We start from the raw sequence: 57,671 nt of genomic DNA on the forward strand, positions 1-57,671 counted from the left end.
TGGGCGCTTCGTACAGATCGCGCAGCTTCGCCTGCCGGTCCATCATTTCGCCCATCAGGGTCCAGTGCGCCTTGCGCGTCTCATCCGCAATGCGGTTGACCTTCGCCCGCTGGTCGTCGCTGAGCTGGAGCGCGCCGGCCCATCCGGGCGCGCCCATCATCATACCGGTGCCGTAACCGCGCCCGCGCATCATGCCGCGCCCGCCACCCATCATGCTCGGGCCCATCCCGTACCAACCGGCTCCGCCCATCATGCCCGGCCCCGGGCCGTAGCCCCCCGGACACGGCGCCACGCCGGCCGCCTGCGAAGCCGGCGCGGCGGCAGCGGCCCCACTCTGCACCGCACCGGCCAGTGCAAACACGACGGCAACGGCTGCCGTCGACGGCATTTTCGCGATACGCATTTCCACCTCCCGTTGTTCCCCACGAATACCGCATGCTCGAGCGCCATGCGACCTTCTATCCAATGTAGGCCGCCCTTGCGGACCACCGTTGACGCTCGTCAAAGCGGACGCAATCGTCCGGCAATGCGACAATCCGCGACAATCGGCGACAATTCACAGCCCAGCGGCGGGCAGCGTTGCCGCCGCGAGCACCGGCGCGGGCCGTGCGCCCGGGCTGCCGATCTGGTATATCTGGTAGGAATACGGGATCGACGCCGCCGGCTGCTCGGCGGAGCAAGCGCCGCCGCCGCTGCCGTTCGCCGCCTGATCGGATCAGAGGAACTTCTTTGTCATGACAGCCGTACCGGTCTTCTTCAACCTTTATCGCCACAATTTCGCGCGCGTGGCCGTTGCCGTGCCGAAAGTCCGCGTGGCCGACCCTGCGTTCAACGCCCGGGAGACGATCGCGCTCATGCGCGAAGCCGACACGAGGCATGCGCTGGTCACGCTTTTTCCTGAACTCGGCCTGTCGGCCTACGCCTGCGACGACCTCTTCCAGCAGCGCGCGTTGCTCGATGGCTGCCTGGCGGCGTTGGCCGAAATCGTCGATGCGTCGCGTTCGCTGTCCACCATCGCGCTCGTCGGCCTGCCGCTGTCGCTCGATGGGCTGCTCTTCAATTGCGCGGCCGTCGTGCACCGCGGCCGGATACTCGGTCTCGTACCGAAGAGCTATCTGCCGAACTACCGCGAGTTCTACGAGGCCCGTCAGTTCTCGCCGGCCTGCTACCTGAAGCGCGACAGCGTCGACCTGCTGGGTCAAACGGCCGTGCCGTGCTCGACCGAGCTTCTCTTTCGCGTCGAAGGCCAGCCGCTTTTCACGTTTCACGTCGAGATCTGCGAAGACCTCTGGGTGCCGATTCCACCGTCGTCCTTCGGCGCGCTCGCCGGTGCCACGGTGCTCCTCAATCTCTCCGCTTCGAACGTGACCGTCGGCAAGGCCGATTACCGCCGGCTGCTCGCGAGCGCCCAGTCGTCGCGCTGCCTCGCCGCCTACGCCTACAGCGCGGCCGGGTACGGCGAATCGACGACCGATCTCGCGTGGGACGGTCACGGGATGATTTACGAGAATGGCAATGCGCTCGCCGAGACGCAGCGGTTCGCCGACGCGTCGCAGCTTATCTGCGCCGATCTTGATCTGGACCGGCTCGCCGACGAGCGCATGCGTCAGACGACGTTCGGCGATACGGCGTTTCAGCACGCCGAGGCGTGCGCGCGGTATCGGACGATCGACGTGCCGGCCACGGTGCCGTGCGATATCGCGTTGCCGCTCGAGCGCAGCTACGAGCGCTTCCCGTATGTACCGGCCGATCCGAAACGGCGCGGCGAGCGGTGCCGGGAAATCTACGACATCCAGGTACAAGGGCTCGTCACCCGGATGCGCTCGGCGCGGGCCAACAGGCTCGTGATCGGTGTTTCGGGGGGACTCGATTCCACGCTGGCGCTGCTCGTCTGCGTACGTGCCGTCGACATGCTGAAGCTGCCGCGCGACGCGGTCGTCGCCTGCATCATGCCCGGCTTCGGCACCGGCGAGCGCACGCTCGATCAGGCGCGCCGCCTCGTTTCGTCGCTCGGTTGCCGAACGCACGAAATCGACATTCGCCCAAGCTGCATGCAGATGATGCGCGACATCGGGCACCCGTTCGCGCAGGGCGAGCCCGTGCACGACGTCACATTCGAGAACGTACAGGCCGGCGAACGCACGAGCCATCTGTTCCGCATGGCCAACATGGTCGGCGGGCTCGTGGTCGGCACCGGCGACTTGAGCGAGTTGGCGCTCGGATGGTGCACTTATGGCGTGGGCGACCACATGTCCCACTACAGCGTCAACGCCAGCGTTCCAAAGACGCTCATCCAATATCTGATTCGCTGGACCGCCGACGAAGGCTCGCTCGGCCAGCACGCGGCCGCGGTACTGCGCGACGTGCTGGAGACCGACATCAGCCCCGAACTGATTCCGCCAGGCGAAGACGGCGCGATGCAACTGACCGAAGCCGCGGTCGGCCCCTACGAACTGCAGGACTTCAACCTCTACTACCTGCTGCGCTTCGGTTACCGGCCATCGAAGGTCGCCTTTCTCGCCTGGAGTGCGTGGCACGACCGTGCCCGCGGCCCATGGCCCGACTTGCCGGACGAGAAGCGGCACGCTTACGGGATCGCCGAGATCAAGCGCTGGCTCGCCGTGTTCCTGCGGCGCTTCTTCGAGCAGCAGCAATTCAAGCGGAGCTGCCTGCCCAACGCGCCGAAGGTCGGCTCGGGCGGCTCGCTTTCGCCGCGCGGCGACTATCGTGCGCCGAGCGACGCGAGCGCCGCCGTCTGGCTCGCCGATCTCGAGTCGGTGCCCGAACACGATACGGAGGCACCGTGAATCTGCCGTGCGTCATGCGCAGTGCCGCCGGAGATCCGGCACGCTCACGCTTCGAACGGACGCTGCCATGACAGCACCGGCCGCCGATCCGCTGCTCTTCGCACTTGCCGCCACGCGCTCATTCGGGGAATCGGTGAGCCACCGCCTGGGCACCCCGCTCGCGCCGCTCGAGGCGCGAGCATTCGAAGACGGCGAGCATAAAACACGGCCGCTCACCAATGTGCGCGGCCGCGACGTCTTCGTCATTCAGTCGCTCTACACGGACGAGCGCGAGAGCGTGAACGACAAGCTCTGCGAACTGCTCTTTTTCATCGGCGCATTGAAGGACGCTTCCGCGGCATCCGTCACGGCGGTGGTGCCTTATCTGGCCTACGCACGCAAGGACCGTAAATCGCAGTCACGCGATCCGGTGACCACGCGCTACGTTGCCGGACTGTTCGAAGCGGTGGGCACCGATCGCATCGTGACGATCGACGTTCACAACCTCGCCGCCTATCAGAACGCATTTCGCTGCCGGACCGATCACCTCGAAGCCAATCCGCTCTTCGTCGAGCACTTTCTGCCGATCGTCGACGATGACGAAGTCGTCGTCGTCTCGCCCGACGCGGGCGGTATCAAGCGTGCGGAGGCATTCCGGCAGCGTCTGACGCGCGCGCTCGGGCGTCCCGTCGCAGCCGCTTTTGCGGAGAAACATCGCAGCGCCGGCGTGGTAACCGGCGAGCTCATCGTCGGCGACGTCGCAAACCGGCGCGCCATCGTCATCGACGACATGATCAGTACCGGTACGACGATCGCCCGTACGGTCAAGGCCTGCCGCTCGCTGGGCGCGCGCGAGGTCTACGCGGTTGCCACACACGGCCTCTTCGTGGGCGATGCAGCCTCCATTCTCGCCGACGACGCGCTGACGCAAATCGTCGTGACCGACAGCGTGCCCCCGTCGCGGCTGCCGGCGGGCAAGGTGCGCGACAAGCTCGCGGTGCTCGACAGTTCAGGGCTTTTCGCCGCGGCCATTCGCTGCATTCACTCGGGCGAGTCTATCGCCGCGCTGCTCGACACCTGATGGCCGGCACGCCAGCCATCGCGGCATCGCTCGATATGATGGCCTGCCAGCCTCAGGTAATGGCGGGCCATGATCGTCCATTTCGGTGACTGGCGATAAGCGCGTTCGCGCAGGTGCCACGCCGCCATCTTCGCGCGCACGAGTGCGCGGTAGCTTTGATAAAAGTGGACGAGCGGTTCGCAGCCGCGCTCGTGCCTGTCGTGCACGTACGCGGACAGCAGCGCATCGGCAAAGTCGGCGCGGCCGAGACGTTCGCACTCCAGCGCGAGAAACGCAATCTCGTCGATCGTATCGAGCGTGCGGAGCATCGCCGAAAACTCGAGACAGTCGATGACGGGGATGCCCGGCTCGAGGCACACGTGCTCGGGCCGCAGATCGCCGTGCCCTTCGACAATGCGGCCCTCGTGCACGCGCCGGTCGAAATGGCCCGCGCCCCACTCGAGCATGTCGTGCTGCGCGTGGCAGATCGCACGCACGTCCCCGTCGGGCAGGCCGAAGGCCGGATCGCAAAGCGCCCGCTCGTTTTCGAGGATCCCCGCGGCCAAGCGGCGCCGGTAGGCATGTGCCGTCACCGGTGCGGGCGGCAACGCGTGGTGAAAGGCGGCAATACGCGCGGCACTGCGCTCGGCATCGGCCGCAGTCGCCGTGCCGTCGAGCAAGGCGCGATCGAGCATGCGGTCGGCCGGCAAGCGGCGCATCCGCACGAGCCAGTCGACGACTTCCCCGTCGCCATCGATGATCAGACGCCCCGTCGCGTCGGTCGCCAGCGGCAGCACGCCCAGGTATACCGATTCCGCGAGACGCCGATTGAGCCGCAGTTCCTCCTCGCAGAATCGCCGCCGCGCCGCGAGCGTGCTGAAGTCGAGATACTCGTACCGCACGGGCTTCTTCAGTTTGTAAGCATGCTGCTCGGTCAGAAAGACCCACGACATATGCGTTTCGATGACGGACACGGCCGCCGTCGCCTCGGGGTACGCCGCGGGGTCGCGCAGCGCGGCAACCTTGGTTTGCACCGGCAGCAACGGCTCACCCATGATCTGTTCCGTGTGCGCGGGACGCCGATCGTTCCGCCTCCCGCGTATCGAGCTGCGCGGCGAGTTGCCGGATCGCGTCGGAAACGGCGACCGGGTACGGCTCGTCGATGTCGAGCGTACGCTGCGCGGGCGGCAGCGCACGCAACGCTGTTCGGGCCCGCTTGCGGCTCGCTTCCAACGCGGGAAGCGCCGCACAACGCACGCCGCCGCGCATGGCCGGCTCGATGAGCGGCTCCCCACCGCGGCGTTCGCCCTCGAGCGTCAGCCAATCCCCACCCATGACGCCATTGGCCGCGATGTGCCGATACACCGATTTGCGGCCCGGCCACGTCGCCTTGCCCTCCGAGCGCTTGCGGCGCGGCGCATGAGCGTATTCGACGAGTTTGTACGCGCAATCGAGATACGGCGCGTCGGCCGAGGTGTTCATACGCGTGCCGACGCCAAAGCCATCGATCGGCGCATCCGCCGCGGTCAGCTCGCGCAGCCGGTACTCGTCGAGATTGCCGCTCGCGAAGATCGTGACATGCGAGAGTCCGCCGCCGTCTAGGATGGCACGCACACGCCGCGCGTGCTCGGCCAGGTCCCCGCTGTCGATGCGCACCGCCTGAATGGCGATGCCCTCGCTCGCGAGCCGGCCCGCGAGCGCGATGAGCTTGCGCGCAGCGGATTCCGTATCGTAAGTGTCGATCAGCAGCGTCGCATTGTGCGGCTGCGATCGGGCGAAGCGTTCGAATGCCGTGGCCTCGTCGCCGCACGCCTGCACGAACGAATGCGCCATCGTGCCGTAGGTCGGTATGCCGAACGCGATGCCGGCCGCGAGGGTGGCGGTGCCGGAAAATCCAGCCAGATAGCTCGCGCGTGCGGACAGCATCGCCGCCTCGGCACCATGTGCGCGCCTCAGGCCGAAATCGACGAGCAATCTGTCGGGCGCGGCAAGAACGATGCGTGCCGCTTTGCTCGCCACCACCGTTTGATAGTGCAGCAGATTGATCACGCGGCTTTCGACGAACTGCGCTTCGCGGATCGGAGCGGTCACGCGAAGGATAGGTTCATCCGGAAAAAACACCGTCCCTTCGGGCATGGCGTCGACGTCGCCCGTAAACCGCAGGCCTTCGAGAGATTTCACGAACGCGGGCGTGAACCGCCCCGTGGCCGCGATGAGCGTCAAATCGTCCTCGGACAGACGCAGCCCCTCGAGGTATTCGAGCACCTGCTCGAGCCCGGCAGCAAGCAGGAAGTTGCGTTCGCGCGGCAACGCCCGCACGAAGAACTCGAACGTGGCCGTGTCGTTCATGCCGGCGTCGAAGTACGCCTGCAGCATCGTCAGTTCGTAGAGATCGGTAAGCAGCGGGCTGCCGCCTGAAATGTTCATGGCGCCGCCTCTGTCGCGCGCGTTTTCGCTGCGCGGCGCAGCAGCGGCAACCGCTCGCCGCGTTCGACGATCCCGGCGATGCTCATGCCGAAATCGCCCACCGAGCGGGCCGCGTTGCGATAGGCACGCACACGGAAAGGATTGGCCCCTTGTATCTCGAGCAGATCGGCGATCTGCTCGAAAATGCGCGCCATATCGGCGTTATGAAGCGGCATCCCTCGCCTCCTCCGCGAAAGCGGTCCGTCTCACCGGCCCCGCGCCGCGATGCCCCGCCATGCATCGCGGCCGGCACTGCGAGCGCAGCGATCGCGTTTCGTCATAAAACGCCGTCACCGCCGCCAATAAATGCGGACCAGATATTCGTCGGGGCTGTACTTCATAACGAGCGAACCCTGGAACGCCGATTCGAGTGCCGCGCCGATACCGCGTGCGAGGTGCACATCGGTGGTCGAGACGATCGTCGTGCCGCCGTTCTCGTCGACCGACATGATGCGCTGCATGGGATGCTCGCGCTTCGCATGGGCTTCGTGGTGACGGATCCGCTCGAGAATTTCCACGAGATGCGCCGCGGCGAACGGCCCGTCGATGTAGACGTAGCCTGCAGGCAGCGCATCGGCAATGCGCCGACACGCCATGCAAAGCGTCTCCTTCGCCTGTGCGGGACGCGCCAGCCATTGCCAACGGCCCTCGTGGTACACCGCGCCGCAATCACGGCATATGGTTGGCTCGCTCAGCTTTTCGCGCAGCGCGTAAGGATCGTGTCCTAGCCCGGGAAACACTTCCTCGTGTGCCCCCGGATGATGGGGCGTGACGTGATCTGCCATAACGACCTCCTCAGCATGTGCGGCTGTTTCAACGTGCAAGCCGGCATCGCGATCGCGAGTCGCGCGCGTTCGTCACGGCAATGCGGGTTTCCTGCTCCAGACTGCCCTCACGTCAGCGTAAGACGCTTACGCACACCCTCGTTGATCTGGGTCAAGCGGGGTTGCGCTGCAAACCGCCGCGTGCATCCGCCTGCCCCGGCATTGTCGCCGGAGCGCGCCCGGCCGAATGTGGGCGTTGCCGCAAAACGCCAGACCGCAGCCGGCGGCACACGCGGCTTGCCTCGTATCTCAGGCGGCACCCACATATTCGCCACGGGCCGGATACGCATGTTCGATCGTGAAGTCGAGCGCCTTCAGGAGGTCCGGGAAGGCGGGCCGTGCGAACGGCATCGATTGCACCGACGCATAGTAGACACTCGTGTCTGGCCGGATCAGAAACAGCCCCGGCTCGGAAAAAATCGCCGGCTCCTCGATGCCGATCGACGTCTCGCCTTTCGATGCGGATAGATAAAGGCCCCAGGCTCGCGCAGTCGCGAGCGGCAACCCATATCCGATACGCAGTGCGCCGGCACCGACTTTATCGGCCATCTGCCTCGCTCTCGTTTCGGAGTCCGAACTGACCGCGATGGTTTTCACGCCGCGCTCGGCGAACGCGGGGGTGAGCCGCTCGAGTTCTTTCAGATGCACCGCGCAGATCGGGCAGTGCAAGCCGCGATAAAAGCTGACCAATGTCAGATAGCCCGGCGCTTCCCGTGCCAGTTCGAATGGCCCGTGCGCGACGGTGAGAATGTTCAGTGCGGGTGCTTGGGTACGCGGGATCAACATGGACAACCTCCTTTGGATGGCGAACGAAACGGCGCCCTTGACGACGTGCCCGCACTTTCCCATACTCCAAGAAACGATATGTCTCAATATCATGATCGAAAGTCCTGAATCGACCTCGGAGTCGCCCAAGCAAGATCGCCTTTCGGCGTTTTTCCGCGCTTTCTCGTTTTCGGTCACGCCTGCCTCGTCGTTCGACGCCGTGAACGAGCACGCCGATGTGACGCTCGGCGTGCTGGCCTCTCGCGATCGTGCAGACCGGCTCGTGCTCGAGGCCGGCCCGTCGCCCGGCCCGCTACCTCCCGGCAGGGTCGTTGCGGCTGTCCACGTTTCGTTTGGCGGCGCGCTCAATCCGCTGCTCGGTGCGCTGCCGCGCCGGCTCTCGGTGCCGCTCGACGAGGACGACGCCCTTCGCGCACTCGCGGACGTCCTCGTCGCAGAAGCACGCGAGAGCCGCTGCGGCCGTCAGACGGCGCTCGCGCGACTGTCCGAGGTAATCGTCCTGATGATCTTGCGTCGCGCGATCGACGCGGGCGCCACAGGGCCAGGCCTGCTCGCCGGCCTCTCGCATCCGGCGCTGCACCGCGCGCTCGCGGCCATGCACGACGCGCCGGGACGCGCTTGGCGCATGGAAGATCTGGCCGCCCTCGCGGGCTTGTCGCGAAGCCGCTTCATGGCACTCTTTCGCGAGACGGTGGGCACGACACCGAGTGCCTATTTGACGGCATGGCGGCTCGTGCTCGCCCACCGTGCATTGACCGACGGCGAGCGCGTCAAGGCGGTAGCCAAACGCGTCGGATTCGGTAGCGCATCCGCGTTCTCCCGCGCTTACTCCCGCCGATTCGGACACGCGCCTGCCCTCGCCCGCCCGCAGGCCGCGCAAAACTTACCATTTGTTGCAAACTGAGAAAAAGCCTGCGCCGATGCAAACGTATCCTTCGCGCACCATTGACAAAACAACAGGTGTTGCGATGAACGGCTTGCGGAAAACCCTGATATGCGGACTCTTCGCCTCGATGGCGCTCGCCGCCTGTGGCGGTGGGGGCGACGGCGGCACGCCGACCGGCACGCTCAGCGTTCACATGACCGACGCACCCGCGTGCGGTTTCGATCACGTCTACGTGACCGTCAGCAAAGTGCGCGTGAACACGAGTTCGGCGGCGGGCGACGGCGACGGCGGATGGAGCGACATCACGCTTGCCACGCCGCAGAAGATCGACTTGCTCACGCTGACCAACGGCGTACTGACCACGCTCGGGCAAACCACGCTTCCCGCAGGCCAGTATCAGCAAGTGCGACTCGTGCTCGCCTCGAACCAGGGCAATACGCTGGCCAATTCCGTCGTGGTATCGGGAACGACCACCGAGCAGGCACTGGCCACGCCGAGCGCGGTGCAAAGCGGTCTGAAGATCATTCGTCCGTTCACGGTGCCGGCCAACCAGACCGTAGACCTCGTACTCGACTTCAACGCATGCAAGTCGGTCGTGCTGCAAGGCAACGGCTCGTACGCGCTCAAGCCGGTCGTGACCGCCACGCCTACCGCGGTCAGCGGATCGATCGACGGCTACGTCGCGACCGGCCAGGCAGGCGCAACCGTTTATGCGGAGCAAAACGGCCAGGTCATACGTGGCACGGTGGCCGACAGCACAGGACACTTCATGCTGTCGCCGCTCGTGCAGAGCACGACGAACGGCAATTACGACATCGTCATTGCTCAGACGAATGAGACCACGGGCGTCGTGACTTCGGTACCCGTCCTCGTGGGCGCCACGACGCACGTCTCGACCTCCTCCACGCCGATCACACTGGCGGCCTCGACAATGAATACCGTCAGCGGCACGGCAACCGCCTCTGCATACGCGAGCCTGCGCGCGCTGCAGACGACCACGTCAGGCACTTACGAAATCGCTTCGACGAACGCGAACCTGACAACGGGCGCTTATTCGATGAGCCTGCCGGTCGCCGCCCCGATGGTAGGCGCCTACACGGGAACCCTGCCGGTCTCGCTCACCGCGGCGACGGCATCGGCGGGCCTCTACACGATCGAGGCAGACGCCGCTTCGGGCGCAACCCAATCGACCGGCGTCAATATCACGAGCGGCGCCCAAACCGCCAACTTCAGCTTCTGAGCACAGCTCGTCACACGGGAGGGGCTAACGCCCCTCCACAACCGGGGAAAACCTCAATGAAAAAAATGATCGTAGTCCTGACTATCGCGGGCGGCATCCTGAGCGGCTGCGCCGTATACGTGCCCGACCAGCCGGGTGTGGTCGTGCGCCCGCAGGGCGGTCCCGGCAACGGCTTTTGCCCGCCCGGCCAGGCGAAGAAGGGCAACTGCTGACGCCGCGCCGGCCAAGCTATGAAACGAGCATCGGCGCCCCTGCGGGGGCGCCTTTTTTTTGTTTGAAACACGCGACGCATGGCACGTGCCGCTTTGTAATCAACTGTAACTCCCGTTTCATCGGAAGGAACTTCAGCGGCCCCGCGCGCCCACGCTCACGTGGGTTTTGGCGCGTTGCAATAAAAGCGCATGATGTCCTCGGCTCGGGCGAGGACGGTACCTGCGTTGAGCACGGCGGCCGCGCCCGCTGCCAATCCATATGCCAGCGCATCCTGAGCGCTCGAACCGCGCGCGAGGGCCCAGATCAGTGCAGCGAGAAAGCTGTCTCCGGCCCCGACGGCACTCACGACGCGAACGGGCAGTGCCGGCATGACGACGACTTCGTCGAGCGTGGCGATCAGCGCGCCGCGTTCGCCGAGCGTCAGCGCCACGACGCGGGCCTGCCCGCTGCGCACGATCCCGCACGCCGCGTCGCGCCAATCCGTCTGCGAAATCAACGGCTTTCCGGTCAGCTCGCGCAACTCATCGAGACTTGGCTTGACGAGATAAACGCCTTCAGCGAGCGCGGCCGCGAGCGCCTCGCCTGACGCATCGACGGCCAAGCGGTAGCCCTTCGCGCGCGCTGATCTGGCGAGCCTGGCATAAAAATCCGGCGGCACACCCGGCGGCAGGCTGCCGCTCGCCACCAGATAATGCGGCGCGGGTGCGAGTGCATCGATATGCTCGAGCACGCCCAGCCATTCTGGCTGCGAAACGCGCGGTCCCGGCAATACGAAGCGAAATTCCCGTCCCGTCGATCGTTCGAGTACGGCAATGTTCTCGCGTGTGTCGCCCGCGATCGCGAGCTCGCATGCCGGCACCTCCTCGGCCTCGAGCAGTGCGCGCAGCAACCGCCCCGTCTCCCCGCCCGCCGCATAAAGTGCCAGGCAGTCTGCGCCAAGCCGATGGGCGACACGTGCCACATTGATTCCCCCGCCCCCCGCGTCCTTGCGCGGATCGCTGCGGCGAAGCTTGCGCGTGTCGACCATGCGCTCGACGCTGAACGAGAGATCTACTGCCGGATTGAGCGTGAGCGTCACAATTTCGGTCATGGCGGGCCCTCGATGCACTGCGTTGCCGGGAGTACATCATCGAGCCGCGGCGCGATCCTTGACGCACGTCAAGCTGCGCCGCGTGGTGCGCCCCGTGCCGAATGCAGCGGCACGCGCGCCTAGCGCGCATCGTCGGTACACCGGTCGGCATGCCAGAAGATGGCGAGCCCCGTGCGCGGCCAATCGGAGAGCGTGCCGATGCCATGAGAATTCGTGCCCTGCGCTGCCGGTGTGAGGCAAAGATAGCGGCCGGCCTGGGTCAGCGTGATGTAACAGTCCTTGCCATATCGAAGATACCGGTTGACGGGGCCGGAGGGCAGCATCTGCCCCTGGTCATCGGCGCGAAGGGCGCCGGTGCACGCCACGAACCAGGTGGAAAGATCGCGTGCGCATGGTGCTCTCAGCGCCGTCACACTGCCCGAATCGGCTTCGCCCATCGCCAGCAACCGGTAATTGCCGCAATAGTCGAAAAGCTGCAGACGAACCGCATCGCCGAACGAAACCGGCTCGCCAACGCGATTCTTGGCGCGCGTGGCCGGCACGAAGGTCCAGACCGCATCCGCCTGTGCACCGGCGCCCGACAAGCCGGCATTCACACTCAGCGCGGACGGCACGCGCTTGCCGGCCTTGCGCCGAACGATCGATACGAACCGCGGCTCGACGCTCGCGCAGCTTCGCAGCACGAATCGATCGCCGTAGCGAATCGTGCCGCCAGGCTGCGGTTCGCGCGTCAGCGGCTGACGAACGCTCTCATCCGTCACATACATCACGTCGGTATCCATGGCTTTCCCCGTACCCGCCGCGCAGCAGCAGGCGCAAATGGCTCAATGGCGATCCAATGCTGATGACTTCCCGATGCGGCCGACCGAGACGGCGCAGGTGCCCCGGCCATTGGACGAGCGCAACCCTACCGGCTCGCCTTACTCGCAAAGATGGGGGACGTCCGCTCAGCCCGACAACCAAAGACAGCGACACCTCGCCGGCCAGCGGGCGTGCCGACCTTTCAAGGGTCGCGATGACTTGAATCGCGCCGCCCAGCCAGCATGAGATCTCTCCTCGCGAAATCGACGGTGGCCGACGCACTCTGTATGAAACGGACTCGCCGTGTCTGCAGCGAAATAGCATGCCCGTTAGATATGCAAGCGATTACCGCCGCGGCAACAAAGCGCAAGAAAAGCCCAACAAAAGCGCAACAATGCGGCGCAACAAAGCGGCAACCCTCTGCAAAGGCCCCAATTCAGTCTTATAAAAGATGCCCGTCAATAGAGACAAACGAACCGGCCCCTCGCACGTGCGTTATTAAATACTCCGCCAGCCGGATCGCCCCACTAATCTAGTAAAGACCCTATTCGCTGTCAAGCGGCACGAAGATCTCTCCGAATTTTCGAAAAGCAATACGTTTTCGGCGAAGCAAAATTTGCCGTCAATTATGCCTCGACAAACGGTGCAACGGCACACGGAAAGAGGAACGTAACGATTTTTAACAATGACGCGGCGGCGATTCCGTTATTCCCCGAATTTTCCATCTATTCGGGGCCACAGAGAAACAAGTCGATTCCAATGCTGTTTTAGCCCGGGCCCATTTAACAAAATTTAAGAATTGACGCCGAGCCGGTCGACTTCGAATTGGCGGGCAACGGCAACATGCCGCCCGCCACCCGCCTTGCTCGTTGCATTGCGCTTGATCCAAATCACGCCCGGCTGCGTTTGCCGACGCGATGATGAAAGCTGGACATATGCTCGACGGAGTGAAGGTTGCTCGCAAGAATCTCGTCGAATCGAGGCCGCGCCGGGTCGGATGGCTCGTATCGCCCGTTCGCAAAGGCAATGCTCGCCGTCGTGGCCGCCGGCCTGCTGCTCGGACTCGGAGTCGGTCCGGCAGCGCACGCGGCGCGGAGCGAACAGCGCGTCGCGGTACTCGCCTATCATCGCTTCGCCGATACGCCGAACGACTCGATGACCGTGCGCGTCACCACGTTCGAGGCGCAACTCGCCTTCCTGCGCGCGCATGGGTACCATTTTGTCGCGTTGCGGGACGTCGTGGACTGGCTGGAGAATCGCCGCGCAACGTTGCCCGACAAACCCGTTGCATTGACCGTGGACGACGGCCACCGCAGTGTGCAGGACGTGCTGCGGCCGATCGCGTTGCGCGAGCACCTGCCCGTTACGCTCTTCATCTACCCGTCGGCGATCTCGAACGCCTCATATGCGCTCACCTGGGAGGAGCTCGCTCGCCTGCGCGACACGGGCATGTTCGACGTGCAGTCGCACACGTACTGGCATCCGAACTTCAACGTCGAGCGCAGGCAGAGGACGCCCGACGATTTCAGGCGTTTCGCCGAAAAACAACTGCAAGGCTCGCGCGCGAGCATCGAGCAAAAGCTCGGCGGAAGCGTGGATCTGCTCGCCTGGCCATTCGGCATCGTCGACGAAGAGCTGGAGGGTCTTGCGGCGCAAGCCGGTTATCGCGCCGCATTCGCACTCGGCGCACGGTTAGCAGACAAGCAGTCGCACCGCTACGCGGTGACGCGCTTTCTCATCACGGATGGCGTCACGCCTGCCGTCCTCGGCCGCCTGCTCGGCGAACCCGCCGCCGAACGGCGGCCCGAACCGGAGAAGCAGCCATGAACGCGCGCCGATGGACCCGACTCGCCGCGTTCGCCGCGCCGTTCGCCGCCCTGTTCGCCCTCTCGGTCGGCTGCGCGCCGGCAAACGCCTTCACCGGCACGGTCGTCGACGCCGGAACCGGTCAGCCGATCGCGGGCGCCGTCGTGACGGCAGCCAGCGGCATCTGGCGCAGCGATGCCGCCGGACGCTTCACGAGCGAGCACACCGCCGCGACGATATCGGCACGCGCGCCCGGCTACTTGCGGCAGACGGTTACCGTATCGGGCGATGGGCCGCTGACGATCGCACTCGCGCCTTTCAAGCCGCGAGCCGTCTACCTGTCCGCGTTCGGCGCAACGAGCACGACGCTGCGCGATGCGGCGGTCGCCCTCACCGAAACAACGGCCGTCAACGCGCTCGTGATCGACATGAAGGGCGATCGAGGCATCACCCCCTATCACAGCGCCGCACGCGAAGCCGTTGGCGCGAACGCGCATGTCTCGGCCCCGTCGCCCGAAACCGATCGCTTCGGGGCCATCGTGGCATCGCTGCATCGCCGGAATCTGTACCTGATCGCCCGCATCGTCGTCTTCAAGGACGACCCGCTCGCCGCCGCGCATCCCGAGTGGACCGTGCGCGACGCCGCGGGCGAGCCATGGCACGACCGCGAGGGTCTGCGCTGGGTCGATCCTTTTATCAACGCGGTATGGCGCCATAACATCGATCTCGCCGAAGAGGCGGCCCGCGCCGGTTTCGACGAAATACAGTTCGACTATGTCCGCTTTCCCGACTCGGCGGGCGTGCACTTCTCGATGCCCAACACGCGCGCCAACCGCGTGGCCGCGATCGTCGGCTTTCTCGATGCGGCACGCGAGCGGCTCCAGCCGTACAACGTTTTCCTTGCCGCCGACATTTTCGGCTACGTATGCTGGAATCGTGACGATACGGCTATCGGGCAACAGCTCGAGACGCTCGCGGCGCCGCTCGACTATATATCGCCGATGCTCTACCCATCCGGCTTCACCTGGGGCTTGCCGGGGCTGCACGACCCTGTGAGCGCCCCGGGGCAGATCGTTCGGCGCTCGCTGGCCGAAGCCAAACGCCGAACTGGTCTGCCCGGGGTACGCTTTCGGCCGTGGCTGCAAGCGTTTCGCGACTATGCATTCGATCGGCGCGCATTCGGCGCCGACGAAATCCGTGCGCAAATCGACGCGGCACAAGCCGAAGGCTCGGACGGATGGATGCTATGGAATCCTCGAAATCACTACGAGAGCGAGCAGCTTCCGCGCTGAGCGAAGCCGTCGGGCGCTCTTTCGTTCATCTGAGGGCCCGCCTGCTCGCCCTGCCCGTCGCCCTCACGGTCGCGCTCGTTCCGCTGAGCGCTGTCGCCGCCGATATTCCCGATGCTGCACGCGAGGAGTTGAACACCATCGTCGAGCACGAGATCGCCGCGCAGCGGATACCTGGCGCGGTCGTTGCGATCGGCGATGCAAGCGGTGTGTTCTATCGTGCGGCATTCGGCGAGCGGGCCACGACGCCCCGCCACGAGCCGATGACGATCGACACCGTGTTCGATCTCGCCTCGCTGACGAAAGCGATCTGCACGACCACGGCGGTCATGCAGCTCGTCGAAACGCACCGGCTTCGGCTCGATGACCCCGTGGCAAGATACTGGCCCGCATTCGCGGCAAACGGCAAGGGCACGGTCACGGTCGGCCAGTTGCTCGCGCACACCTCGGGGCTCGCCCCCGACGTTCCCCTCGCCGCACGCAACCGCTCGCGTCCCGGCGTGCTGCGCGAAGTCCTGGCCGAGCGGCTGCACGCCGCGCCTGGCGCGCGCGTGATCTACAGCGACATCAATTTCGTCGTCCTCGGCGAACTCGTGCAACGCATCACGCACCGGACACTCGACGATTACGCTCGCGCACACATCTTTGCCCCGCTCGCGATGCGCGATACGCAGTTCGTGCCCGACCTCGGGCACATGGCGCGCAGCGCGCCGACCACGCCCGATGGCGCCGGCATGCGCGAGGGCCGTGTGCACGACCCGACCGCGGCCGCGATGGGCGGCGTAGCCGGCAACGCCGGCCTCTTTTCGACGGCAGACGATCTCGCGCGCTATGCGCGCATGCTGCTCGGCGGCGGCCGGCTCGAGGGCGCGCGGGTGCTGCGGTCTTCCACCGTCGCTTCGCTGACGGTACCGCGCTCGCCGCCCGGCGAGTTGCCTTGGCGCGGCTTCGGATGGGCGCTCGACGCTCCGCTCGTACCGAATCGCGACCGGCTTGCGCCGCTCGGCGCGTTGACGCATACCGGCTACACCGGCACCGCGCTGTGGATCGACTTCGTCACGCAGCGCTTCGTCATCATCCTCAGCAACCGCGTGCATCCGTACGAAAGCGGCGATGCACGTCCCTTGCGGGCGCAGATCGTCGGCTGGCTCGCCAGCAGGGGCAAGGAAACCGGCTCGGACGACATCGCCCGGGCATTGCCGCTCGCCGCACCGGCCATCGACGCGTTTCGGCGGCCGCCTTCCTCGCATGGCCCGGTTCTGAGCGGCATCGACGTGCTGCAGGCGCAGGCCTTTGCGCCGCTCGCCGGAATGCGAGTCGGGCTGCTGACCAACCGCAGCGGATTCGACCACGCCGGCAGGCGGACCATCGACCTCCTGGCTCAAGCGCCGGGGCTGACGCTCGTCACTCTGTTCTCGCCTGAGCACGGCCTCGCCACCGACCGCGACGCACGCGTGCCCGACGCGCGCGATGCCGCGACCGGCTTGCCCGTACGCAGCCTGTATGGCGGCACGCGGCGTTTCGCGCCTGCCTCGCTCGATGGTCTCGATGCACTCGTCGTCGATCTTCAGGATGCGGGCGTGCGCCTCTTCACCTACGAGACGACGCTCGGCTATGCGCTCGAAGCGGCGGCGGCGCGTGGGATCCCGCTCTTCGTGCTCGATCGTCCGAACCCGCTCGGTGCTGACACCTTCGGCGGCCCCGTGCTCGACGCGGACCGCGAATCGTTCACCGGCTACCACCCGTTGCCGCTCGTGCATGGCATGACGATGGGCGAGCTCGCCACGCTTCTGAACGATGAGCGCGGCATCGGCGCGCAGTTGCACGTGATCCCGATGCAAGGCTACCGGCGCGCGATGCGCTTCGCCGACACCGGTCTCGGATGGGTCCCGCCCTCGCCGAACCTGCGCACGCTGGCCGCACTGGATCTCTATCCCGACCTCGCGCTGCTGGAGGGCGCCAACCTCAGCGTCGGCCGCGGCACCGCCCGCCCGTTCGAGCAGATCGGCGCACCGTGGATGGACGGCGAGGCGCTGGCGCAAGCGCTGAACGCACGGGCGCTCGGCGCGCGCTTTCGCCCGGTGGATTTCGTGCCTTTGGAATCGACCTACCGCGGCAAGCTCTGCCATGGCGTCGCGATCGCCCGCGACATGGCGTCCGCCCCCTCAGGGATGCTCGGCCTCGGCATAGCCATCGCGCTTCGCCAGCTTTATCCGGATCGGTTCGATCTCGACGCAACACGCGATGCGATCGGTTCGACAACGGTATGGGAAGCGCTCAGGAACGGCGCGAGCCTCGAGACGCTGCAGCCGGTGCTCGACGCTCAGCGGGCATCCTTTGCGGCCCGGCGCTCGCGCTTCCTGCTGTACTGATGCGAACGCTGCCCGGAATGGTTTGGGCTGCTTAAGGTTGCGATAAGCTTGGTTTGGCAAGATCGCCGCAACCGCCGATTTTACTTTTCTTCCAGGGAGCATTATGAGCGTTTATCGCCCAACCACCGTCAACAGCTACGGCAGTGTCGCGCGAGCCTTGCATTGGCTCGTCGCGCTGCTCGTTGCCGCACAGTTCGTCATCGGCTGGACCATGCCCGAGGTCCATCGCGACACGCTGCCCGTAGGCCTCATCGCGTGGCATCTCGGCGTCGGTGCCACCCTCGTGGCCGCCGTCGTCTTGCGCATCGTCTGGCGCGCCACGCATCGTCCGCCCCCGGACACGCTCGCTCCCGTGCACCGCATTGCGTCGAAACTCACGCATACGCTGCTGTACGCCGCGCTCGCCGCCGTGCCGCTGCTGGGTTGGGCCAATGCCTCGTCGCGCGGCTGGGACGTGAAGGTGCTGGGGCTCGTGGGCCTGCCGGCGTTGAGCGCGAAAGGCTCGGCGCTCGGGCACGAGATGGGCGACGTTCATAGCGCGCTCGCCTGGGTGCTGCTCGTGCTGATCGCGGCGCACGTCGCAGCGGCGCTCTATCATCGCTTCGTGCTGAAAGACGACGTATTGCAGCGCATGCTGTAAGCGCCGCGCATAACTCACACGCCGGGCCGGGCCTTGCGTGGTTCGTCCACCGTCTGCCCGCTCGCGGCCACGAGCGGCGGATGCGTGACGATCGCACGCAGGTCGACTTGCGACTCGGCGAGCCGGGCGGCATCGGGCACCGGCCGGCGCAACTCCGCGGAGGCATTGCAGACGGATTCGATAGAGCGTGCCGCCGCCAGCAGTTCGAAGTCGCCGCGAAAGCGCCCGACCAACTGCAGGCCGAACGGCATGCCCTTGTGGTCCACGCCGCAAGGCAGCGACAAGGCGGGATTCGTTGCCAGCGTCACGACGTAGGTCAGCGAAAGCCACCGGTAGTAGTTCTCGAGCGCGACCCCATTGACCGACTTCAGGTAAGGCTCCCGCCAAGGGAACGGCGAGACCGGCGTCGTCGGTGCGACGATGAGATCGTAACGATCGAAAAGCTGCTGGAAACGCCGGAAAATGCGCGTCTGCTCGGCATGGGCCCAAACGCAGTCGGCGAGCGTCATGCTGGCGCCCATCTCGTAGTTCGCGCGCGGATTCGGGCCCAGCGAGGAAGGATCCTGCTCATAGGCCTCGCGCAGCCCTGCCACGAAGGCCTCGGCCCGCAGCACGTCGAAGCAGCGATGCGCATGGGCGAGATCGAACTCGAGCGGCTCGCAGCAGGCGAAATTCGACGCCAGCGCGCTCACGCGCGCGCGAAACACGCGGCGAATCGCATCGTCCACTTCGCAAACGCCGAAATCCTCCGTATAACCCACGCGCAAACGCGACAGATCTGTCTGCGGCGTATCGTCGATCCCCGCGGGCACGGGGGCGGAATAGCTGAGCGGATCGCCGCCCGACACGCCCAAAGTCGGCAGCAACTGCAGCCATGTATCCTCGACGTTGCGCCCCATCGGCCCGACGACGGACAGCGGCGTCCAGCCGAGCGGCTTGCGCGTGCTGGGTACGAGCCCGGGTGACGTGCGCAGTCCGACCACGCCGCACTTTGCTGCAGGAATACGCAGCGAGCCGCCGGTATCCGAGCCGCACGCCACGGGCACCATATCGAGCGCGAGTGCCGCGGCCGATCCTCCCGACGATCCACCGGCGTTCAAGCGCGGATCGAATGGATTGCCTGTGGCGCCCCAGACCGGATTGAACGTATTGGCTCCGGCACCAAGCTCCGGCACGTTGGTCTTGCCGACGACAATCGCCCCCGCCGCACGCAGGCGAGCGACGAGCGCATTGTCCGCATCGGGAACATATCCCCGAAAGCGCGGCGAGCCGTAAGTCGTCAAAACACCCTCGGTTTCCTCGAGATCCTTGATGCCGATCGGCAGGCCCTGCAGCGGGCCGCGGCGCTCGCCGCGCGCAAGCGCCTCATCGGCGGAGGCCGCTTCGCGCCGCGCGCGCTCGAAGCACGTTGCCGTGAATGCGTTGACCGCGGGGTTGAGCGTCTCGATCCGTTGGATGCAGGCCTCGAGCAGTTCGCTCGCCGAGATTTCGCGCGCATCGAGCAGACGGCGAAGCTTCGTTGCGCTGAGGGCGATCAGTTCGTTTCGGGTCGACATGTAGGGGCATCCTCGTTCCGGTATCGGCGGTTCGCTGAGAATGTAGCGAAAGCGGCCACCCCGAACCAGTGACAAATACCGAACGCTGCCGTTACTTTTCGACAACGCGGGCAGGAGCCGGCAGCGCCTTGCCGACCAGATCGATAAAGCGCCGCATGAGTGGAGCGATCTGCCGCCGCGCGAGTGTCTGTACCTCGATCGAGCGATCGCTGACGTTGAGCTCCGGCACCGGCAATGCGATCAACTCCGCGCACGCAAGCCGGTGCCGAATGGCGAGCTCTCCGCAAAACGCGATCGCATCGCTGGCCATGGCGAAGCGCAACAGCGCCTCGAGCGTTTCACTGCTCAGCACGCTCTTGCAGGCCACGCCCTCACGGCTGCAGTACACATCGAACAACTTGCGCAAGGTCGAGTTCGGGCCAGGCAGCGCGAGCGGATAATCGAGCAACTCGCGAAACGAGACGCGCGGCGCCGATGCGAGCGGATGCCCCGCGGCAACCACGGCCAGTACCGGAGAGGGCATCGCATACGCTACTTCGATGTCGGCGGCGGGCCCGAAGCTGAATGTAAGCCCGACGTCGGCATCGGCCTGCCTCACGCGCTGCGTGACGCCCCCGGCCGAATCGACGGCGAGCTCGAACTGCACGGCTGGAACTTCGCGCCTGAAGCTCGCCATCAGAGGCGGCAGGAAATCTCCCACGAACCCCTCGGTGCAGGCGAGCCGGATCATATGCTGCGCGTCGCTGCGCAGCGCCTCGATTTCGGCGCTGACCTGCTCCGCGTCGAGCATCGAGCGTCGCGCATAGGCGGCGAGAAGTTCGCCCGCCTTGCTGGCCACCATGCCGCGCGATTGCCGCTCGAAAAGCGCGGTGCCGAGTTCGCTTTCGAGCCGCGCAATCTGCCGGCTCACCGCCGATGGCACGACATGAAGGCGGACCGCCGCATCGCTGATCGAGCCCGTATCGACGACCTCGAGAAAATAACGGACCGCCGCCTCCTGCAGGATTCGCGCACTCATGACGACGTTCTTGGGAGGGGTGAAGGTCGCCACATCATAGCGCCAACGGCGCGCCTGCCGTCACGCCTCCTGCGCGCTCGCCGTGTGCACGTCGCGTATGCGGGCAGCGCTGATCGTCATGCTGACGAGGGCCGCCACCGCCGCGGAGACGACGAGAAAGCCGAACGCCGCGTCGTAGGTGCCCGAATACGCGACGAGAAAGCCGATGACGGCCGGCGCGACGAAACCCGACAGTTGCCCGCCGAAATTGACCATGCCGATCCCGGTGCCGACGAGCCGCTGCGGCAGGATCTTCGTCGGCAAGGCGATGACGACGGCGAGCACGAACGACTTGAAGAAATAGGCGATGGATTGATAAGCGATGACGCCGGCCACGGTCTCGGCCGTGTACATCTTGAAGACAAACCACGCCGTGACGACGCAGCAGCCGGTCAACAGCAGCTTTTCCCTGCCGTCGAAGAACCGCGTCATGACCCACCCGCCGATGGCCGTGGAAATACTGGCCGCGACGAACGGCAACGGCGCGAGCATGCCGACCGCCTTGAGGTCGAGATGACGCACCGTGAGCAGATACGCCGGCATCCAGGCGTCGAGCCCTTTATTGACGATGCCCATGCCGAACCAGACGATCAACACCTTCCACATCAGCGGCATTTTGAGCAGCGTGCGCGCCGTCGCTCGCCCGGCGGCGGCGCTTGCCGGCTGTGCAGGGCCGGCGGCGCGGCTGCGGCGCTCGGGCGTCACGCCCTTGACCACGAACAGATAGAGGAACGCGAAGACGATGCCCGCCACGCCGATCGCCGCGAACGCATGCCGCCAGCCCAGCGCGAGAATCAGCGGCGCCATGACGAGCGGCGCAATGAAGCTGCCGACGTAGTTGGACGAAACGAGCAATGCCGACATCTTTGGGCGGTCGGCGCGCGAATACGCCTCGGCGATCCCCTTGACCGAGGCGGACGGATACCCGCCCTCCCCGAGCCCGAAGATGAAACGGATCGCGATCAGCGATGCGAGCGACCACGCGAAGCCCGTGAGCAGCGTGAAGAGCGACCAGAACGCGATCGAGATCACGACGACGACCTTGCTGCCCCATCGATCGGCAATCCATCCGCCGGGGATCTGCATCGCGGCATAGCTGAGATAGAACGTGCTGACGATGACGCCGAGCGCGGCTGGGCTCAAATGGAAATCCTTGCCGATATGGACGAGCGAAAGCGATATCGCAGCGCGATCGATGTAGGAAATGCAAAAGCCGATGTAGAGCAGCACGAAAACCACGAGAGGTGCGCTGCGTTGCCGGTCAACGTCGATCATGGTCTGGCCCCGGTCGAAAGAGGGAGACCGACGCGAGCCCGATGTTTTCCCTTGCGGCATCGGCATCACGAAGGTGAAGCCGATCCTAAGAAGCCATAAACGGCTGAACAAGTGACAAATTCCGAACGCTTCGTTCGAGAAAAATCACCGCACGCGCCGTCGCATACTCAGCGGATGCGGCAAGACGAGGGAGGAGAAGAAAACCGCCGAGACGGCGATGTGCTCAGGCGTCCGCCTTGGGGCAAATACCGCACGTGACCGCAGGCGCAAGGCTGCTCGCGGTCCTGCGCTCGAGGAGCCCCGACCAGGCCCAAACCGCAAGCCCGCCGAGCGCCAGCAGCGCGCCGACCCAGCCCGGCGAAGTCCAGCCGTAGCCGCTCGCGATCGCCATCCCGCCGAGGAACGGCCCCAGCGCATTGGCCGTGTTGAACGCCGAATGATTGAGCGCCGCCGCCAGGCCTTGCGCGTGTTCGGCAACGTCCATCAACCGGGTCTGCAACACGGTGCCCAGCGCGCCGCCGATTCCCACGAGGAACACGTCGAGCGTAATCGTCCAGACGTTCGTTGCAGCGAGAGGAAAAAGCAGCAGCGTCACGGCACTCCACACGAGGAGCAGCCCGGCCGTGCGCATCAGCGCGCGGTCGGCGAAGAGCGGGACGACGAGGTTGCCGATGGTCAGCCCGACACCGAATATGCTCAATACGAGCGGTGCGGTCGTGACCGAGACGTGCGTCACTTCGGCGAGGATGTCGGCCAGGTAAGTGTAGACGGCGAAAAGGCCGCCGAAACCGATGGCGCCGATGCCTAGCGTGAGCCACACCTGCGGGCGTGCAAGCGCACTCAACTCGCGCAGCGGGCTCGCGCCTTGCGCGGCCGGCGTGGCAGGCGCGCAAAACCGGACACAGGTCATCGTCAGCACGCCGAGCGCGCCCGCGAACGCGAAACTCCAGCGCCAGCCGACCGCATGTCCAAGCCAGTTCGAAAGCGGCACGCCGATGATCGTCGCGCAGGTGAGCCCAAGGAACATACGCCCGACCGCGACGGTGCGGCGGTCTTCGGGCACGAGCGACGACGCGACGAGCGCCGCTACGCCGAAATAGGCCCCATGCGGCAGTCCGCTCAGAAAGCGAAACACGAGCAGCCACGCGTAGCTGGGCGCGATCGCACTCAAGCCGTTGCCGATTGCGAACATCGCCATGAGCGCGATCAGCAGCGTACGGCGGTCCTGCCGGGCCCCAAGCACCGCCAGGGCCGGCGCGCCCACCACTACGCCGAGTGCGTAGGCGCTGATGGCGTGGCCGGCCGTGGGCGCATCGATCCGGAGGCCCTGGGCAAAAAGCGGCAGCAGGCTCATCGTCGCGAATTCGGTTGTTCCGATCGCGAAACCACCCACGGCAAGCGCCAGGATAACGAGGCCTGTTCTTTGTGCGGGGGCGGTGTGCGGCATGGGATCGCTCGGGTGATAAGCCGATTGCAAAACCGCGATTGTACGGGTAGTGCGCAAAATGCGCCGGGTATTGCGCGCGCCCGTCGAACGGAAGGGCGACCGCGCAGCGCGGATGCCGATCGGTGCGAGGCAGCAGCCCCGAGACAAAACGAACTTCAGCGGATAAAGACGGCCGGCGGCGCGTGCGCCGGTCAACCTGCGGCGCGATCGCTACGAAAGCACGGCCCAGACGCCGCGCGGGCGCACGCCCCAGGGGGCGCCGCCTCGCCGGCGTGGAATCAGTCGATCAGATTGACACCGAACAACGTCGCATGCATGCGACGGATCCGCTCGGCTTCCTGATGGCGAGCCTGATACGAGTAGTCCGAATCCAGCGGGAGATGCGGGGAGGCGAAGAAATCGCTGATCTTTTGAAACAAAGCGAAGATGAGGTTCATGACGGCTCCCGGTCGATTAAGGGTTTTCCCTAGTCACCATTCTAGGTACTTTCCCTAGGTTCGTCTAGTGCACCGCATCATTTTTTTAACGAATCGGGGAATACTTGTCTTTTTCGTCATGCCGCGTTGCAGCATGACAACACGCGCGCGGTTTTATCGGCACGGCGCGGCCCTCGCCGCTCACGGCTTTTCGTGCCCCGGCACCTCCGAGCGCGACGTGGTCACGAGCACGCCGTCGGCCGAGAAATGCGCGTTGAACATGGCATCGCCCGGATAACCGCCGTCAGCCCAATGCCAGCTCCATACCTCCTCGGGCTTGAGCGCGTACACGGCGATCGACGTAGGCTTGCCCAGCAGCCTGCGCGTCTCGTCCTTCGTCATGCCGGGCCGCAACCGGGCGAAGTTCTCGGCCGTCAGCACCTGCGTGACCGCCCGCAGCCGGCCGTCGGGGCCGAAGTCGAACATGTAGGTCGTGGTCCCGTTCGGTCCGCGCGGGTACTCGTAGCGCAACGAGCCGTCTTCGCCGCGCCGCGCCGCGCCGTTTCCGGCTTGCCGACCTGGCGCCGGACGTCGTCGACCGTCGTCATGCCTGGCTGCAGGTTGCGCAGCAAGAGGGAATCGGGCTTGATCGAGTCGATCACGTCGGCGATTTTCTGTTTGTCGCAGCCCGCGAGCAGCAAGGCAATCGCACAGGCCGCCAGCGCGCCCGCCAGATAGAACTTGTTCATTCTCCGCCCTCAAGTAGCCGATGAAACCGTGTCGCCGCGAAATCGCACGCGGATTACGGAACCCGCACCCGCCGCGCTGTCCACTTCGAGCCGCGCATCGGCCAGTCGCGCGCGCTCGGCCATCCCGAGCAGTCCGTAGGAATGCCCCGTGCGCGCGGCCTCGACGTCGAAGCCCCGGCCATTGTCGGCCACCGTAAGCGCGATTTCGGGCATGCGGCTGTCGAGCGTCATCTCGACACGCGTGGCGCCCGCGTGCCGCGCGACATTCGTCAGTGCCTCCTGCGCGATGCGAAACACGGCTGTCGCGCGCGTATCTTCGAGCAGCGGCTCACCGCCGGCCGAGCGGAAGACGCAGGGCACCGGGCTGTGGCGCGTAAAATCGGCCGCCAGCCACTCGAGTGCGGAAACGAGGCCGAAGTTCAGGGCCGACGGCCGCAAATGGCTGGCCACATCGCGCACGATGCGCATCGTGCGCTCGATGAGGTCGCTCATGGCCTCGGCTTTGTCGCGTTCGGGCGATTCGGGCACGAGCCTGCGCTTGAGCAGCGACACATCCATCTTCAACGCGGTCAAGAGCTGCCCCAGCTCGTCGTGGATCGCAAGCGCTATATGCTTGCGTTCCTCTTCGCGAATCACCTCCATGTGCGCGGACAACTGGCGCAGTTGTTCACGCGAGGCGAGCAGTTCGGCCTCGGTGCGTTTGCGCTCGTTCACCTCCGCCTCCAGGCGGTCGCGGTGCTCTCGCAGCGCCTCCAGCGCCTGCTTGCGCGCACTGATGTCGGTCAGCAGGCCTTCGATGTAGCGCGGCTCCCCCCGCTCGCGATCGAAGGCGAGCCCACGGGCGTTGAGCTGCACCCATATCGAGGTACCGTCGCAACGCGTCAACTCCAATTCGAGCCCCGCGATCTCGCCGCGGGTGCTCGACATCTCGAACATGGCAGCCCGTTCGCCCGACGTGAACGGCACAGCATCGGGACATTGCTCGTTTTGCCGCAGCAGTTCGCTCACCGATTCGTAACCGAGCAGACTCGCCATTGCCGGATTGGCCTCGTCGAGCCTGCCGCTCCAGTGCAGGAGAAAAATGCCCTCGAGCGAATTTTCGACGATGCCGCGGTACTTGCGCTCGCTCTCGGAAAGGCGCACGGTCGATTGCCGCAGCCGCTCCGCCATTGCATTGACGCGCATCGCGAGACGGCCGATCTCGTCGCCCGAATCGATCGGGCAGCGCACGTCCAGATCGCCGCCCGCGATGCGGTCGACGGTTTCCTCGAGCCGGTGGATCGGATCGTGAACCGCCCGCCGCAACACCCAGAAGATCACGCCATAGAGCACGGCGAGCATGAGCGCCATCGATCCGAGCACGGCCCGCCTGGCACTGCGCACGGCCCGCTCCGCACCCGACTTCGTCAACACCACCCGGACCTCGCCGAGTTTTTCATTCGGCGCGCCGGCGCTCGCCCGGTGTTCGATCGGCATCACGCGAACGATACGGTTGGCCGGATCCTCGATGCCGCCGGGGCGCCGATAGGACGACACCACGCCATAGCGCGTGGCGGTTACCGTGAATTCGAGCACGTCGGGGTTCGGCGAAAGTGCCTTCAACTGCCGGTCTATCGCGTCACGATCCACGTTCCAGAGCGGTTGCGCAAGCGAGCTGCTGAACAGATCGGCGATGCGCGTGGCGCGATCTTCCACGTCCGTGAGGCGCCGCGCGCGCTCGTGCTCGATCAGCAGGAACGCCGATGTTCCGAAGATGACGCCGATCAGCAGTACCAGCAGCAGCATCAGCTTGCTGTGAAGTTTCAGCGAGCGCAGCGCGAGGCGCACCGATGGTTGAATCATGTCAGTCCGGATGCAATCCTGAGTTGCCGCAGGCAGTCGAATTCGTAGCCCTGCGTATCCCGGTGGCGAAAACGCGAGTACTCGCCGAAATCGGGGGTGGCGCCCGCGCCGAATACGGCATGGCCATACTGCGCCGCGTTATCTCGATGAAGCACACGCAGGAAGTCGAGCTTTTGCCGCGCACCGCCATGCTCGCGGAAATCCACGCCATGGTGGTAATCGTAGAGCAGGACCATTGCGTACGCGCCGATGAACTGATCGCCCGCCACGATCGCGGCCACGCTGCCGTCCGCCACGCTCTGCACGGCATGCTCGAGCGCGCCCATTCCGCCGACGAGCACGCGCGCGCCGGCATCCTTCACGGCCTGCGCCGCGCCGAGCGTCATCGTGTCGTTCGCGGCCCAGATGATGTTCGCCTCCGGGTAGCGCGCAAGCAGGACCCGCGCTTTGTCGCGCCCGTCGCCGAACGACCAGTCGCCGAACACGAGCTGACGCGTCGCACCGCATCCGCTTTGAGCGAGGTAGGTTTCCACGCCCGCCGCGCGCTCGATCGAAACGGGCGTGTGCGGATCGCCGGTAATACCGATGACGTGCGCTTGCTCGCGTCCGTGCAAGCGGCAAAGATAGCGCATCAGCCGAAAGCCGCCGCGCTCCGCGTCGGCGGTCAGCGTACCGATCCAGTTACCGATCCGCTCGCGCTCGTTGCCGACCTCGCGACGCTGCTCGAAGGTCAGATCGTTGTGTATCACCAGCACCTTGGCCGGCGAGTGCGCGAGTATCGGCAGCATCTGCGCCGCCGCCATTTTCTCGTTGACGATAACGATATAGTCCGGTGCCTCGGCCCCGCGCACCACGTCCTCCGCCTGACGCAGCATCAGCAAGTGGTCCCGCTCGGCGTAGCGCACCTCGAGGTCCATGCCGAACTGAGCCGCAGCGGCAGCCATCATGTGCGACACCAGTTGCCAATGCGTGCCGGTTTCGTGCTCGGCCGCCTCGCCGGGATTCAAAAACACGATGCGGGGGCGGGAAGCCGCCGCCAAAGCCGAGCCCGATCGCAAGAGCGACCATAGCCCCGCCATGGCACCGTACCGCAGCACATCCCTTCGCTTCATCGTGCCCCTGCCCTCTCCCCTTCGAGCGACACATGATATACGACTGCGCCGGTACGACCGGGACCTTCGCAGCGGCAATGGCGCCGCACGCACACGCGAGAGTTTCGCTTCACGCGGCCAACTTCATTCGAACGCGCGCTTATTGGACACGGTACCGGGCAGCTGGCCAGGCGCCGCGCATCCGGCGGCCGGGAGTCGGGCAGGATGAGCGAGTTGGATGAGTGGAGAATCGTGCCGGGCCGCAGCAGGCTCGAACCAGTTCGTTGCCGCCACCCACGCATGCAGCTGCACGAGCGACATCGGGCGCGCGACGAAGTACCCCTGCGCATAATCGCAGCCGATGCTGCGCAGTTCGTCGAGCACGGCGCCCGTCTCCATACCCTCGGCCGTTACCTCGATGCGCAGACTGTGCGCGAGCCCGATGATCGAGCACACGATCGTTCTCGCCGCTTCGTTCTCGAGCATGCCCGTGACGAACGAGCGATCGATCTTCAGTTCGTCGACTGGCAGGCGCTGCAGGTACGACAGCGATGAATAACCGGTACCGAAATCGTCGATCGCTATCTTCACGCCGAGCCGGTGCAGGTCGGTCAGGGCCTTCAGCGACCGGCTCGGGTCGGCCATCACCGCGCTTTCCGTGATCTCGAGTTTGAGCCGATGCGGCGCAAAGCGGTGCCGCGTCAGGATGTCGCTCACTTTCTGGGGAAAGCTCACGTCGAGCAGATTACGCGTGGAGATATTCACTGCCACGACTGCATCGCCCGACTCGCCGCCGAACGCGAGGCATCGCTCGACCGCGGATTCGACGACCCATTGCGTGAGCGGGTGAATCAGGTCGCTGAGCTCGAGAATCGGCATGAATTCCGTCGGCCCCACCAGGCCGCGCTCGGGGTCCTGCCAGCGAATGAGCGCCTCGAACTCCATTCTGCCCGCGCCGCGCAGCGATACCTTGGGTTGAAAATAAAGGACGAACTCGCGCTTGGCCAACGCGTGCCGCAACCGGCTCAGGACAAGCCGCCGCGCGTTGCCCGATGCGAGTTCGCTGCAGATGACGTAGCCGATGCTCTCGCGCTTGGCGCGGTACATGGCGGTGTCCGCATGGCGCAGCAACGAGCGTACATCGGTACCGGCCTCGGGGCATCGCGCCACGCCGATGCTGCCGCTGATCTGCAAATCCATGCCGGAGATCGCGAACGGCTCGCGCAGCGCTTCGACCAGGCGCTCGAGTATCAGCTCGATCCGTTGCGCGTATTCGGCGCCGATCAAGAAGGCAAACTCGTCGCCGCCAAGCCGGCCCACGGCCGCATATTCAGGCAGCTCCGCCATCAGGCGCCGGCCGACTTCCCGCAGCAATTGGTCGCCGGCCTCGTGACCGAGCGAATCGTTGATCTCCTTGAAGCCGTCGAGATCGACGATACCGACGAAAAGCGGCTCGCCAGCGGCGAGCGCGTCGTGCACGCGCTGGTCGAGCACGTGCACGAAGCTCGTGCGATTGAGCAGCCCCGTCAACATGTCGAGTGACGCCTGGCAGCGCAGCGCGTCTTCCTGCCGCCTTCGCTCCGTGGTGTCGAGAAACGTGACGATCGTGCCGCAGACGGCACCGCCCTTCATCATCGGATAAGCCCAGCATTCGACGGGCAAGGCCGTGCCGTTCTTCCGCCAGAAGACCTGATCGTCGGCATGCGTATGAGCGCCGGGACACTGCAGCGCATGAATGCGGCATTCCGCTGCATGATGGACGCGCCCGTCGTAGCGGGAATGATGAACGAGATCGTGCATGCGCTTGCCGACGAGTTCGTCGGAAGAGTAACCGAGCAGCCGCTCGCACGCGCCGTTGACGAACGTGCAGCGCCCTTCGCTGTCGAGCCCGTAGATCGCCTCGACTGTCGATTCCATCAATGACGAAAAGAGCTCGTTTTGCTCGCGGATCGTCCGCGCGAGCGTGCGCCGATAGGTCAAGTCGGTAATGAGCGCCAACGAAGCATCGTTGCCGGAGAAGCGAAGCGGAAAATAGACGATCTCGACGACGAGTTCCTTGCCGGCCGCGCTCGTGTGGCGCCGCGTCTTGCCGTCGAGCGCTTCGGCCACGGCCTCGCCGCGATCGCGCCACTCGAGATCCGCCTCGCTCATGCTCAGGAACTGCTCGCGAGTGAAGCCGTAACGTGCGATGGCGGGATCGTTGACGGCGAGAAAGCGGCGCGTTCGCGCATCGCAGACCCACATCGGATTGGGATTGCGCTCGAAGAGCGACCGGTATTCGGCTTCCGACTGCACGAGCGCTTGCGCCGTGCGCGTACGCTCGATGCTGAGCGCGGCGATTTCGGCGCCGAGCTGCCCTATCTGCAGATCGTCCTCGCGCGGCGCACGTGCCTCGCGGTAGTAGAGCGCGAAGGAGCCCAGTACGCGGTTGCCGGCCGAGATGATGGGATGAGACCAGCACGCGCGCAGCCCATACGCCTTCGCGAGTTCGCGATAGTCCTGCCAGAGGGGATCCTCGAAGATGTCCTCCGTCACGACCACGCGCCGCTCGGCCACCGACGTACCGCACGAGCCTACGCCCGACCCGGCCCGGATGCCCACGAGCGCGTTGCGGTAGCTTGCGGGCAGGCTCGGCGCGATGCACGCGTCGAATGTGTATGTGTTCGGATCCAGCATCATCACGGATGCGATGGATCCGCTGACCTGCTGCTCCGCGAAGCGGGTGAGCAGCACGAGCGCATCGTCGAGCGGATCGTTCTGCGCAATGCGCCTCAAGACCTCGATATGGCCGGCCTCGCGGTGCAGCGACGAGCGCCATCGATGCTCGCGCTGCGCGAGCTCGCATGCCGAAGCGTCCAGCTGACGTTCGATGTCGGCGAACCGTGGCTGGGGCGCATCGTCCGGTACCGCATGAGCAATCGTACCCGGCGCCTGCAGCCGTGCCGCCGCGGCCGCGAGCCGCTTCAGGCCCCGGCGTGCCATCGTACGCGCCGCGAACCATCCGGCCAGTGCCGCGAACAGGAGCCAGGTTGCCACTGCCGCGATCCCGAGCCAAAGCGCAAGGGGTACGCCCGCTATCGACGTCTCGCGCAGGGTAATGGGCGCCGGCGAGGCAGCCGCCGCTCCGCACGCAAGCGCCATGCCGCCGAGCATCGCGAGCAGCGCGGCCATGCGCGAAACCAGGGGCAGCCTGGCATCAGTCGTCTTGATTACCCCGTTGCTCATCATCGCCTGTTCTGCCGCGGTAGCCTATAAACGTCTATCGGGCGGGCGACGAAGCGAATGAATGCAGGTAAACCCGTGTGCGACTCAGACGGCCGCCGCGCGCGGTCCATCCACCCGGAACACGCCGACTTCGCCCGTCAGCCGCAGCCCTTGATCCTCCAGCGATTGCGCCGCGGCAGCCGCCTGTTCCACGAGCGCCGCGTTTTGCTGCGTGACTTCATCCATCTGACGAATCGCGCGATTGACCTGCTCGATCCCGCGGCTCTGCTCGTTCGATGCCGCCGCGATCTCGCCGACGATATCTGTCACGCGCTTGACGGCGCTCGCCACGTCGCCGATCGTGCGGCCCGCCTCGTCGGCAAGCGCCGAGCCTTCGCGTACGCGCTCGACCGACGCCGCGATCAACTCCTTGATTTCCTTCGCGGCGCTCGACGAACGCTGCGCGAGACTGCGCACTTCGCTCGCCACGACGGCAAAGCCGCGCCCCTGCTCGCCCGCGCGCGCTGCCTCGACGGCCGCGTTCAACGCGAGGATGTTGGTCTGAAAGGCGATGCCTTCGATGATGCCCGTGATATCGGCGATCTTGTCCGAATGTCCCGCAATGTCGGCCATCGTCTCGACCACGCGATGAACGACGCCGTTGCCGGCGTCCGCCGTGCCTGACGCGTGTGCCGCCAGCGAGCTGGCCTGCTGCGCATTGTCGGCGTTGTGTCGAACCGTGCCCGTCAGCTGTTCCATGCTCGAGGCAGTCTCCTGCAGCGACGCGGCCTGCTCTTCGGTGCGCGCGGAGAGATCCACGTTGCCCGCTGCGATCTGCTTCGATGCAACCGAAACGGCCTGCGTCGATTGCAGGACAGCGCCCAGCGCAACGGCGATGCGCGACAGCAGGTTGTTGAATGCGGCACTCGTCTGGCCGATCTCGTCCATGCGTGCGACCGGCGCGCGCAACGTCAGGTCGAGCGATTCGCTCACGCGTTGCAGCGTGGTGCGAATGCCGTCGAGGCTCGTGCGAATGACTCGGTAGAGATGCGCGGCGAGCCCGGCCGTCACGGCAAGCGCCACGACCATGGTCACGATCATGATGCGCCACGACCAGACATAGGCCGACGTGCTCGTATCCCGAATGGCCGCGGACGCCCGCATGTTGTACGCGATGTGCTCGTCGAGTCCCTTCTTGACGGCCGCCGCCGAGAGCGCGAGCGGCGAGCCGGCGACGAGCGCGGCACGCACGCCGTCCATGTCCCCCGCGCGGGCACTGGCGAGGAAGGGCTGCAGTGCTTGCCGATAAGCGGCCATGTTCGCCCGGTCGGCATCGAGCAGGCGCCGGTCGTTATCGTCGGAGACGTACTGCTTCTCGTAGCCGGCAAGCGCGTCGTCGAACTGCCGGTTCGCCTTGGCGAGCGCGTCCTCGAGCGCCCCCTTGTCCTGCAGGTTCGAGAAGACCGAAAGGCGGTAGCCGGCCAGCCGCGTATCGGCAAGGTAGCCCTTCAGATCGTCGAGCGCCGCGATGCTCGGGATGACGTTGGTCTGAACCGTCTCGAAGCGGTCCTGGCTGCGCGAAAGCTGCACGAGCCCATCGGCGCCCACGAACAGCAGCGCGGCCAGCGCGAAGGAGAGCGTCAACAGAAGGCGGTGGGTGATAGTCATACAGTGAACCTTGAGTGAATGCGGCAAATCGCCAAAACGTGCGGGCACGCCGTACCGCGTGCGATGCCCGCCAACCCATCGATCGACGGGGGAATATGTGCTAGCCGGCTCCGCACGCGGCGTCGCATGCTGTCGCGGCCGGCACCGGCTGCGCGATGGGCCGCTCGCCCGCGGCACGTCGCGCGCGGGCGGGGCTCCGCGCCACTGCCGGCTCGGCGCCGCGCTCGCCCATCAGCGCTTCCCGGTGCTCGTCGCAAAAGCGGCGGCCGGCGTAGTAGCCGATATCGAAGAGACGTTTCATGTTGGAATCGGACCAGTCCAGCACTTCGGGCCAGTGATCGGGCGCGATGCCGCCCGTCAGGTCGACCTTGAGCAACCGCCGCTTGGGCAGCCCCGTCACCGGATCGACGTTGTGCTCGAGCTCGAAGAGCCTCAGGTCGCTCTTCGCGATCTTGACGAGCGGTGTAATGATCGAGCGGACCCAGGCGTCGTAGAGGTTGCGCGGCTTGCGCAGCAGCTTGTCGTCGCCGAGTATGTCGAATACGACGAGCGTGTCGATCTCGCGATGCAGGCCCGGCGCGCCCTCGTCGTCGCTCACGAGCGGTTTGAAGTTCATCGCATCGAGCGCGGCGCCCTCGATGTAGTCGTCGCCGTCGATTTCCGTCGGTGCATAGATGAACGGAAACGAGAGCGCGGCGCGCACGTGCGTGGGCGTGATCTCGTCCTTGCCCCATGTGGTCATCCGGCTCTGCGTAAGGTTGTATGCGTTGATGTAGAAGTCGGCGCGCGCCGCCTGCAGCGCATCGAAATCAACCGCCTGCTCCACGAACGGGAGGTGCGCGCACAAGCCCAGGCTGCCCGGCGCCAGATCGCTCGGCGACATCGTCGCGAGCATGAGCCGCAACCAATCGGCCCACATGCCGGCGGCCGCTCCACCACCGGCCATGCCGGCAAAGCTGTCGAAAAACGTGCGCGTGAACGGGAAAGCGGCAAGTGCGTCGCGATACGCACCGGCAGCAAGTCCCGGCTTCATGAACACCTTGTAGTTCACCGGGAAGATCTCGTAGATCGCATCCGACACGCCAATCTGGGCCCAGCGCGCGAGCGCTTCGCGCGGCGATCCGGAAAGCGGCGCGAGGTACAACAGCCCCATCAGCGCCCCGGCCCCGGAGGTCGAGATCACGTCGAATTCAACGCCCTCGTCGAGGAAAGCGGTCAGCGCACCCGCAATCAACGTCGAATTGGGTGCGCCGCCGCCGAGCAGCAAGGCTTTCTTGCGGGTGGAAGCGATGTGCGTATCCATTATCGTCAGGCTCCAGTCGGGGAGACTGACGTTTTATCGTCAGATCAAAGCAGGACTTTAGGGATTTCCCTTACTTATTTTGCACCGCACCATAACGGTGCCGGCCCGCCCGTTATACGCACCAACCCGCTGATTTGCCGGTCCTTTTTCCCAGCGTGCGGAATGGAACGAAGCTCCGCGCGCTCGTGCGGCGAAGTTATCCCCAGATTTTGTTAGTAAGACTGTGGATAACGTGGGAAAGCGGTGCGTAAGTCCTTGAACGCAAAAAGCCCGGAACAGAGCGCTCAAGCTCGCGGCGGCGTCTGGCCCCGCACGCCCCCCTTGCACCAACGCAGGCGTGCGCACCCACCGTCAGCGCCATGCTCCGCGGGCGGTTTCCGGCATTTTCGAATTCTTTCGAAAGCATTACAAAAAATGGCGCAAACGTTTTATTGATTCACCTCAAGATCTGCGACGAAATGCCGTAGTACTGGACGGACCTCCCTGTGGGCACCGCCCACGAATCTACACAATAAATAAGAAGGACAACGTCATGCGTTCGGCTCTCTCGATCAATGGCCGGCTTGGTTTGGCGATGTGTCTGCTCAGCGTACTGCTCGCTGGGACAGGCGCCGTCGGCTTGGTCGGTATGCGTAGTAGCAACGAAGCAAACCGGCAGACCTACTCGGTGCAGTTGGTCAAAGCCATCGACATCAGCGAGATGACGATCTATGTCGGCCGCGAGCGCACGTCGCTCGACCGGGCAGCCATCTCGCCTGGCTCGGCCGATGCCGAAGCGATGTACCGCAAGACCGATGAAGTCCAGGCAGCCGCGATGAAAGCCTGGAATCACTACCTCGCGCTCCCCCACGACGCCGAAGAAGGACGCCTCGCCGAGGCTACGAGCGAGCAGTTGCGCCAGACGCAGGACGCGCTCGCCGAATTCCGCGAGGCCACGAAAACCGGCAACCACGACGACATCGCCGCCAAGGCCATTCGCGTGGGCACGATCTACACGAAGATGCAAGGCTCGGCCGAGACGCTGAAGCGCTACCAGCTCGACCTCGCCAAAACCCGCTACGAAGAAACGGAAAGGCATTACCAGCTCTTCACCGGCGCGGCCGCCGCCATGATCGTCATCGGCGTGCTGGCCGCACTGTTGAGCTGGGTGTCGCTGCGTCGCGCGATCCTCGGCCCGGTCAATCAGGCGCTCGATCATTTCTCGGCCATCGCGCAAGGCGACCTGCGCCGGTCGATTCATGCAGCCTCGCGCGACGAAATGGGCCGGTTGCTCGATGGCCTCGCCAACATGCAGCGCAGCCTCGCCGGAACGGTGGCGAGCGTGCGCACCGGCAGCGACGCCATTGCGGTGGCCACCCGCCAGATCGCCGCGGGCAACACCGATTTGTCCTCGCGTACCGAATCGCAAGCCGCCTCGCTCGAAGAAACTGCTGCCAGCGCCGAACAACTGACGGGCACGGTCAAGCTGAACGCCGAGAATGCGCGGCAGGCCAGCGCGCTCGCGACGAGCGCATCGGATATCGCGCGTCAAGGCCACGACGTCGTTTCGCGCGTGATCGGTACGATGGGCGAGATCAGCACCAGCTCGGCGAAGATCTCGGAAATCATCGCGCTCATCGACGGCATCGCCTTCCAGACCAACATCCTGGCTCTCAATGCAGCCGTGGAAGCGGCGCGCGCAGGCGAGCAAGGCCGCGGCTTCGCCGTGGTCGCAGGAGAGGTGCGCGCGCTCGCGCAACGCTCCGCCGCCGCAGCGAAGGACATCAAGTCGCTCATCGTCGATTCCGTCGATCGAATTGGAACTGGTTCCGCACAGGTGGAGGAAGCAGGCCGCACGATGGGGCAGATCATCGACGCCGTCATGCGCGTGAACAGCATCATGGACGAGATTTCCGCGGCCTCGCAGGAGCAAAGCCAGGGCATCGGCCAGGTCGCACAGGCCGTCAATCAGATGGACGAAGTGACACAGCAAAACGCGGCACTCGTCGAAGAGGCCACGGCGGCTACGCAGGCACTGCTCACGCAGGCGCAGGCGCTCGCCGATGCCGTCTCGGCATTCAGCCTGCCCGAAGGCGAGCGGCCCGCTCAGCGCGCGCTCGCCTGACACACCCACAGCCACGAACGGCCGGCTGCGCGCCGGCCCGCCCTCCGGGCAGCGGAGGCGGATGACATCCGCCGTCCGTCGCCCGAGGGCGCCCTATTGCCCCACGAGCCCCACGAATCCGAAGACGCTATGACTCAAGACAAGGAACCGCGCAGGCGCTTCTTGCGCCAGATGTTTGCCGTCGTGCCGGCCGCGACGATGACAACCGGCGCCGCACTCACGCAAAGCGGCTGCGAAAAGCAGGCCGTGGCACAGAGTGCCTCTGCCTATCACCCGACGTTTTTCACCGATGCCGAATGGACGTTTCTGATGGCCGCGATCGACCGCCTGATTCCGGCGGACGAGCATGGCGCGGGCGCAATCGAAACGAACGTGCACGAGTACATCGACCGCCAGATGGAAACGCCGTACGGGCACGGCAAGCTGCGCTACGCGCAAGGCCCTTTTCATCCGGATGCGAAGCCGGAGTTCGGCCTGCAGATGAACCTGACGCCGCGCGACATTTACCGCCATGGCATTGCCGAATGCGACGCCTGGTGCAGGAAAACCTATGGCGGCAAGACGTTCGCGACGCTGGACAAGCGCACGCAGGAACAGGTGCTGAAGACGCTCGAGCAGGGCAAGGCCACGTTCGAGACCGTACCGGCCAAAACGTTCTTCTCGTATCTGCTCGCCAACACGAAGGAAGGCTATTTCGCCGATCCCATCTACGGCGGCAATAAGGACATGGGCGGCTGGAAGCTCATCGGTTTCCCGGGCGCGCGCGCCGACTTCGCGGACTGGATCGATCAGCCAAACGCGAAGTATCCGCACGGTCCCGTTTCGATCTCGGGCAAGCGAGGCTGAACATGGCGACGAAGAAGAACAAAGTCGATGCCGTCATCATCGGTCTTGGATGGACCGGGGCGATTCTCGGCCAGGAACTGACCGACGCGGGCTTGAACGTCGTGGCGCTCGAGCGCGGCCCGATGCGCGACACGCCCACCGATGCGCAATATCCGAAAGTGGCCGACGAATTGAAATATGCCGTGCGCGGCGCACTGTTCCAGGATCTCTCGCGCGAGACGGTCACGATCCGGCATACCGTGGACGACATCGCCGTTCCCTACCGGCAGCACGGCTCGTTTCTGCTCGGCGACGGCGTGGGCGGTGCAGGCTTCCACTGGAACGGCATGCATTACCGCAACCTGCCGGAAGAGCTGCAGATGCGCAGCCACTACGAGGCGCGCTATGGGAAGAAGTTCATTCCCGAGAACATGCTGCTGCAGGATTTCGGCGTGACGTACGACGATCTCGAGCCGCACTACGACTTCGCCGAGAAAGTGTTCGGCACGGCGGGGAAGGCCGGCAATCTCGGCGGCAACCTCGTCGCGGGCGGCAACCCGCTCGAGGCGCGCCGCAGCAGCGAATTTCCGACCGCGCCGCTCAAGACCGCCTACGGCCCTCAGCTCTTCGAAAAGGCCGCGCGCGAAGCCGGCTTTCATCCGTACCCCACGCCGGCGGCGAACGCGTCCGAGCCCTATACGAATCCGTATGGCGTGCGCCTCGGGCCCTGCAATTTCTGCGGATACTGCGAAGACTTCGGCTGCTACATGTACTCGAAGGCCTCGCCGCAAACGACGATCCTTCCTGTCTTGCTGAAGAAACCGAACTTCGAACTGCGGCCGCATTCGCATGTCACGAAGATCAACCTCGACGCGAGCGGCAAGCATGCCACCGGCGTGATGTACATCGACGCGCAAGGGCGGGAGATGGAACAGCCGGCCGATATCGTCATCGTCGCCGCGTTCCAGATGCACAACGTGCGCCTGCTGCTGCTCTCGGGCATCGGCAAGCCCTATGACCCCAAGACGGGTGAAGGCGTCGTGGGCAAGAACTACGCGTACCAGATGAATGGCGGCGTCAACGTGCTGCTCCCGAAGGGCACGCAATTGAATCCGTTCATCGGCACGGGTGCCGGCGGCATCGGCATGGACGATCTCAACGGAGATCAGTTCGATCACGGCCCGCTCGGCTTCATCGGCGGCGCAAGCATCCGCCACGTGCGCGCGGGCGGCCGCCCGATCAAGCAGGCAGCGACGCCGCCGGGCACACCGGCTTGGGGCTCGGCCTGGAAAGCCGGCGTCCAGGACGCCTACCAGCGCTACATGACGATCGGAATCTCGGGTTCGGTCATGGCCTATCGCGACGCCTATCTCGACCTCGATCCCACTTACAAGGATGCATTCGGCCTGCCGCTGCTGCGCATGACGTTCGATTGGCACGACAACGAGTTCGACATGCTCGGCTATATCGGCAACCGCATGGGCGACGTCGCCAAGGCGATGAACCCCGAGAAATACTGGGTCTCCACGCGCAAGAAAGGCTCGCATTACGACACGCGGCTCTACCAGAGCACGCACACGACGGGTGGCGCCATCATGGGCACGTCGCCGGCCACGAGCGTCGTCAACCGCTACCTGCAGAGTTGGGACGTGCCCAACGTATTCGTCATGGGCGCTTCGGCATTCCCGCAAAACATGGGTTACAACCCGACGGGCCTCGTTGCGGCGCTCGCGTACTGGTCGGCGAAAGCGATTCGCGAGCAGTACCTGAAGCAAGCCGGCCCGCTCGTGCAAGCGTAAGGAGGATTCACGATGATCCGATCTGCAAGGACACTCGCCTCGTGCGCAGCGGGGCTCGCGCTCTATTGCGCATCCGGCCTCGCCGCCGCCATGCCCGCGAACGATGCTCAACTCGTGCGTCAGGGCGCGTACCTGGCTCGTGCCGGGGACTGCGTTGCCTGTCATACCGCCAAGGGCGGCAAGCCGTTCGCGGGCGGGCTGCCGATCGACACGCCGCTCGGCAAGGTCTACTCGTCGAACATCACACCCGACAAGCGCACGGGCATCGGCGGCTACAGCTTCGACGATTTCGACCGCGCGCTGCGGCACGGCATTGCGAAGTCGGGCAACTCGCTCTACCCGGCCATGCCCTACCCGTCCTACGCGAGCGTAAAGCCTGCGGACGTCAAGGCGCTCTACGCCTACTTCATGCAGGGGGTGGAGCCCGTGCAGCAGGCGAACCGGGCGCCCGACATTCCATGGCCGCTGTCGATGCGCTGGCCGCTCGCGCTGTGGCGCAAGGCGTTCGCGCCAGCCGTCGCGGCGGATGCAGCGGGCGCCGATGGAGATGCCGTCGCGCGCGGCCGCTACCTCGTGCAGGGATTGGCTCATTGCGGCGCATGCCATACGATGCGCGGCATCGGCCTGCAGGAAACAGCGCTCGACGATAGCCGCACCGCGTTCCTCTCGGGCGGACTCGTGGACCACTTCTTCGCGAAGAGCCTGCGCACCGACCCGGTCGAGGGCCTCGGCACCTGGAGCCAGCAGGACATCGTGACGTTCCTCAAGACGGGGCGCACCGCGCATGCGGCGGCATTCGGCGGCATGGCCGACGTGGTGGAGCACAGCACGCAGTACCTGGACGACGGGGACCTCATCGCGATCGCGCGCTTTCTGAAGACGCTGAAACCCATGGACGCCGCGGCGAAACCGCTCGTCTACGACGATACGGCGGCGCAGAGCATGCGAACGGGCACGGCAACGCATGCGGGGGCGCAACTCTTCATCGACAATTGCGCCGCCTGCCATCGCACGTCGGGCAAGGGCTACAGCGAGACGTTTCCGCCGCTCGCGCTGAGTACGGCCGTCAATACGACGGATCCGACTTCGCTGATCCGTCTCGTGCTCGAGGGCGCGCAGATGCCAGGAACGCAGCTCGCGCCGACGCGCTTTGCGATGCCCGGATTTGCCGAGCGCCTCGACGACGACCAGGTGGCGACACTGCTTACGTTCGTACGCAGCAGCTGGGGCAATCGCGCACCGGCCGTCACGGCTTCTCAGGTCGGCAAAGTGCGGCGAGCGATCGGCGCTACCGTGGCGAACGGGCGCTGAGCGTTTCCACGACCGCACGCATGCGCCGTACGAGCGCATCCATCTGCCCGGCCGCCACGGCTCCATAGCCGAGCACGAAACCGTTGTACGCCGAGCTGTCCGTGCCGGGCAGACAAAACGGCGAAAGCGGGCGCAACGTCAGATTGTGTGAGCAGGCAAGGCTGCTCACCGCCGTATCGTCGAGCGGCAGGTCGAGCCGCGCCGACAGATGCATGCCGCCCGCGCCCGACGAGACGGTCAGCACGCCGTTCATGTGGCTATACAGTGCATCGAGCAACGCATCGCGTCTTTGCATGTAGAGCTTGCGCATGCGCCGCAAATGACGCGCGAAATGCCCCGCTTCGATGAACTCCGCCAGCGCGAGCTGCTCGGCCACGCGTCCCATGGGCATCAAGCGCCCGAGCGCGGAGGCCACCGCGCCCGACAACGCGGGCGGCACGACCATGAAAGCGATGCGCAGCCCTGGAAACATGACCTTGCTGAACGTGCCCAGATAGACGACGGGTGCGGCCGGTACGAGCCCCTGCAGCGCCGGCAGCGGCGTGCCCTGGTGACGAAACTCGCTGTCGTAGTCGTCTTCGACGATCCAGGCACCGCACTCGCTTGCGCCGCGCAGCAACGCAAGCCGCCGCTCGAGGTTCATCACGGCCCCGAGTGGATATTGATGCGACGGCGTGATATAGACGATACGCGGTGGCCGGTCCCGCCACAGTTGCGCCGTGGGAGCCAGGCCGTCTGCATCGACGGGCACGGGCACGAGCCGCAGATCGGCCGCCCGAAACGCGGCCTGTGCGCCCGCATATCCGGGGTTTTCGATCCAGGCGGTGTCGCCTGCATCGGCCAGCAGCCGCGCGCAAAGATCGAGGCTGCTTTGCGTGCCGTCGGTGACGACGACCTGCGACGCGTCGCACCGTACGCCGCGCGACATGCGCAGATACTCCGCGATGGTCCGGCGCAATGCCTCGTTGCCCTCTCGTGGCACGTAGCCGAGCTGCGTCGTCTCGATCCCACGCCACGCGCGCTCGAGGCAGCGACGCCACGCAGTCAACGGAAACTCGTCCAGCGCGGGCACACCGGGCGCGAATGCGAACGGCTCGGGGCGGGCGGCGAACGATTCGCTTTCGGGCCGGCCGATACCGGAAACGCGGTGCGAAAGGTTCGCACCCACTTCGGCCGCAGGCGGATCCTGCGGCGCCGAGCCGATGTCCGCCACCACCGTGCCTTGCCGCGTGCCGACGACGAGGCCTTCTTCCGCGAGCCGCTCATAGGCATAGAGCACCGAATTGCGCGCGATGCCGAGTTCGTCGGCCAATACGCGCGAGGCGGCAAGGCGCGTGCCGCGCGCGATCGTTCCGTCGAGAATGGCCGCGCGCAGGCACGCATATAGCCGCCGCTGGCCGGACATGCGAATGTCGCCGTCGCTCGCCGAGCGGCGCGAGAACTTCGTGAGCAGCAGCCCATAATCCATCGTGGCTCCGACCGTGGTCCTAAAATTTATCGATGTCGTGGATCTAGCGATGGTGCCACGTTTTTCTTAAGCTGACGTTTTCAATATATCGATAACGCCGAAGCCATGACCACCGCTACCGACCGCGAAGCCGGCCTGCCCTCGCCCACGGCACGCACGCGCATCAAGCGCGAAGCGCAACGCGCCGATTACAGCCGCGCCACGCTGTACGCGATTCTCGATGCCGCCTACGTCTGTCATGTCGCATTTTCGGACGAAAGCGGCACGCATTGCATTCCCACCGCGTGCTGGCGCGAAGGCCAGCATCTTTACATTCATGGGTCCAACGGCAGCCGCATGCTCAAACTCGCGGCCACCGGCGCGCAGGTGTGCGTAACGGTGACTCATCTCGATGGGCTCGTGCTCGCGCGCTCGGCGTTCAACCATTCGATGAATTACCGCAGCGCCACGATATATGGCGCGTTCGAGGTCGTCCCGAACGAACGCAAGGCGGCAGCGCTCGATGCTTTCATGGAAGCGCTCGCACCGGGACGCTCGCACGAGGCGCGCCCGGGCAACGCGCGCGAACTCGCGGCCACGACGGTTCTGCGCATCGCGCTCGACGAAGCGGCGTGCAAGATCCGCACGGGTGGCCCGAATGACGACGACGGCGATCTCTCGCTGCCAGTGTGGGCCGGCGTGCTGCCGATGGCGCTCGTGCCGCGCGCGCCGGTCGCCCTCGCTGCTCCGGCCGGCACACCCGGGTATGTCGAGCGCTGGCGCCAGAACGCCATCGACGGTACTGCCGTGCCGGCCCCGCGCATGGAACCTGCCCCGGCTGCCGAATCTGCCGAATCGAGGAGCGAAGCATGACGTCGACGCTCGATCACACCGATTCGGCGCCGCGCACGAACGAATTCGGCCAGCCCATCGGGCCGGCCGTGCCGGGCTGGCAGGCGCGCGAGCGGCCACCTCGCACGGCAATGACGGGGCATCGCGTGAGGCTGGAGCCGCTCGATGCGGCCAGGCATGGCGCGGCGCTTTACGCAGCCTACGCCGCGGCCGCCGACACACGCGATTGGACCTATATGAACGCCGGCCCGTTTGCCGACGAAGCCGCCCTCACTGCGCATTTGACACGGGCGGCCGCGAGCGAGGATCCGCTTCATTTCGCCATCGTCGATCTGGCAAGCGGCCAACCGGCCGGCACTTTTGCGCTCATGCGCGTCGATTGCGCGAACGGCGTGGTCGAAGTCGGCCACGTCACGTACTCGCCGCGCTTGCAGCGCTCCGCGGTCGCCACCGAGGCAATGTACCTGCTCATGCGCCGCGTCTTCGACGAACTCGGCTATAGACGCTTCGAGTGGAAATGCGACAGCCTCAATGCGCGCTCTCGCGCGGCCGTGTTGCGCTACGGGTTCGCTTACGAGGGTATTTTTCGGCAGGCCATCGTCTACAAAGGCCGTTCGCGCGATACGGCGTGGTTCTCGCTGCTCGATCACGAGTGGCCCGCGGTGCGGGCGGGTTTCGAGCACTGGCTCGCGCCCGGGAACTTCGACGCCGAAGGCCGGCAGCACATGCCGCTCGCCGAATCGATCGCGCGCAGCCGGGCGAGCGGCGCGAGCGCCTGAGCCCGGACCCGGGCACGCCCACGTTTCGCGCACTTCGCGCGCATTCCCGGCCTGCGAATCGCCCCTTCGAACGTCGGAGCGGGGCGAAGCGTGCCCTTCGCCCCTACCGCGTCATTGACGCTGCTTTTGCTGCAGATACTGCCTGACGTCGGTCATCGACACACGCCCGGTATGCGTGCGGTCGATCTCGTCGAAGTGCTTGGCGATGTAGCCGAGCCCGTTCGCCTGCGCCTGCGTCTTCGTGATGGAGGCGCCATTGCTCAGCGCCGTATTGGCGCCGAGCTTCGCCTCCAACCGCTCCTGGGCCTGTTGCTGCAGCGCTGCCCCGGTGGTCGGCGCGGCGGGGGTCACCCGCGTGCGCGGGAAGTAAGGGCCATCGACGCCCGCGCCGCGGCTGGGCAGCTTCACGGGTGCGACCGACTGCACGCCGGCCGCGCCCGCCTGCGCCGCAGCGAGGCCAAGCACCAGCATGACGGCGGTGCGCCGCACGATATCTATATGGGACATGATGAGCTCGCGATCGTTAGTTGTGCCAAATAGCAGCAGTCCTCATGTTCACAGCGCGGCGGCCTGGGTCGCCACCGCCGGGCCCGTCGGCTCGTCGGCCGGCGCCTCGTCGCGCCACGGCGGCGGCAGCATCCGCAGGCCGAGCGAGCCGGGAATCGGCAGCCCCGCGTAGAACTGCGCGAGCTGCGACTTCATTTGCGGCCGCGCGGTATCGTCGAGATAAGTCATGTGTCCACCGGCGAAGAAGTTCACGGCCAGATACGGGTTGAGCCCCGGCACCGATTGCAGCCTCGCCAACTCCTTCTCCGTGCTGAAAAACGGCGTGGCGAGATCGTGATAGCCGTTCTCCGCCAGCACTTTCAACTGTGGATCAAGTGTGAGCGCGGCCAGCAGATCGGGCACGGTGTCGGGCAACGGCTGCCCCGCATGCGAGAAGTCCCACACCTGAATGATGTCCTCGTTGAGCGGCATGAACGTCGCGTTCGGCGCGGTGTAGCCCAGATAGTTCGGCAACTGCGTCTGCAGCGCGGTTGCGAAGGGTTGCGCGATGAGGATATCGGAGGGGTCCGAATCCGTCTGGAGCCGGGGGTCCGAATTCGGTAGCGACACACGTCCGTCATAGCGGCCGATCGTCGTGCCCGGCAAGAGCGTCGTGGAGAAAGGCTCGCGATTGAAATAGCCGTTGAGCGCCTGCATCGTCATGCCCGATCCCCAGGTCCACGAAGCAAGTGTCGACATGCTCGGCAACACGGGCTTGCCCAACGCATCGGGTATGCCGAGCTGGCTCAGCACCCACGTTTGCGAGTACTTCTTGAAGTGCCGATATTCGTTCTTGACGAACTGCTCCACCTGCCACGCGTAGGCTGCGTCATCGATCGGTGCCGGCTGAACTTGATTGAAATACGCAGCCACTTCGGCGTAAGCGGGCAGATAACCGCTCAGGGTATCGGTGTCGAGCGCGAGCCCGGCGGTCGAACTCGTGATCGCTACTGCCTCGATGGCGTCGGCGAAATAATTGAGGATGGACGACTGAAGAACGATACCCGACAAATGCACGCCCGCCGTCTCCAGCGAAAGCGCGAGCATATCCGTGCGCGGCGTGCCGTACGATTCGCCGTAGAGGTATATCGGCGAATCGCCGCGCTTGTTCGCGGCCAGATAGCGCTCGATAAAATCGCGCATGACGACGACGTCGGGATCGCAGCCCCAGAAGGTCTTGTTCGTATTCGGCAAGATGGCCTCGGACAGCCCTGTGCCGGGAGGGTCGATGAAGACCATATCCGTCGTATCGATGAGGCTTTCGGCGTTCGGCACGAGCGGGTAATTGGGCCAATTCGTGAGGAGCGGATCAGGCGTGGCGACGCGGGTCGGCGCGAACGAGCCGAGGCGCAACCAGATCGACGACGAGCCGGGGCCACCGTTGTAGAAAAAGGTGACGGGGCGCGGCGCGCCGTTCGTGGACGGTGCCGTATAGGCAACGTAGGACATGGTGGCTTCGGGCCGGCCATTCGAATCGATAGCGGTAAGATGGCCGGTAGTCGTGGTGTAGTCGATCGTCTTCGAACCCGACGTCCACGTGTAATGCATGACCGCCGCTTTCTCGGCCACCTGCGACGGATCGAGACCGTCGTCCGCCTTGGGCGAGTAGGCAATCGGGTCGGTATAGGGCTGATTGGCGGTTGGGCTGCTCTGTGCGGCCTTCGCATCGGCCGATGCCGTCTGCCGCACGACGCTCGATGCCCCTGACGACCCGCCGTCCCCTCCTCCGCATCCCGACAGGATCAATGCCGCAACGATGCCTGCCCCAAGCCAGACGCATCGGCCATAACGGCCGTCGCTGCCGGCGACACTCCGGTCCGGTTTCATTTCTGCCCCTGTTCGATAAGTGGATCGATTGCGCGAAATCCCGATTCCGCATCGGGTGCGAACCTCTCAACGCTCGAAAGCGCGCGAACGCCTCCCTTCGCCGGGATATTCCATTGCGGCTTCCGATAATTCACTACCATTTTTAGGAGGGCGAATTAATTCATTCGCCAAAATGAAAATTAGATTTACACCGGATATTTGTCAAGAGACACGAATATCAACAATACTCAACCAGAAACCGGCCACAAATTTATCCTGTCAGCGAAATTAACGTCGCCAATACGCAGAAAGGAAATTGTCATTTCATTGAATTGATAATGTATTGGTGCACGGCGATGAAAACCGCGCGCGCAACCGCCCTCCGGCAAGATTGCGCGGAGACATGACTGGGGAAAAAAGGGGAATGGGTCTCTGACGACGCCGCCCGTGAGAGTGGCGCCGTCAGCCAAGGTCACCAACGAACGTTACTGACCCTCAGGCTGCCACGCAGGCGTGCCACGCTCCATCTGGCCCGGCTGCATTTGCGGCTGCATTTGCGGCTGCATTTGCATCTGGCGGCCGGACTGCGAGGTGCCGGCCTGGGTGCCCCCGATTCCCGTCTGCGTCTCGACGCGGGCCTCGGCGGCCTGGATGTTGTCGGGATAGTTCGAACCATCGGCCGACGCGGCGGACTGGTAGCCTGCCTGTTGAAGCTGCTGCAGATCGGCTTTGACCTGATCGCGCGTCAACGCTTCGTTGGATTGTTGCGCGAATAGTGTAGTCGGCAGCGACAACACAGCAGAGATTGCAATAACCCGGAATGCGGTCTTCATGATGGATCCTCCAAGTACGTGCACCCTAACGGCGAACGAGCGGTCGGAGCTGCGCCATGAAGCATAGGCGACCAACCTTAAGAAAACGTTAAGCAGCACGTGGCATTTGTCCGACGAGCATGCCCGATGCCACTCGACCGTTTCACTTTATTCGTGCGCATGGCCCGTACCCGTCCCGCGAGGAAAAGACGACATTAAAATAGCGCCCGATTCCGAATCGATTTCAAATCTTTTTAAACCACTTCGGAGCAGTCGAAACGGCGGGCCCGTGCGTTATCGCCGGCCCGCCGCCTGCACGTCGAACGCGCCGGCGTCATGGCTTGCGCAATAAGCACGCCAATCGTCGGCCACCTGCCCGGCCGCCTTCACCGCCAGATCGATGAGCCCCACCGGCCAATCATCGCGAGCGCCGAACGCGATCAGTTCGTCAGCGATGGCCGAACCTTGCCGCCCTCCGCTGCGCAGCTGAGCCCATGCACACAGCTGCGCCATCGTATTGACGACCGTTTCGAGCCGGGGCAGCTTGCCGTTCCACTTGCCGAGATCGACCCGATCCTCCGAAGGCTGAAGGCTGCGCAACACATACGAGCGTCCGTTGAAATCGACGGCGTGCAAAAAGGCCTGCGAAACGGCTTGCATGCGCTGCTGCACCGAAACTACGCGTTCGGCGTCACTGCGCCATCCAGGCTGAGGGGTGCTGATATGCACCGCCAACGATGAAGGCAGCGCCTCCTTCAGATCGATCAGATAATTGCCGTCTGGCGAACCTTTCCCCTCCACCAGAATCACGTATCGGTCGACACCCAGGCTGCCTGTGCCGGCAATGCGCCGCGCGACGTCGAGCGGGCGGTAGAACTCGCGGTTTTCCTGTTGCTCGGCGAACGCGGTCATGAAGCCGAGCACTTGCTCGCGCGTGCCCTTGTCCACCGGCAGCGCGCGCTTGCCGTCCGCGCGCAGCACGCGCTTCTTGCCGTCCATCGTCGTCCGGCGGTCGAGGTGATCGATCCGGGAACGCTTGCCGAGTCCGTCGAAAAGCTCGCTCACCATGCCTTCGGCCAGCTCGGCTTCGATCCATCGCGCCTTGCCGGCGCGCAGCGCTTCGCGATAGGCCGCGACCGCCATGTGGCAGAGCGCGAGTGCTTCGGCGCGGCTCAATTCGATTTCGTCAGCCGCGACAAGCACACCCGTAACGAGCCGTACGATCTCGAACAGATTGGGCGCGAGGCAAGCTTCGTCGAAATCGTTGATGTCGAAGTAGACGAGCCCATTGTCAGCCTTGTAGGTGCCGAAGTTCTGCAAGTGCAGGTCGCCCGACACCCATACGCGCGGCCCCGCTTGCAGCACGTGCTCGTGCGCGAGCCGCTGATAAAAAAGGTGACAGGTGCCGCGATAGAAACTGAGCACGGACTCACGCATGAGCGCGTATTTCATTCGCAGCCGCTCGCCGTCGCGCCCGGCATTGAACCCCGCAATTGTCGATGCCACGTCGTTCATGGTGGTCCTCATCGTGTGGTCAGCCGGCGGGCTCGGCGCTCAGCCGCCGGTGGAAGGAGCGAATCGCCGCAACTCGCGCGGCAATCCTGGCCGCTCCCATTCCGGAGCAAATTCAGGAGCAAATTCACGGCCGCAGCGTCAGTTTGTGCCGCGCCGGGCCCGGCAGAAACGGGGCCGATTCGCCTCGCACCCATGCCTCGTGTCCGGCCAGAAAATACGGCGAGGCGGGATTACCCGACTGCCCACCCGGCATATGAAAGATGCCCTCGTCTTCATGCCCGGGCGACACCACCATCCTTTCAGACGCGCCAAACGACGCTCCCTGCACGCGCGGCATGTTGAAATCGCCGGAGAGCGGATCCGCAGGGGCCGCGAGCAGCGTGCGCAGCGACGCGAGCGCCGGCGGAATCAGGCGTTCGAACGGATGCGCGATCGCAGCACGGTTGCGTTCGCCCCATACGGCATGGTCCAGCGAGCCGCTCGCACCGTCAATGGCCTTTGCCTGCTCGATCGCATCGTCGATGCGGGCGAGCACGAACGCATGCCAGTCGGCATAGCCGGGCGGAACCCACGCCTCGTAGCGGGCCAGCGATTCCATGACGGCGAGCCGGCGCGAGTTGGCAACCGCATAGGTGAGGCCGGCCTGGGTCTGGCCGAGCGCCGCGTCGAGCGGGGCGAACCAGGCCGAGTACATCGAATCGAAGAACGCGCGGGCAAGCGCATAACCGGCTGCATCGGCGTCCGCTCTGCCATTCCAGGCGCTGAGGATCTGCTTGAACCGCGCGCGATCGGGATGTCCGTCGAGCGCCGCGCCGTCCAGCGCGGTTTGCGCGAGTTGCCGCCAGGGCTCGACCCAGAGCGCGCGGTCATCGGTCTGAACGGCGAGCAAATCATGCGGCACGGCACTTTGGCGCGCGAGGAGGTCGTCGCGGATCTGCGTGGCGCGCGCGCCGACGTCTGCGCCGCCATCGCCGATCTTCGCCTGGTCGGCGCCGGCCAATTGCCGATTGTTCGCATTCCAGAGGCGCCCCGACGGCGGATCGACGAGCGCCGGATAATCGGGCGGCGCCAGGTAGCCGCGCCAGCCCGCGTAGGTACTCGAGCGCCAAGGCAGGTCGGGCAGCGGGGGCGTCTGGCCGGCAAACGGCATCGGTTCATGTCGCGGCAGCGGTCCGGCCAGCGTCCACCCGATGTGCCCGTCCGCATCGGCCACGAGCATGTTCTGTGTGGGGATGCCCATCGTTTGCGCCACGGCGAGCGCCTCGCGAACCGTGCGGACATCCTCCATCTGCCGCAAACGCAGGTTGACCGCATTGGCGTCGTGCGCCGTCCAGCGAATCGCGTACGCTTTCGTCCCGGCGTTCGTGACCGGCCCCCACCGCGTTTCGGCCACCTCGAGGGTGACCGCCTTTTCACCGCGCACATCGATACGTTCATGCGTGATGCGCGCGCGCTCCCAGGCGCCGCCCGGCACGCGGTAGCGGTTCGCATCGCGGCTGTCGCGCTCGAGCTCGACGAGATCCATGTAATGCCCGTAGCTGTTGGTGAAGCCCCAGGCAACGCGCCCGTTGCTGCCCGCCACGATCGTCGGCGCGCCAGGAAGCGTGACGCCCGTGAAACGCCGCTCGACGCCCGCCTTGCTTCGCTGCACCAGCGACAAGCGATACCAGACGTTCGGCAGCCGCAGCGACAGGTGCATGTCGTTGGCCACCATCGCCCGCTGCGCGTGCGCATGCGCGCCATCGACAGCCCACGCGTTGCTGCCCGTCATCGCGTTCGCGGCCCCCCACGCCTGCCAGTCGGATACCATCGTCTGCGGCGTGCGCGCATGCGCCCCGTCAAGCCAATCGGGCGCCGCGGGCGAAGGCGGCGCGGCCACGGCCGGTATCGATGCCACATCGAGCAGCGCGTCCCAATGGCTCGAGGTCGGCAAAAGAAACGCTAGCAGATCGGGCGACACGCGCTCGCGCAGCGCCTCTCTCGCGAGGATGCGCCTGAGTTCGCCGTACTGCAGATCGAAGTACATGGCATAGACGGCCAGCAAGCTGTCTTCGCTCGACCATGGCTTAGGGCGCTCGCCAAGCAACATGTATTCGAACGGGCGCACCGTCAACGCATCGAGCCCGTCGTTGACCCCTGCCACATAGCGCTCGAGCAGGCGCCGCTCATCCGCCGGCAATGCGGCCACGGCGTCGTGTGCGCGGGCGCGGAAGCGGTGAATGCGATGGCTCTCGTCGAGACTTACGGCAGCCGGCCCGATCAATCCCGCCAGTTCGCCGGCCGCCGAGCGCCGCAACAGGTCCATCTGGAAAAAGCGGTCCTGCGCATGCACGAAGCCCGTCGCGTAGGCAAGATCCTCGCGCGACGTTCCCGAAAGCGTCGCGACTCCCTGCGCGTCGCGCTCGATGCCGACCGATGCGCCGAGCGATGGCACTGTGCGCGTGCCGTCGAGCTGCGGCAAGCTTCCACGCACGAGGAGAATGGCGCAAACGGCCGCGGCGGCGAGCAGCAGGCACGCGCCGAGCAGGACAAAGAGAGAAATGCGAAAGAGCCTCGAACGAGGCAAGCGTATCGTTTCCGGTTCGCTTCGGGCGATCATCGTGGTGGTTACGGTTCAGAGCAGGTTGGCAAAGCGGCGCACGCCGCTACTCATCGAGCCCCGGTAGCGTAATCGAACCGGCGGATAATTACACGCGCCCGGCGTCAAGGATGTCGGCCAGCGGCTCGATCGAACCGCCCCGCCGCAACGAAAGGTGCGCCCAATGACTATGCGTACCGGTCGGCCTCGCACTGCCCGGCCGACGTGTGTGGCGCTATGCGAACGCGCGCAGCGCTGCCGTTGGCTGGCGAAGCGGGACGCAAGGCCGCGTTTGCCTGTTCTTGAACCGATCGGTCCTCAAAGCGCAAGCAGATAATCTCCAGGCCAACCGAACTGCGGATCGGCGGCAAAACCGCTGAGATTCAAACCTCGATCGGGCTGGATGCACCGGTAGCCCCCGATCGTATCGACCAGTGTGCCCGTCCTGTCCACGATGACCGATGGGTGCAGCCGGCGGACGACGACAAGCGGATCCCACACGGCGTGCCTGCCGCGCCAACGCGAGCCTTCCTTGACGAACGACGCGCGTACGATGGTACAGCTGCGCCCCATGCGCGAAGATGCTGTTGGTTCCCAGTCGCGGCCGTCGCGAATTTCTATCGCGCACCGTCCCGTGCAGCCCACCACACGCTCCGCGCCCAGTATCCGACTCACGTTGGCAACCGTTTGTCGCCGGCCCGTGACCACAGCCAGCGCGATCCGCCGCGGCGGCAGCGACCCCAGCAGCGTGGCGGCATCGGTTTGCGCGGCATTGAGTGCTTCCTTTACTCCGAGCGCTGCTGCGATTCCCGCAACCACTCGTGCGCCCGAGCCAACATTGTCCCGACTGAACGCGCAGGTAACCGGAACGCCTAGAAAAGCGAAGGGCAAGGCGCGACGGATGGTATGCAACGCGAACCCGTATCCCGGCAATAGCGAGAACACACGGCCCGCATTGTCCAGTTTCGGTGGAGCCGCATTGCAAGCCATCAGTTTCCGATACGACCACGCCTTCAGTTCGAGCAGTTCGGCGGTAAGCATTCGCCGCCAGGTAGCGGCCGGCATGCGCGAGTCCCAGGTGGCCCGGAGCAATTTTTCGAATTGGGCGCGATCGTCCAGAACCGTCTCGAGCGCAGCCAGCGCGTCCTGATCCAATCCGCGTAAGCGAAGCGCATCAAGGAGCTCCGGACGCCTAGCCGACCCACCCGATTCGCTGCGCCACCGAGGCCTCGTGGACATAATGATCGGCGATTCCATCAAGAAAGCTCCAGGCCAGTTGTCCGATCAATGCGCCATGCTCCAGCGTCATCGGCTCCAGCGGGTAGGCACTGAGGAGCGCTGCAAGCTCCTCCGCATCGTCGCAGTGTCCGCAATCCCGATCGATGTGGTCGTGGTCGCGCATCCCGGTAATGATTTGCGCGGCTTGCGCGGACGTCGTCGAGACCGCCTCGTAGAACGCGTCGCTGTTGTCGCGCAAGGAGCCTTGCAGACAGATCTGTGCGAGACAGTAGGCTTTCCAGTTGACCCGCGCCGCATCCACCAATGCGCCGACGAACGCCCGGGTGGTGGGAAGCGGGCGCCACGCCGCCAGGTCGGTGCCCCCCGGCAGATGACGCTCCAGAATGGACGCGTGCCCCTGCTCTTCCTTCATGTGGTGGACCATCCAGTTCCTGATGCGCCGGTCGGGGCAAGACGCGATTACATTGGCGTTGTGCCTTGCCGCAGCCCGCAGATAGACAATGTTCTCGGCGATCCAACCGGTCGAAAGCGCAACGGCAGACTCGCCCTTCGCATGAAGCATGAGATCCCACAACCGGTGGCCATCGATCAGACGCACCCACTCTCGCGCGTGGGCCGGCACGGGCTTCGCATCGGGTTGCCAGCCGGAGGCGGCAAGCTCGCCAAGCGCCGCCGGGACAGGCGTGACCGATGGCGTTTCCAGCAGCACCATGCTCGACAGCGCCGCCCGGACAGCAGACGAGTGATCCGCGGCATAAGCCGTTGCGTGCAGGACGCTTGCCGGCCACACCGGAATGCCCGACCAGAAGCGGTCGCGATAAGCGGCCGATTCATCGCCTCTCCCGGCAGCAGCCGTGTCCTGCTGAGAAAGCAGGAGCACGGCCATGCCGGAACTTCCCTGCTGGAACGCGGAGAACCAGCGATACAGCATCTCGGCTACCTGCGTACTGGCATTCAACGCGGTTGCCAATCGGTCGGAATGAACGGTCGGGCCGAGCGCACGCAAAACGTTGCGCCAGGTCTGACCGTGACCGAGCTCATGATCAACCGTCACATGGCGCTTGAATGCCGCGACCGTGCGCTCATGCAAAAGACCTCGCGCCACCAGCATCTCGTGCCATCGCAATACGACATCGCGATCGCTCGCGGTCGATTCCAGCAGCCCTGAACATACCGCGGCGGAAAGCGGATCATGGGTTGCCACGTCGCGCATCAGGTGAATCAGTTCAATCGTGCGCGGGTCCGGGCGGATCGATCGAATCGCCTCGGCAGATACCCCCAACGTCTCGAGCGCGCGCTCGAAATATATCGAATGGTCGCTTTCTTCCAGCAGGTGGCGCGCAAGTATCTCAGTGACCTCGCTGTCGGGATAACTGCATGAAACGCCTGGTGCCATGCGGGCCGGAGCAGCCTCGAGATAGTGTCGCGTTTCAATAAGATAAGCAAGAAGCGGCTCGACGGCATTCTCTCCGGAACGGAAACACTCCCAGACAGGATGAGAAAAAAGATAATCCATCGCGGCGCCGAATTGCTCCTCGATAATTTCCTCCGCCACCTCGAACGGAATATCGCGATCGATAAGGCGCAGGTCCAGCGTGCGCCCGATCCGGCTAACGATTTCCCGTCGGGGCGCCTCGCCCTGACCGATCAGTAGATTATCGATTCTGAAAACGTGCCGATCAAAAACGTTTCCAAGGAAGGGGACCGTCCGGCGAAGCTCCATAGCATTTCTTCCATGTCGCAGACGCCCATGCGCTGCGGCGCCTGCGAAAAATCGACAGTGTTATTCGACAACGGCGGCGCGCAAAGCCGATGCCGCACGCTCGGTGGCTCTCACGATCGCCTCGAGCTGCTGAATATCTTCGGCGCTCAGTTTTCCCTCGTGCAAGCGCTTCTTGACCTCGACGAGTTTTTCGCGGCTCTGAAATTCGTCATCCTTTGAATAACTCTTTTCCATTTCCTTTCTCCTTCATTGCGTGAATGCGACGTGAAGTATCGCTCTGCAAGGATAGGATCGACGCATAAAAAGTAAAGCCGATTTTCAGCACCTCGCCGGCACCGCCATACTCTTGAAATTCCATCCGCTTGTGCTACCGTTTATTGGCCCCGCACACACTTTCAATCACCCGGCTCGAAACATGAAATATAAGACACCGGCGCGGGGGGAGGGCTTTTGGGGACCAGCATATTAGACAGAACATTCTTACGCCCCATAAACCCAGTGTTTCTCGGTTTTTATATGCCGATTTAAATCAAGGAGCTTAAAATGAGTGAATCGAGCTCGAAGGTCTCCGAATTGGGCACAAGCGATCCGGCCGCAAATCTCGCCAGGAACTTGTCGACGGACCTTGCGCGCAACCTGGCGGAAGACTTGGCGCGGAATTTTGCCCAGGACCTGTCTCGCAACCTCGCCCAGGACCTGGGCCGAAACCTGGCTCAAGACCTGGCACGCAATCTCGCACACGACCTGAGCCGCAATTTCGCTCACGACATCTCGCGCAACCTCGCACAGGATCTTGCGCGTAACGTCGCCAGCGATCTAAGCAGAAATCTCGGGCAAGAAGTAACGCGTAATGCGGCCACCGATGTGGGCCGCAATCTGGCTCAGGATCTGGCGCGCAACATGGCCACCGATGTGAGCCGCAATCTCGCTCAAGACCTGGGGCGCAACCTCGCTCAGGATCTGGGCCGCAATCTGGCGCAGGACCTCAGCCGCAACCTCGCGCAGGATCTCGGCAAGGCGCCGTATAAGGCTTGACGGATTTCCCGACCAACCACGGCTGATTCAGAGGCTCCACGCGCTCGAGTCGCGCCTGCCGGGCGCTCGAGCGCAAATGACGTGTGCACGCTTGATCCCGCCTGTGCGGGCCGACGCAACGCGAAAGTCATGGTTCTGACTACGCAGCGGCATGTGCGAATGCGATCGATACGGGCTCGTACGCCTGCGAAGCGTTCTGGGGCGCAGGGGGCGGAGTCCGAATCTCGCCTGGGGGGCGGCCGCAACGCTTCATTTGTTCTGACGGAGGACTGCGTCCCGACAGGGGCGGGACGGGTGCCATCGCGCATCCGGACAAACAGAAGGCATCTCCTGGCCCATCGCGCGCCGGACATGCCGGCCCGACCAATCTTTTTGAATAGGTCATTCCGTATGGATAATGCAGCCCAATTCACGTTCCGTGATCTGATTGCCCCGCTCAGCGCGGACCAGTTTTTTTCGGATTACTGGGAAACGAAGCCGCTGCATCTCGCAAGGGACCAGCAAAGACACTATGCACAACTGATTTCGGCGACCGATGTCGAAACCATGCTGGCCGAACAGGATATCCGCCACCCAGGAATCCGGCTCGCGAAAGGCGGCCGGTACCTTGCGCCCGACACCTATTCGACGGATATGCACTACGGCGACGATCTGTTTCGCGGCGTCCCCGACCTCGACGTCGTATATGCGCACTATCGCACCGGAGCCACGGTGATCCTGCCGGCCCTCCATCGGACATGGGCGCCGCTGAACAGACTTTGCGCCGCCATGGAGGCCGAACTCAATCACGTGGTGCATACCAATCTTTATTTGACGCCGGGCGGTACGGCGGGTTTCAGCGCGCACTACGACGCTCACGAAGTGTTCATCCTGCAGATCGACGGCCGCAAGCATTGGCGGATATACGAGCCGCCCCTTTTGCTTCCGCACCATACCCAACCCTTCTCGCCAGCGGGATACGTGCTGCCGCCACCCATGTTCGAAATCGACCTCATGCCCGGCGATCTCCTGTACCTGCCTCGAGGCTATGTCCACGACACGCTCACGAGCGATGACCATTCGGCTCACGTCACGCTTGGCATCAGTGTCTACACATGGGTCGAGCTGTTGGCGGAAGCGCTGGCGGCGTGCAAAGAGCGTCTCGATCTGCGTCGGGCGTTGCCTCCCGGCTTCGCCAACTCCGCCCAGTCGGCCGCGCAGCTGGCATCGACGCTCGGCGAGATCCTCGGCACGCTCCAGGCCGCGGTCGAATCGCAGGCGGTGGTCGATTCGTTCAAAGCGAAGGTGTTACCGGGCACGATCAAGCGAAGAGGGCATTTCACCCCTCATGCGTCGACCATCGGCACGGATACGCGCCTGTATAGGCTACCGCCCGGTCGATTCGAGGTTTCTCGCGAGGAAGGCCAGATCGCGCTGATGTTCGACGGCAAATCGATGAAAGTGCCCGATTACGCGGGCGAAGCGATCGAAATCATTACGCGCGGCGAATCGTTTCTCGTTCGGGATCTCGCATCGTCACTCGGGCTGGACGGCTCGCTGACCTTGGCGCATGCGCTGTTCCTCGCGGGATTCGTCACAGCGGAACCGGCAGCGGCGCTTGTGTGATGCGCGGGGGGCACGATGGCCCCCCGCGCTCGAGACGGACTATTGCGGGTGGGCCCATAAGCGGGTCAGGGGACCGCCGGGGCCTGCCACCGGGTCGCTCGGAGGAAACGACGTCCGCAGCATCGCCTGCCGTTGCTCTTCGCCTACTGCGGTGCGGCTGATGCCCGTGTCCTGGTTGGGCGGATAGCCGCCCACCACGAGAAAATCGTCGCTGGCTTCGATCCGGCGATGCCCTGTGCCAGCCGGCAGGACGACGACATCGCCCGCCCTCACTTCGAGTTCGCGCCCGAGCGGCGGCGGCCCGCCGAGTACGAGCCGCGCCCAGCCTCGCGCAAAACCAAGTACTTCGTGGGTCGCGGGATGAAAATGGTGGAAGTCATAGACACCGTCGCGCCATTGCGATGGCCAGCCGTTGCGCGTGAACCGCTGCTCGAACGGCACGGCCACATCCGCGGCGCCGTCAAGCGCAATCGCGCCGCGATAAAGCAGCACGGGCAGTCTCTCATTGTTCGGAATCCAGCCGTTCGCGTCCAGAACGAACGCCTCGGGCTGCGACGTCGCGGGCGCCCCCGCATTGCGCGTGCCGTGCCGATCCGGCAGATCGCTCGTCTCGGGATGGTCGGGCGTCCGCTCCGCAGCGGCCGGCCGCGCGGAAAGCGGCGGGTAGCTGCGACAGCAACCGTCCACGGAAGTATCGGCCGCGCAGCGTTGAAAAGCGTCTGCATCGTCCTTCCGCGAGAAAGCATAGAGGGTCTGGTCGACCTGCACCTCGGTATCGGACTGACGAATAGCCATGGTAGTCATTGAATGCTCCGGAATTGGCGTGGTGGCGCCCCTATTGGTTCGCATCGCGCATGCCCGATGTTCCGTCCGCCGTTCCCCGCAAACCTTTCATTTAAATTACATTGAGTTCCCCCAGCCACGCTGCCGTTGCGCACGCCGCGCAGGCGCATTTCGCGGCGCACCGTCCAATTCTGTGTTGCGTGGACTGCCCGGCCGATCTCGCGCGCCGCAGATCAACGTACAATCGTGGTTTTTGCTCCAGATCTCACTGAACGGTTAGGCTCATGACTACGATTCTCGAATCCCTCCCGGTCGGCCAGAAAGTCGGCATCGCCTTCTCGGGCGGCCTGGACACCAGCGCCGCGCTGCACTGGATGCGGCTCAAAGGCGCCGTGCCGTTTGCCTATACGGCGAACCTGGGCCAGCCCGACGAAGACGATTACGACCAGATTCCGAAACGCGCCATGCAATATGGCGCCGAAAACGCACGGCTCGTCGATTGCCGCGCGCAGCTCGTCGCCGAAGGTATCGCGGCACTCCAATGCGGCGCATTTCATATTTCGACGGCCGGCGTCACCTACTTCAATACCACGCCGATCGGGCGTGCCGTCACGGGCACGATGCTCGTGGCCGCGATGAAGGAAGACGGCGTCAACATCTGGGGCGACGGCAGCACCTACAAAGGCAACGACATCGAGCGTTTCTACCGCTACGGCCTGCTCGTGAATCCCGAGTTGCGGATTTACAAGCCCTGGCTCGATCAGACGTTCATCGACGAACTGGGCGGCCGGGCAGAAATGTCCGAATTCATGCGCAAGTCCGGTTTCGAATACAAGATGTCGGCCGAAAAGGCTTATTCGACCGATTCGAACCTGCTCGGCGCCACTCACGAAGCGAAGGACCTCGAAAGTCTCGAAAGCGGGATCAAGATCGTCAACCCGATCATGGGCGTCGCTTTCTGGCGTGACGACGTTCAGATCGCTCGCGAAGAAGTGACGGTGCGCTTCGAGGAAGGCCGTCCCGTCGCGCTCAATGGCGTCAGCTT

The 57,671-nt window shown here is 65.0% G+C and carries 46 protein-coding genes and 2 pseudogenes (2 of these 48 cut by a window edge); 18 read left to right on the plus strand and 30 right to left on the minus strand.

Going from position 1 to position 57,671, the window contains the following annotated elements:
• Positions 1-403, minus strand: partial view of a Spy/CpxP family protein refolding chaperone gene (locus tag U0034_RS21575; protein WP_085224939.1) — the 5' portion only. The gene continues 170 nt to the left of window position 1, outside the view; the window shows 403 of its 573 coding nt (coding positions 1-403); its start codon is at positions 401-403; its stop codon lies beyond the left edge, outside the window.
• Positions 404-734: 331 nt separating this feature from the next.
• Here U0034_RS21575 and U0034_RS21580 point away from each other — a divergent pair, with 331 nt between their 5' ends.
• The gene (locus U0034_RS21580) at positions 735-2,807 is read left to right on the plus strand and encodes an NAD(+) synthase (RefSeq protein WP_085224937.1); all 2,073 of its coding nucleotides are present in this window, start codon (positions 735-737) and stop codon (positions 2,805-2,807) included.
• 67 nt (positions 2,808-2,874) lie between these two features.
• Positions 2,875-3,867 carry a ribose-phosphate diphosphokinase gene (locus U0034_RS21585; protein ID WP_085224935.1) on the plus strand — a complete coding sequence of 331 codons (993 nt, stop codon included), beginning with the start codon at positions 2,875-2,877 and terminating at the stop codon, positions 3,865-3,867.
• Here U0034_RS21585 and U0034_RS21590 read toward each other — a convergent pair.
• The 5 genes and pseudogenes from U0034_RS21590 to U0034_RS21610 form a co-directional block, all read right to left on the minus strand.
• On the minus strand, positions 3,828-4,901 hold the full coding sequence (locus U0034_RS21590) for a hypothetical protein (RefSeq protein ID WP_085224932.1): 1,074 nt from the start codon (positions 4,899-4,901) through the stop codon (positions 3,828-3,830). The two genes, U0034_RS21585 and U0034_RS21590, sit on opposite strands and share 40 nt — an antisense overlap.
• Complete coding sequence (locus U0034_RS21595; RefSeq protein ID WP_085224930.1) at positions 4,894-6,273, minus strand: nicotinate phosphoribosyltransferase; 1,380 nt, start codon at positions 6,271-6,273, stop codon at positions 4,894-4,896. The genes U0034_RS21590 and U0034_RS21595 overlap by 8 nt, the downstream gene beginning before the upstream one ends.
• A gap of 47 nt (positions 6,274-6,320) precedes the next feature.
• A pseudogene (locus U0034_RS21600) lies at positions 6,321-6,488 on the minus strand (hypothetical protein); the annotation flags it as partial.
• Positions 6,489-6,602: 114 nt separating this feature from the next.
• A complete protein-coding gene (locus U0034_RS21605) occupies positions 6,603-7,097 on the minus strand; it encodes a BCAM0308 family protein (RefSeq protein ID WP_085224924.1) in 495 nt (164 codons plus the stop codon).
• Positions 7,098-7,385: 288 nt separating this feature from the next.
• Positions 7,386-7,922, minus strand: coding sequence for a peroxiredoxin-like family protein (locus U0034_RS21610; protein ID WP_085224921.1), 537 nt, complete (start codon positions 7,920-7,922; stop codon positions 7,386-7,388).
• A 91-nt stretch (positions 7,923-8,013) separates the two neighbouring features.
• Between U0034_RS21610 and U0034_RS21615 the strand changes: the two genes are divergently transcribed.
• The 3 genes from U0034_RS21615 to U0034_RS21625 all read left to right on the plus strand — a co-directional run bounded on the left by U0034_RS21615 (position 8,014) and on the right by U0034_RS21625 (position 10,260).
• Entirely contained in the window at positions 8,014-8,826 is an 813-nt protein-coding gene (locus U0034_RS21615; RefSeq protein ID WP_085225463.1) for a helix-turn-helix transcriptional regulator, read from the plus strand.
• Between the two features lie 64 nt (positions 8,827-8,890).
• Entirely contained in the window at positions 8,891-10,048 is a 1,158-nt protein-coding gene (locus U0034_RS21620; RefSeq protein WP_085224919.1) for a DUF4382 domain-containing protein, read from the plus strand.
• 56 nt (positions 10,049-10,104) lie between these two features.
• Entirely contained in the window at positions 10,105-10,260 is a 156-nt protein-coding gene (locus tag U0034_RS21625) for a hypothetical protein (protein WP_102622889.1), read from the plus strand.
• A gap of 155 nt (positions 10,261-10,415) precedes the next feature.
• Here the strand turns inward: U0034_RS21625 and U0034_RS21630 are convergent, their stop codons facing one another.
• Positions 10,416-11,351, minus strand: coding sequence for a 1-phosphofructokinase family hexose kinase (locus U0034_RS21630; RefSeq protein ID WP_085224916.1), 936 nt, complete (start codon positions 11,349-11,351; stop codon positions 10,416-10,418).
• 119 nt (positions 11,352-11,470) lie between these two features.
• Positions 11,471-12,133, minus strand: coding sequence for a hypothetical protein (locus tag U0034_RS21635; protein WP_085224914.1), 663 nt, complete (start codon positions 12,131-12,133; stop codon positions 11,471-11,473).
• A gap of 1,045 nt (positions 12,134-13,178) precedes the next feature.
• On the opposite strand from U0034_RS21635, the gene U0034_RS21640 reads away from it, so the two are divergent.
• From U0034_RS21640 to U0034_RS21655, 4 genes are all read left to right on the plus strand, one after another.
• Complete coding sequence (locus U0034_RS21640) at positions 13,179-13,979, plus strand: polysaccharide deacetylase family protein (RefSeq protein ID WP_085224911.1); 801 nt, start codon at positions 13,179-13,181, stop codon at positions 13,977-13,979.
• Complete coding sequence (locus U0034_RS21645) at positions 13,976-15,250, plus strand: putative glycoside hydrolase (RefSeq protein WP_085224909.1); 1,275 nt, start codon at positions 13,976-13,978, stop codon at positions 15,248-15,250. Before U0034_RS21640 ends, U0034_RS21645 begins: the two co-directional genes overlap by 4 nt.
• Positions 15,205-17,619, plus strand: coding sequence for an exo-beta-N-acetylmuramidase NamZ domain-containing protein (locus U0034_RS21650; protein WP_085225460.1), 2,415 nt, complete (start codon positions 15,205-15,207; stop codon positions 17,617-17,619). The genes U0034_RS21645 and U0034_RS21650 overlap by 46 nt, the downstream gene beginning before the upstream one ends.
• 103 nt (positions 17,620-17,722) lie before the next feature.
• Entirely contained in the window at positions 17,723-18,259 is a 537-nt protein-coding gene (locus U0034_RS21655; RefSeq protein ID WP_085224907.1) for a cytochrome b, read from the plus strand.
• A gap of 14 nt (positions 18,260-18,273) precedes the next feature.
• Here U0034_RS21655 and U0034_RS21660 read toward each other — a convergent pair whose 3' ends face one another.
• The 11 genes and pseudogenes from U0034_RS21660 to U0034_RS21710 form a co-directional block, all read right to left on the minus strand.
• Complete coding sequence (locus U0034_RS21660) at positions 18,274-19,815, minus strand: amidase (protein WP_085224905.1); 1,542 nt, start codon at positions 19,813-19,815, stop codon at positions 18,274-18,276.
• Positions 19,816-19,906: 91 nt separating this feature from the next.
• Entirely contained in the window at positions 19,907-20,833 is a 927-nt protein-coding gene (locus tag U0034_RS21665) for a LysR family transcriptional regulator (RefSeq protein ID WP_085224903.1), read from the minus strand.
• A gap of 60 nt (positions 20,834-20,893) precedes the next feature.
• A complete protein-coding gene (locus tag U0034_RS21670; protein ID WP_085224901.1) occupies positions 20,894-22,147 on the minus strand; it encodes an MFS transporter in 1,254 nt (417 codons plus the stop codon).
• Between the two features lie 223 nt (positions 22,148-22,370).
• Positions 22,371-23,594 carry an MFS transporter gene (locus tag U0034_RS21675; protein WP_085225458.1) on the minus strand — a complete coding sequence of 408 codons (1,224 nt, stop codon included), beginning with the start codon at positions 23,592-23,594 and terminating at the stop codon, positions 22,371-22,373.
• A gap of 278 nt (positions 23,595-23,872) precedes the next feature.
• Positions 23,873-24,031 (minus strand): hypothetical protein, encoded by a 159-nt coding sequence (locus U0034_RS21680; protein ID WP_170151690.1) that lies wholly within the window; start codon positions 24,029-24,031, stop codon positions 23,873-23,875.
• A gap of 180 nt (positions 24,032-24,211) precedes the next feature.
• A pseudogene (locus U0034_RS29260) lies at positions 24,212-24,759 on the minus strand (hypothetical protein).
• Positions 24,760-24,768: 9 nt separating this feature from the next.
• Positions 24,769-26,601 carry a sensor histidine kinase gene (locus U0034_RS21690; protein ID WP_085224899.1) on the minus strand — a complete coding sequence of 611 codons (1,833 nt, stop codon included), beginning with the start codon at positions 26,599-26,601 and terminating at the stop codon, positions 24,769-24,771.
• Complete coding sequence (locus tag U0034_RS21695; RefSeq protein WP_085224897.1) at positions 26,598-27,713, minus strand: ABC transporter substrate-binding protein; 1,116 nt, start codon at positions 27,711-27,713, stop codon at positions 26,598-26,600. The genes U0034_RS21690 and U0034_RS21695 overlap by 4 nt, the downstream gene beginning before the upstream one ends.
• A gap of 123 nt (positions 27,714-27,836) precedes the next feature.
• Positions 27,837-30,920, minus strand: a complete 3,084-nt coding sequence (locus tag U0034_RS21700) for an EAL domain-containing protein (protein ID WP_085224895.1) — start codon at positions 30,918-30,920, stop codon at positions 27,837-27,839.
• An 81-nt stretch (positions 30,921-31,001) separates the two neighbouring features.
• A complete protein-coding gene (locus U0034_RS21705; protein WP_085224892.1) occupies positions 31,002-32,564 on the minus strand; it encodes a methyl-accepting chemotaxis protein in 1,563 nt (520 codons plus the stop codon).
• A 100-nt stretch (positions 32,565-32,664) separates the two neighbouring features.
• Positions 32,665-33,867, minus strand: a complete 1,203-nt coding sequence (locus U0034_RS21710; RefSeq protein WP_085224890.1) for a patatin-like phospholipase family protein — start codon at positions 33,865-33,867, stop codon at positions 32,665-32,667.
• 532 nt (positions 33,868-34,399) lie between these two features.
• Here U0034_RS21710 and U0034_RS21715 point away from each other — a divergent pair.
• The 4 genes from U0034_RS21715 (at position 34,400) to U0034_RS21730 (ending at position 39,906) form a co-directional block, all read left to right on the plus strand.
• Entirely contained in the window at positions 34,400-35,971 is a 1,572-nt protein-coding gene (locus tag U0034_RS21715) for a methyl-accepting chemotaxis protein (RefSeq protein ID WP_085224888.1), read from the plus strand.
• Between the two features lie 129 nt (positions 35,972-36,100).
• Positions 36,101-36,817 carry a gluconate 2-dehydrogenase subunit 3 family protein gene (locus tag U0034_RS21720; RefSeq protein ID WP_085224886.1) on the plus strand — a complete coding sequence of 239 codons (717 nt, stop codon included), beginning with the start codon at positions 36,101-36,103 and terminating at the stop codon, positions 36,815-36,817.
• A 2-nt stretch (positions 36,818-36,819) separates the two neighbouring features.
• Positions 36,820-38,595 (plus strand): GMC family oxidoreductase, encoded by a 1,776-nt coding sequence (locus U0034_RS21725; protein WP_085224884.1) that lies wholly within the window; start codon positions 36,820-36,822, stop codon positions 38,593-38,595.
• 12 nt (positions 38,596-38,607) lie between these two features.
• On the plus strand, positions 38,608-39,906 hold the full coding sequence (locus U0034_RS21730; RefSeq protein WP_085224882.1) for a cytochrome c: 1,299 nt from the start codon (positions 38,608-38,610) through the stop codon (positions 39,904-39,906).
• Here U0034_RS21730 and pdxR read toward each other — a convergent pair.
• Positions 39,884-41,374 (minus strand): MocR-like pyridoxine biosynthesis transcription factor PdxR, encoded by a 1,491-nt coding sequence (gene pdxR / locus U0034_RS21735; RefSeq protein WP_085224880.1) that lies wholly within the window; start codon positions 41,372-41,374, stop codon positions 39,884-39,886. The two genes, U0034_RS21730 and pdxR, sit on opposite strands and share 23 nt — an antisense overlap.
• A gap of 105 nt (positions 41,375-41,479) precedes the next feature.
• Here pdxR and U0034_RS21740 point away from each other — a divergent pair, with 105 nt between their 5' ends.
• Positions 41,480-42,226 carry a pyridoxamine 5'-phosphate oxidase family protein gene (locus U0034_RS21740; protein ID WP_085224878.1) on the plus strand — a complete coding sequence of 249 codons (747 nt, stop codon included), beginning with the start codon at positions 41,480-41,482 and terminating at the stop codon, positions 42,224-42,226.
• Complete coding sequence (locus U0034_RS21745; RefSeq protein WP_085224876.1) at positions 42,223-42,984, plus strand: GNAT family N-acetyltransferase; 762 nt, start codon at positions 42,223-42,225, stop codon at positions 42,982-42,984. The genes U0034_RS21740 and U0034_RS21745 overlap by 4 nt, the downstream gene beginning before the upstream one ends.
• Before the next feature lie 111 nt (positions 42,985-43,095).
• Here U0034_RS21745 and U0034_RS21750 read toward each other — a convergent pair whose 3' ends face one another.
• The 9 genes from U0034_RS21750 to U0034_RS21790 all read right to left on the minus strand — a co-directional run bounded on the left by U0034_RS21750 (position 43,096) and on the right by U0034_RS21790 (position 53,561).
• On the minus strand, positions 43,096-43,491 hold the full coding sequence (locus tag U0034_RS21750) for a 2-oxoglutarate dehydrogenase (protein ID WP_085224874.1): 396 nt from the start codon (positions 43,489-43,491) through the stop codon (positions 43,096-43,098).
• Between the two features lie 48 nt (positions 43,492-43,539).
• Positions 43,540-45,357, minus strand: a complete 1,818-nt coding sequence (locus U0034_RS21755; RefSeq protein ID WP_085224872.1) for a S10 family serine carboxypeptidase-like protein — start codon at positions 45,355-45,357, stop codon at positions 43,540-43,542.
• Positions 45,358-45,821: 464 nt separating this feature from the next.
• Positions 45,822-46,169 (minus strand): DUF4148 domain-containing protein, encoded by a 348-nt coding sequence (locus U0034_RS21760; protein WP_085224870.1) that lies wholly within the window; start codon positions 46,167-46,169, stop codon positions 45,822-45,824.
• A gap of 273 nt (positions 46,170-46,442) precedes the next feature.
• Positions 46,443-47,663, minus strand: coding sequence for a DUF2252 domain-containing protein (locus U0034_RS21765; RefSeq protein WP_085224867.1), 1,221 nt, complete (start codon positions 47,661-47,663; stop codon positions 46,443-46,445).
• Between the two features lie 124 nt (positions 47,664-47,787).
• Complete coding sequence (locus U0034_RS21770) at positions 47,788-50,229, minus strand: penicillin acylase family protein (protein WP_233211845.1); 2,442 nt, start codon at positions 50,227-50,229, stop codon at positions 47,788-47,790.
• Between the two features lie 330 nt (positions 50,230-50,559).
• Positions 50,560-51,396 (minus strand): hypothetical protein, encoded by an 837-nt coding sequence (locus tag U0034_RS21775; RefSeq protein WP_085224864.1) that lies wholly within the window; start codon positions 51,394-51,396, stop codon positions 50,560-50,562.
• Between the two features lie 37 nt (positions 51,397-51,433).
• Complete coding sequence (locus tag U0034_RS21780; protein ID WP_085224862.1) at positions 51,434-53,203, minus strand: thiaminase II/PqqC family protein; 1,770 nt, start codon at positions 53,201-53,203, stop codon at positions 51,434-51,436.
• 60 nt (positions 53,204-53,263) lie between these two features.
• Complete coding sequence (locus U0034_RS21785) at positions 53,264-53,437, minus strand: hypothetical protein (RefSeq protein ID WP_158243487.1); 174 nt, start codon at positions 53,435-53,437, stop codon at positions 53,264-53,266.
• Positions 53,412-53,561: a hypothetical protein gene (locus U0034_RS21790; RefSeq protein WP_158243486.1), complete on the minus strand. Its 150-nt coding sequence runs from the start codon at positions 53,559-53,561 to the stop codon at positions 53,412-53,414. The genes U0034_RS21785 and U0034_RS21790 overlap by 26 nt, the downstream gene beginning before the upstream one ends.
• A 185-nt stretch (positions 53,562-53,746) precedes the next feature.
• Here U0034_RS21790 and U0034_RS21795 point away from each other — a divergent pair, with 185 nt between their 5' ends.
• Together U0034_RS21795 and U0034_RS21800 are read left to right on the plus strand one after the other, a co-directional pair.
• Complete coding sequence (locus tag U0034_RS21795; RefSeq protein ID WP_085224860.1) at positions 53,747-54,238, plus strand: hypothetical protein; 492 nt, start codon at positions 53,747-53,749, stop codon at positions 54,236-54,238.
• Between the two features lie 159 nt (positions 54,239-54,397).
• Positions 54,398-55,843: a cupin domain-containing protein gene (locus U0034_RS21800; protein WP_158243485.1), complete on the plus strand. Its 1,446-nt coding sequence runs from the start codon at positions 54,398-54,400 to the stop codon at positions 55,841-55,843.
• 39 nt (positions 55,844-55,882) lie between these two features.
• Here U0034_RS21800 and U0034_RS21805 read toward each other — a convergent pair whose 3' ends face one another.
• Positions 55,883-56,647: a hypothetical protein gene (locus tag U0034_RS21805; RefSeq protein WP_327197074.1), complete on the minus strand. Its 765-nt coding sequence runs from the start codon at positions 56,645-56,647 to the stop codon at positions 55,883-55,885.
• A 263-nt stretch (positions 56,648-56,910) separates the two neighbouring features.
• Between U0034_RS21805 and argG the strand changes: the two genes are divergently transcribed.
• Positions 56,911-57,671: the 5' portion of an argininosuccinate synthase gene (gene argG, locus U0034_RS21810; protein ID WP_085224856.1), read on the plus strand. 577 nt of this gene lie beyond the right edge of the window; the window shows 761 of its 1,338 coding nt (coding positions 1-761); it begins with the start codon at positions 56,911-56,913; the stop codon falls past the right edge of the window.

Source organism: Trinickia caryophylli, from assembly GCF_034424545.1.
In the GTDB taxonomy this organism is placed as follows: Bacteria; Pseudomonadota; Gammaproteobacteria; order Burkholderiales; family Burkholderiaceae; genus Trinickia; species Trinickia caryophylli.

Excerpts from the sequence above, each read along its gene's own strand:
- U0034_RS21665 (WP_085224903.1), bottom strand. The coding sequence starts at position 20,833 with ATGAGTGCGCGAATCCTGCAGGAGGCGGCGGTCCGTTATTTTCTCGAG.
- U0034_RS21740 (WP_085224878.1), top strand. The coding sequence starts at position 41,480 with ATGACCACCGCTACCGACCGCGAAGCCGGCCTGCCCTCGCCCACGGCA.
- U0034_RS21645 (WP_085224909.1), top strand. The coding sequence starts at position 13,976 with ATGAACGCGCGCCGATGGACCCGACTCGCCGCGTTCGCCGCGCCGTTC.
- U0034_RS21635 (WP_085224914.1), bottom strand. The coding sequence starts at position 12,133 with ATGGATACCGACGTGATGTATGTGACGGATGAGAGCGTTCGTCAGCCG.
- U0034_RS21795 (WP_085224860.1), top strand. The coding sequence starts at position 53,747 with ATGAGTGAATCGAGCTCGAAGGTCTCCGAATTGGGCACAAGCGATCCG.
- U0034_RS21785 (WP_158243487.1), bottom strand. The coding sequence starts at position 53,437 with ATGGAAAAGAGTTATTCAAAGGATGACGAATTTCAGAGCCGCGAAAAA.
- U0034_RS21585 (WP_085224935.1), top strand. The coding sequence starts at position 2,875 with ATGACAGCACCGGCCGCCGATCCGCTGCTCTTCGCACTTGCCGCCACG.
- U0034_RS21720 (WP_085224886.1), top strand. The coding sequence starts at position 36,101 with ATGACTCAAGACAAGGAACCGCGCAGGCGCTTCTTGCGCCAGATGTTT.
- U0034_RS21580 (WP_085224937.1), top strand. The coding sequence starts at position 735 with ATGACAGCCGTACCGGTCTTCTTCAACCTTTATCGCCACAATTTCGCG.
- U0034_RS21650 (WP_085225460.1), top strand. The coding sequence starts at position 15,205 with ATGGAATCCTCGAAATCACTACGAGAGCGAGCAGCTTCCGCGCTGAGC.
- pdxR (WP_085224880.1), bottom strand. The coding sequence starts at position 41,374 with ATGGATTATGGGCTGCTGCTCACGAAGTTCTCGCGCCGCTCGGCGAGC.
- U0034_RS21780 (WP_085224862.1), bottom strand. The coding sequence starts at position 53,203 with ATGGAGCTTCGCCGGACGGTCCCCTTCCTTGGAAACGTTTTTGATCGG.
- U0034_RS21745 (WP_085224876.1), top strand. The coding sequence starts at position 42,223 with ATGACGTCGACGCTCGATCACACCGATTCGGCGCCGCGCACGAACGAA.
- U0034_RS21750 (WP_085224874.1), bottom strand. The coding sequence starts at position 43,491 with ATGTCCCATATAGATATCGTGCGGCGCACCGCCGTCATGCTGGTGCTT.
- U0034_RS21705 (WP_085224892.1), bottom strand. The coding sequence starts at position 32,564 with ATGACTATCACCCACCGCCTTCTGTTGACGCTCTCCTTCGCGCTGGCC.
- U0034_RS21610 (WP_085224921.1), bottom strand. The coding sequence starts at position 7,922 with ATGTTGATCCCGCGTACCCAAGCACCCGCACTGAACATTCTCACCGTC.
- U0034_RS21625 (WP_102622889.1), top strand. The coding sequence starts at position 10,105 with ATGAAAAAAATGATCGTAGTCCTGACTATCGCGGGCGGCATCCTGAGC.
- U0034_RS21690 (WP_085224899.1), bottom strand. The coding sequence starts at position 26,601 with ATGATTCAACCATCGGTGCGCCTCGCGCTGCGCTCGCTGAAACTTCAC.
- U0034_RS21725 (WP_085224884.1), top strand. The coding sequence starts at position 36,820 with ATGGCGACGAAGAAGAACAAAGTCGATGCCGTCATCATCGGTCTTGGA.
- U0034_RS21670 (WP_085224901.1), bottom strand. The coding sequence starts at position 22,147 with ATGATCGACGTTGACCGGCAACGCAGCGCACCTCTCGTGGTTTTCGTG.
- U0034_RS21660 (WP_085224905.1), bottom strand. The coding sequence starts at position 19,815 with ATGTCGACCCGAAACGAACTGATCGCCCTCAGCGCAACGAAGCTTCGC.
- U0034_RS21640 (WP_085224911.1), top strand. The coding sequence starts at position 13,179 with ATGCTCGCCGTCGTGGCCGCCGGCCTGCTGCTCGGACTCGGAGTCGGT.
- U0034_RS21630 (WP_085224916.1), bottom strand. The coding sequence starts at position 11,351 with ATGACCGAAATTGTGACGCTCACGCTCAATCCGGCAGTAGATCTCTCG.
- U0034_RS21700 (WP_085224895.1), bottom strand. The coding sequence starts at position 30,920 with ATGATGAGCAACGGGGTAATCAAGACGACTGATGCCAGGCTGCCCCTG.
- U0034_RS21675 (WP_085225458.1), bottom strand. The coding sequence starts at position 23,594 with ATGCCGCACACCGCCCCCGCACAAAGAACAGGCCTCGTTATCCTGGCG.
- U0034_RS21800 (WP_158243485.1), top strand. The coding sequence starts at position 54,398 with ATGCGATCGATACGGGCTCGTACGCCTGCGAAGCGTTCTGGGGCGCAG.
- U0034_RS21680 (WP_170151690.1), bottom strand. The coding sequence starts at position 24,031 with ATGAACCTCATCTTCGCTTTGTTTCAAAAGATCAGCGATTTCTTCGCC.
- U0034_RS21655 (WP_085224907.1), top strand. The coding sequence starts at position 17,723 with ATGAGCGTTTATCGCCCAACCACCGTCAACAGCTACGGCAGTGTCGCG.
- U0034_RS21760 (WP_085224870.1), bottom strand. The coding sequence starts at position 46,169 with ATGAAGACCGCATTCCGGGTTATTGCAATCTCTGCTGTGTTGTCGCTG.
- U0034_RS21805 (WP_327197074.1), bottom strand. The coding sequence starts at position 56,647 with ATGACTACCATGGCTATTCGTCAGTCCGATACCGAGGTGCAGGTCGAC.
- U0034_RS21605 (WP_085224924.1), bottom strand. The coding sequence starts at position 7,097 with ATGGCAGATCACGTCACGCCCCATCATCCGGGGGCACACGAGGAAGTG.
- U0034_RS21715 (WP_085224888.1), top strand. The coding sequence starts at position 34,400 with ATGCGTTCGGCTCTCTCGATCAATGGCCGGCTTGGTTTGGCGATGTGT.
- U0034_RS21790 (WP_158243486.1), bottom strand. The coding sequence starts at position 53,561 with ATGGAATTTCAAGAGTATGGCGGTGCCGGCGAGGTGCTGAAAATCGGC.
- U0034_RS21765 (WP_085224867.1), bottom strand. The coding sequence starts at position 47,663 with ATGAACGACGTGGCATCGACAATTGCGGGGTTCAATGCCGGGCGCGAC.
- U0034_RS21730 (WP_085224882.1), top strand. The coding sequence starts at position 38,608 with ATGATCCGATCTGCAAGGACACTCGCCTCGTGCGCAGCGGGGCTCGCG.
- U0034_RS21615 (WP_085225463.1), top strand. The coding sequence starts at position 8,014 with ATGATCGAAAGTCCTGAATCGACCTCGGAGTCGCCCAAGCAAGATCGC.
- U0034_RS21755 (WP_085224872.1), bottom strand. The coding sequence starts at position 45,357 with ATGAAACCGGACCGGAGTGTCGCCGGCAGCGACGGCCGTTATGGCCGA.
- U0034_RS21595 (WP_085224930.1), bottom strand. The coding sequence starts at position 6,273 with ATGAACATTTCAGGCGGCAGCCCGCTGCTTACCGATCTCTACGAACTG.
- U0034_RS21695 (WP_085224897.1), bottom strand. The coding sequence starts at position 27,713 with ATGAAGCGAAGGGATGTGCTGCGGTACGGTGCCATGGCGGGGCTATGG.
- U0034_RS21710 (WP_085224890.1), bottom strand. The coding sequence starts at position 33,867 with ATGGATACGCACATCGCTTCCACCCGCAAGAAAGCCTTGCTGCTCGGC.
- U0034_RS21590 (WP_085224932.1), bottom strand. The coding sequence starts at position 4,901 with ATGGGTGAGCCGTTGCTGCCGGTGCAAACCAAGGTTGCCGCGCTGCGC.
- U0034_RS21620 (WP_085224919.1), top strand. The coding sequence starts at position 8,891 with ATGAACGGCTTGCGGAAAACCCTGATATGCGGACTCTTCGCCTCGATG.